The sequence below is a fragment of the Neoluteolibacter marinus genome (assembly GCF_014904755.1).
Lineage (GTDB): Bacteria > Verrucomicrobiota > Verrucomicrobiia > Verrucomicrobiales > Akkermansiaceae > Haloferula > Haloferula marina.
In genome coordinates this window covers 1-57671 of record NZ_JACZFQ010000056.1, presented here as the reverse complement: position 1 = coordinate 57671, position 57671 = coordinate 1, and the positions used below count along the sequence as shown (strand labels likewise).

Annotated in this window: 46 protein-coding genes (1 of these 46 running past the window's edge); 28 read left to right on the top strand and 18 right to left on the bottom strand. The window is 64.4% G+C overall.

From position 1 onward, the window contains the following. The 8 genes in view from IG178_RS12450 to IG178_RS12415 are tightly spaced (at most 30 nt apart) and all read left to right on the top strand, a layout consistent with a single transcriptional unit that may run on beyond the window. A protein-coding gene (locus tag IG178_RS12450; protein WP_193212884.1) for a hypothetical protein crosses the window boundary here: on the top strand, window positions 1-117 show its 3' end. The gene continues 459 nt to the left of window position 1, outside the view; 117 of the gene's 576 nt are visible here — the last part of the coding sequence; the start codon falls outside the window, past its left edge; it ends in the stop codon at window positions 115-117. A gap of 21 nt (window positions 118-138) precedes the next feature. Then, window positions 139-528: a YciI family protein gene (locus IG178_RS12445; RefSeq protein WP_193212883.1), complete on the top strand. Its 390-nt coding sequence runs from the start codon at window positions 139-141 to the stop codon at window positions 526-528. A gap of 29 nt (window positions 529-557) precedes the next feature. After that, window positions 558-863, top strand: coding sequence for a YciI family protein (locus IG178_RS12440; RefSeq protein ID WP_193212894.1), 306 nt, complete (start codon window positions 558-560; stop codon window positions 861-863). A gap of 30 nt (window positions 864-893) precedes the next feature. Next, a complete protein-coding gene (locus IG178_RS12435; protein ID WP_226895367.1) occupies window positions 894-1316 on the top strand; it encodes a YciI family protein in 423 nt (140 codons plus the stop codon). After that, window positions 1313-1711, top strand: a complete 399-nt coding sequence (locus IG178_RS12430) for a VOC family protein (protein WP_193212881.1) — start codon at window positions 1313-1315, stop codon at window positions 1709-1711. Before IG178_RS12435 ends, IG178_RS12430 begins: the two co-directional genes overlap by 4 nt. Before the next feature lie 7 nt (window positions 1712-1718). Continuing rightward, window positions 1719-2090, top strand: coding sequence for a DUF1428 domain-containing protein (locus tag IG178_RS12425; RefSeq protein WP_193212880.1), 372 nt, complete (start codon window positions 1719-1721; stop codon window positions 2088-2090). A gap of 22 nt (window positions 2091-2112) precedes the next feature. Continuing rightward, the gene (locus IG178_RS12420) at window positions 2113-2571 is read left to right on the top strand and encodes an SRPBCC family protein (protein WP_193212879.1); all 459 of its coding nucleotides are present in this window, start codon (window positions 2113-2115) and stop codon (window positions 2569-2571) included. Window positions 2572-2575: 4 nt separating this feature from the next. Further along, window positions 2576-3883: an RNA polymerase sigma factor gene (locus tag IG178_RS12415; protein WP_193212878.1), complete on the top strand. Its 1308-nt coding sequence runs from the start codon at window positions 2576-2578 to the stop codon at window positions 3881-3883. 46 nt (window positions 3884-3929) lie between these two features. Here the strand turns inward: IG178_RS12415 and IG178_RS12410 are convergent, their stop codons facing one another. The 8 genes from IG178_RS12410 to IG178_RS12375 all read right to left on the bottom strand — a co-directional run bounded on the left by IG178_RS12410 (window position 3930) and on the right by IG178_RS12375 (window position 15170). Next, window positions 3930-4445, bottom strand: a complete 516-nt coding sequence (locus IG178_RS12410; protein WP_193212877.1) for a hypothetical protein — start codon at window positions 4443-4445, stop codon at window positions 3930-3932. A gap of 432 nt (window positions 4446-4877) precedes the next feature. Next, window positions 4878-5885, bottom strand: a complete 1008-nt coding sequence (locus IG178_RS12405; protein WP_193212876.1) for a hypothetical protein — start codon at window positions 5883-5885, stop codon at window positions 4878-4880. A gap of 401 nt (window positions 5886-6286) precedes the next feature. Continuing rightward, complete coding sequence (locus IG178_RS12400) at window positions 6287-7312, bottom strand: insulinase family protein (RefSeq protein WP_193212875.1); 1026 nt, start codon at window positions 7310-7312, stop codon at window positions 6287-6289. A gap of 120 nt (window positions 7313-7432) precedes the next feature. After that, window positions 7433-7648, bottom strand: coding sequence for a hypothetical protein (locus tag IG178_RS12395; protein ID WP_193212874.1), 216 nt, complete (start codon window positions 7646-7648; stop codon window positions 7433-7435). 59 nt (window positions 7649-7707) lie between these two features. After that, window positions 7708-11223, bottom strand: a complete 3516-nt coding sequence (locus IG178_RS12390) for a hypothetical protein (protein WP_193212873.1) — start codon at window positions 11221-11223, stop codon at window positions 7708-7710. Window positions 11224-11290: 67 nt separating this feature from the next. Next, window positions 11291-12328, bottom strand: a complete 1038-nt coding sequence (locus IG178_RS12385; RefSeq protein WP_193212872.1) for an alpha/beta hydrolase — start codon at window positions 12326-12328, stop codon at window positions 11291-11293. Between the two features lie 485 nt (window positions 12329-12813). Next, entirely contained in the window at window positions 12814-14046 is a 1233-nt protein-coding gene (locus IG178_RS12380; RefSeq protein WP_193212871.1) for a hypothetical protein, read from the bottom strand. Between the two features lie 314 nt (window positions 14047-14360). Beyond that, a complete protein-coding gene (locus IG178_RS12375; protein WP_193212870.1) occupies window positions 14361-15170 on the bottom strand; it encodes a toll/interleukin-1 receptor domain-containing protein in 810 nt (269 codons plus the stop codon). Window positions 15171-15610: 440 nt separating this feature from the next. Between IG178_RS12375 and IG178_RS12370 the strand changes: the two genes are divergently transcribed. After that, the gene (locus IG178_RS12370; RefSeq protein WP_193212869.1) at window positions 15611-15757 is read left to right on the top strand and encodes a hypothetical protein; all 147 of its coding nucleotides are present in this window, start codon (window positions 15611-15613) and stop codon (window positions 15755-15757) included. A 221-nt stretch (window positions 15758-15978) separates the two neighbouring features. Then, the gene (locus IG178_RS12365) at window positions 15979-19110 is read left to right on the top strand and encodes a hypothetical protein (RefSeq protein ID WP_193212868.1); all 3132 of its coding nucleotides are present in this window, start codon (window positions 15979-15981) and stop codon (window positions 19108-19110) included. Between the two features lie 61 nt (window positions 19111-19171). Here the strand turns inward: IG178_RS12365 and IG178_RS12360 are convergent, their stop codons facing one another. Beyond that, the gene (locus tag IG178_RS12360; protein ID WP_193212867.1) at window positions 19172-19558 is read right to left on the bottom strand and encodes a hypothetical protein; all 387 of its coding nucleotides are present in this window, start codon (window positions 19556-19558) and stop codon (window positions 19172-19174) included. 143 nt (window positions 19559-19701) lie between these two features. Here IG178_RS12360 and IG178_RS12355 point away from each other — a divergent pair, with 143 nt between their 5' ends. Continuing rightward, window positions 19702-20169: an FxsA family protein gene (locus IG178_RS12355; RefSeq protein WP_193212866.1), complete on the top strand. Its 468-nt coding sequence runs from the start codon at window positions 19702-19704 to the stop codon at window positions 20167-20169. Between the two features lie 52 nt (window positions 20170-20221). Here the strand turns inward: IG178_RS12355 and IG178_RS12350 are convergent, their stop codons facing one another. Beyond that, a complete protein-coding gene (locus IG178_RS12350) occupies window positions 20222-20857 on the bottom strand; it encodes a fasciclin domain-containing protein (protein ID WP_193212865.1) in 636 nt (211 codons plus the stop codon). A gap of 367 nt (window positions 20858-21224) precedes the next feature. On the opposite strand from IG178_RS12350, the gene IG178_RS12345 reads away from it, so the two are divergent. Together IG178_RS12345 and IG178_RS12340 are read left to right on the top strand one after the other, a co-directional pair. Further along, a complete protein-coding gene (locus IG178_RS12345) occupies window positions 21225-21791 on the top strand; it encodes a Crp/Fnr family transcriptional regulator (RefSeq protein WP_193212864.1) in 567 nt (188 codons plus the stop codon). A gap of 48 nt (window positions 21792-21839) precedes the next feature. Continuing rightward, on the top strand, window positions 21840-23354 hold the full coding sequence (locus IG178_RS12340; RefSeq protein ID WP_193212863.1) for an FG-GAP repeat protein: 1515 nt from the start codon (window positions 21840-21842) through the stop codon (window positions 23352-23354). 140 nt (window positions 23355-23494) lie between these two features. Here the strand turns inward: IG178_RS12340 and IG178_RS12335 are convergent, their stop codons facing one another. Further along, a complete protein-coding gene (locus IG178_RS12335) occupies window positions 23495-26566 on the bottom strand; it encodes an FG-GAP-like repeat-containing protein (protein WP_193212862.1) in 3072 nt (1023 codons plus the stop codon). Between the two features lie 448 nt (window positions 26567-27014). Between IG178_RS12335 and IG178_RS12330 the strand changes: the two genes are divergently transcribed. Continuing rightward, window positions 27015-29804, top strand: a complete 2790-nt coding sequence (locus IG178_RS12330) for a tail fiber protein (RefSeq protein WP_193212861.1) — start codon at window positions 27015-27017, stop codon at window positions 29802-29804. A gap of 261 nt (window positions 29805-30065) precedes the next feature. On the opposite strand, the gene IG178_RS12325 is transcribed toward IG178_RS12330, so the two are convergent. Together IG178_RS12325 and IG178_RS12320 are read right to left on the bottom strand one after the other, a co-directional pair. After that, entirely contained in the window at window positions 30066-30617 is a 552-nt protein-coding gene (locus IG178_RS12325) for a hypothetical protein (protein ID WP_193212860.1), read from the bottom strand. Between the two features lie 64 nt (window positions 30618-30681). Then, complete coding sequence (locus tag IG178_RS12320) at window positions 30682-31149, bottom strand: hypothetical protein (protein ID WP_193212859.1); 468 nt, start codon at window positions 31147-31149, stop codon at window positions 30682-30684. Between the two features lie 163 nt (window positions 31150-31312). Between IG178_RS12320 and IG178_RS12315 the strand changes: the two genes are divergently transcribed. Further along, on the top strand, window positions 31313-31534 hold the full coding sequence (locus IG178_RS12315) for a hypothetical protein (protein WP_193212858.1): 222 nt from the start codon (window positions 31313-31315) through the stop codon (window positions 31532-31534). Between the two features lie 32 nt (window positions 31535-31566). Here IG178_RS12315 and IG178_RS12310 read toward each other — a convergent pair whose 3' ends face one another. Together IG178_RS12310 and IG178_RS12305 are read right to left on the bottom strand one after the other, a co-directional pair. Then, complete coding sequence (locus IG178_RS12310) at window positions 31567-32994, bottom strand: TMEM43 family protein (protein WP_193212857.1); 1428 nt, start codon at window positions 32992-32994, stop codon at window positions 31567-31569. Window positions 32995-33141: 147 nt separating this feature from the next. Beyond that, a complete protein-coding gene (locus IG178_RS12305; protein ID WP_193212856.1) occupies window positions 33142-33882 on the bottom strand; it encodes an oxygen-binding di-iron domain-containing protein in 741 nt (246 codons plus the stop codon). A 122-nt stretch (window positions 33883-34004) separates the two neighbouring features. Here IG178_RS12305 and IG178_RS12300 point away from each other — a divergent pair, with 122 nt between their 5' ends. The 9 genes from IG178_RS12300 to IG178_RS12260 all read left to right on the top strand — a co-directional run bounded on the left by IG178_RS12300 (window position 34005) and on the right by IG178_RS12260 (window position 45241). Continuing rightward, a complete protein-coding gene (locus tag IG178_RS12300; RefSeq protein WP_193212855.1) occupies window positions 34005-34472 on the top strand; it encodes a carboxymuconolactone decarboxylase family protein in 468 nt (155 codons plus the stop codon). A 20-nt stretch (window positions 34473-34492) separates the two neighbouring features. Continuing rightward, window positions 34493-35404, top strand: coding sequence for an RNA polymerase sigma-70 factor (locus IG178_RS12295; protein WP_193212854.1), 912 nt, complete (start codon window positions 34493-34495; stop codon window positions 35402-35404). Window positions 35405-35784: 380 nt separating this feature from the next. Further along, window positions 35785-36567 carry a LuxR C-terminal-related transcriptional regulator gene (locus IG178_RS12290; RefSeq protein WP_226895366.1) on the top strand — a complete coding sequence of 261 codons (783 nt, stop codon included), beginning with the start codon at window positions 35785-35787 and terminating at the stop codon, window positions 36565-36567. A 694-nt stretch (window positions 36568-37261) separates the two neighbouring features. After that, window positions 37262-38200, top strand: a complete 939-nt coding sequence (locus IG178_RS12285) for a hypothetical protein (protein WP_193212852.1) — start codon at window positions 37262-37264, stop codon at window positions 38198-38200. 22 nt (window positions 38201-38222) lie between these two features. Then, window positions 38223-38735, top strand: a complete 513-nt coding sequence (gene tssD / locus IG178_RS12280; RefSeq protein ID WP_193212851.1) for a type VI secretion system tube protein TssD — start codon at window positions 38223-38225, stop codon at window positions 38733-38735. A 462-nt stretch (window positions 38736-39197) separates the two neighbouring features. Continuing rightward, the gene (locus IG178_RS12275; protein WP_193212850.1) at window positions 39198-40565 is read left to right on the top strand and encodes a hypothetical protein; all 1368 of its coding nucleotides are present in this window, start codon (window positions 39198-39200) and stop codon (window positions 40563-40565) included. Between the two features lie 65 nt (window positions 40566-40630). Next, window positions 40631-41527, top strand: a complete 897-nt coding sequence (locus tag IG178_RS12270; protein WP_193212849.1) for an alpha/beta hydrolase — start codon at window positions 40631-40633, stop codon at window positions 41525-41527. A gap of 100 nt (window positions 41528-41627) precedes the next feature. Then, window positions 41628-44594, top strand: a complete 2967-nt coding sequence (locus tag IG178_RS12265; protein WP_193212848.1) for an ATP-binding protein — start codon at window positions 41628-41630, stop codon at window positions 44592-44594. Further along, a complete protein-coding gene (locus IG178_RS12260) occupies window positions 44591-45241 on the top strand; it encodes a response regulator transcription factor (protein WP_193212847.1) in 651 nt (216 codons plus the stop codon). Before IG178_RS12265 ends, IG178_RS12260 begins: the two co-directional genes overlap by 4 nt. Before the next feature lie 155 nt (window positions 45242-45396). Here IG178_RS12260 and IG178_RS12255 read toward each other — a convergent pair whose 3' ends face one another. Continuing rightward, window positions 45397-51291: a DUF5011 domain-containing protein gene (locus IG178_RS12255; RefSeq protein ID WP_193212846.1), complete on the bottom strand. Its 5895-nt coding sequence runs from the start codon at window positions 51289-51291 to the stop codon at window positions 45397-45399. Window positions 51292-51336: 45 nt separating this feature from the next. Then, window positions 51337-54360, bottom strand: a complete 3024-nt coding sequence (locus tag IG178_RS12250) for a choice-of-anchor Q domain-containing protein (protein ID WP_193212845.1) — start codon at window positions 54358-54360, stop codon at window positions 51337-51339. A gap of 183 nt (window positions 54361-54543) precedes the next feature. Here IG178_RS12250 and IG178_RS12245 point away from each other — a divergent pair, with 183 nt between their 5' ends. Next, window positions 54544-54951 (top strand): response regulator, encoded by a 408-nt coding sequence (locus IG178_RS12245; RefSeq protein WP_193212844.1) that lies wholly within the window; start codon window positions 54544-54546, stop codon window positions 54949-54951. A 39-nt stretch (window positions 54952-54990) separates the two neighbouring features. On the opposite strand, the gene IG178_RS12240 is transcribed toward IG178_RS12245, so the two are convergent. Next, complete coding sequence (locus IG178_RS12240; RefSeq protein ID WP_193212843.1) at window positions 54991-55518, bottom strand: hypothetical protein; 528 nt, start codon at window positions 55516-55518, stop codon at window positions 54991-54993. 527 nt (window positions 55519-56045) lie between these two features. On the opposite strand from IG178_RS12240, the gene IG178_RS12235 reads away from it, so the two are divergent. The 3 genes from IG178_RS12235 to IG178_RS12225 all read left to right on the top strand — a co-directional run. Continuing rightward, on the top strand, window positions 56046-56606 hold the full coding sequence (locus tag IG178_RS12235) for a hypothetical protein (RefSeq protein ID WP_193212842.1): 561 nt from the start codon (window positions 56046-56048) through the stop codon (window positions 56604-56606). A 128-nt stretch (window positions 56607-56734) separates the two neighbouring features. Beyond that, window positions 56735-57019: a DUF2164 domain-containing protein gene (locus IG178_RS12230; protein WP_193212841.1), complete on the top strand. Its 285-nt coding sequence runs from the start codon at window positions 56735-56737 to the stop codon at window positions 57017-57019. Between the two features lie 195 nt (window positions 57020-57214). Then, on the top strand, window positions 57215-57671 hold a 457-nt coding region (locus IG178_RS12225; RefSeq protein ID WP_193212840.1), incomplete at its 3' end, for a beta propeller repeat protein.

Here is a 57671-nt window from a genome sequence, read left to right as displayed (position 1 = left end):
ATGCACGGAGCCACCTACACCTTCATCGACGCGGATCACTTCAAGTTGGAAGGCGTCGCGTGGAAGGACGGCAAGGAATCGCCCTGCGGCCCGCCGGTCGTCTACACCCGGCAGTGAACCGCACCTCCTCGCCCGGTCATGGATCCATCCACCCCATCCGAGTATCTGCTGCTGTCCCGCGGCCAGTGGGACAAGGCGTCCACCAAGGAGGACATCGAGGCCGCCATCGGCAAGTTCTACGCTTGGTATGAGGCGAACCTAGAAAAGGGCGTCTTCAAGCCCGGCTCACGGCTCACCATGGATGCGGCGCACGTTTCCCGCGAGGGGATCCGCACCGACGGGCCATTCGCCGAAGGCAAGGAAGTCATCGGCGGCTACTGGATCATCGTTGCCGACAGCCTCGACGAGGCATCGTCGATCGCGGCGCAAAGCCCCATCCTGCCCCATGGCTTGTCTTACGAGATCCGCCCTCTGGAGTCCGAGCGAGGCAGTGCCTATCGCCACACGAACGAAACCCCCACCGCATGAAATACCTCATCTCCTTCCCTGCGCCCGCCATGACCGTCCCTGCCGGGGAGCTGCCTGAGGTCAGTGAAGCGGCGCACAACGTCATACGTGAAGCGAAGGCTGCCGGTGTTTATGTGTTCGGTGGAGGCCTCAACGAGGATGTTGCCCCGCTGATGGTCGCGGCCGACGGCACCGTCGAAGGCGGAACCTACCCGCAGACCAGCGAGCTCTCGGGAGGCTTTTGTGTCCTCGACTTGCCCTCCCGCGAAGTTGCCATCGCATGGGCGGCGAAGCTCGCTCAGGCATGCCGCTGCCCGCAGGAACTCCGGGAGTTCCAGTTCGATCCCGAGAGCTGACCGGGCAAGTCCTCAACCCATATCCGAATGATGAATCCCAACACACAACAAACCACCGGCGAGCACCTGCTGCTGATCCGCGGTACGCATTGGAACGGCAGCCTTTCGCCCGCCGAGCTCCAGCGCGTCATGACCGACTTCTACGGCTGGGTGGAAGGCCTGCAGGAAAAAGGCATCCTCCGCGGCGCCCAGCCGCTGATGGAGGAGGGCAAGCTCGTCAGCGGCCCCCAGACCCTTGTGACCGATGGCGTCTTCGCCGAGTCCAAGGAAGCGATCGCTGGTTATTTTCTCCTCGCCGTTGCGGACACCGCGGAGGCCGTCGCCCTCGCCCAAGCCTGCCCCATCCTTGCCCACGGCGCGCAGATCGAGGTCCGCCCCATCGCCGATCTCTGCCGGCCGATGGCCGACGTGAACGCCTTCCAGAATCCCTCACTCCAAAACACAACCCCATGAGCTGCCCGCGCAATCCTGTCGGCTGGTTCGAGATCTATGTCACCGACATGGCTCGCTCCCGGAAATTCTACGAAACCGTCCTCGCCATCGAAATGCAGCCCCTGCCGCTGCCCGATGGCTCGGATGACGGCTTCGAGCTGATGATGTTCCCCAACGACATGGAGCACCAGGCGCCCGGCTGTGGCGGCGCGCTCTGCCGCATGGAGGGATTCACACCCGGAGCGGGTGGCACGCTGGTGTACTTCTCCTGCGAGGACTGCGGCGTCGAGGCCTCCCGCGTTTCCGCGGCCGGCGGCGAGCTGTTCCGCGAGAAATTCTCCATCGCCCCTTACGGCTTCATCGCGCTGTTCCTCGACCCCGATGGCAACATGGCGGGCCTGCATTCGATGAAATGATCTCAACATGAAAGTTCCCGGAAACTACGTCGACGGCTTCCTGATCCCGGTGCCGAAAGACAAGATCGACGACTACCGCGCGCTCGCCCAAAGCGCCTCCGCCATCTGGCGCGAGCACGGTGCTCTGCAATACACCGAGTGCATCGCCGACGATCTCACCACCGACTTCTGCCGCTCCTTCCTCAGCGCCGCCGGTGCCAATGAAGGTGAAACGGTAATCTTCGCCTGGGCGGTGTTCGCCGATCGCGAGGCGCGCGACGAGGCGAACGCCAGGATCATGGCAGATCCCCGCATGCAAGAACTTGGTGCGCGGTCGGAAGCCATCTTCGATTGCAAACGCATGGCCTTCGGAGGCTTCGCGCCCCTCGTCGCCGATTGAACTGACAAGCAACCCCACCACCATGGAAACCCACACCATCCGCCTGCATCGTGTGCTCAAGGCCACGCCCGACCTCGTTTACAAGGCCTTCCTCGACCCCGACGCGCTGAGCCGCTGGCTCCCGCCAAATGGCTTCGTCTGCAAGGTCTTCCACCTCGAACCCAAGGTCGGCGGGACCTTCAGGATGTCGTTCACGCAATTCAACAACGGTCAGGGCCACTCCTTCGGTGGGACCTACCTCGAGCTCGTGCCCGGCGAGCTGCTGCGATACACCGACACCTTCGATGATCCGAATCTCCCCGGAGAGATCGAGGTCACGGTGAAACTGAAAGCCGTATCCTGCGGCACGGATCTCAGCATCACCCAGGCCGGTGTTCCGGCGGCGATCCCCGCGGAAGCGTGCTACCTCGGCTGGCAGGATTCCCTCGAACATCTCGCCCGGCTCGTCGAGGGCGGAGGCCCGCCTCCCGAGGAGGGCTGATCCGATGAAGCGCCCGGGCGAAAGCGGCGTTGGCGTGGTGGCGGACGACCTGTTCCGGCGCGAGGGCGCGCGGCTGGTCGCCGCACTGGCCTCCCGCCTCGGCACGCACCGCCTGCAGCTGGCCGAGGATGTGGTGCAGGAGGCACTGGTCCGCGCCCTGCAGACGTGGCCGTATCGCGGCATCCCGGAAAACCCCGCTGCATGGCTCACCCAGGCGGCGAAGAACCTCGCGCTCGACGCCCTGCGCCGCGAGCAAACCTGGCACCGCAAGGAAGCACGGATCACCACCGAGCAGGAATCCTGGCTCACCCGCGACGAGCCCGCCGGGGAGCATGGGATCGTCGACGACACGCTGCGGATGCTCTTCGTCTGCTTCCATCCCCAGCTCTCCGTCGAAGCGCAGCTCGCCCTCGCCCTGCGCACCGTGTGCGGGCTCAGCCCCGCGGAGATCAGCGCGGCTTTCTTCACCAGCGAGGCGGCGATCGCCAAACGCCTCGTCCGCGCCCGCCAGCTCATCCGCGACCTGCGCCTGCCGTTCTCGGTGCCGGATGCCAGCGAACTCCCCCGGCGCCTCGATGGCGTCCACACCGCCCTCTATCTTCTCTTCAACGAGGGCTACAAGTCCTCCGCCGGCGACGCGCTCGTCCGCGCGGAACTCTGCCACGAGGCCATCCGCCTCGCCCGCCTGCTCAGCGAACATCCCGCCACCCGCCAACCATCATCCCAGGCTCTGCTCGCGCTGATGTGCCTGACCGCCGCCCGCCTGCCCGCGAGAACCGGCGCCTCCGGGGAGATCGTTCTCCTCCATGCCCAGGATCGCAGCCGCTGGGACACCGGCTTGATCGGGGAAGGCATCCACGCCCTCGGCGCGGCCTCCACGGGTGAAATCCTCAGCCCGTACCACCTCGAAGCCGGCATCGCCGCCTGTCACTGCCTCGCCGCCGACGAAGCCTCCACCGACTGGACGCGAATCCTCGCCCTCTACGACCATCTCCTCCTCCTCAAGCCCACCCCCGTCGTCGCCATGAACCGCTGCGTCGCCCTCGCCCACGCCCGAAACCCGCAGCAGGCCTTGGACACCCTCGAAGCCATCCCGGACCGCAACTCCCTGGAATCCCAGCACCTCTACCACGCCATCCGCGGCCGCTTCCTCACCCAGCTCCACCGCCCCGCCGATGCCCGCACCGCCTATCAGAAGGCCGTCGACCTGGCACCCAGCAAGGAGGAGAGGGGGTTTCTCACGAAGCTGGCCGAGACGCCGCTTGATCTCAAGCAGAGCTCATACGGGACCGCTTCGATCGACGAGGGTTAAGCGTTAGGCCGCATAAAGGGACAGGAATCTTGCCGGGGTCCGTCGCTCACTTGATCGAAAAGAGTCTGCCGTAGCGCTCGAGCTTCGGATCCCCCACCTTGAGGTCCGCGAACTCCCTCAAGCGCAGTTCATCCATCGGGATGTCCATCCTACCCTGCGACGTATCGTTGCGGTCGTAGAGCTTGTCCGACTCAAGGATCAACACGGTGGGAAGGGTTGCCGAGCCGTCACCGGCAAGGAGAAACGTGACGTAGCGGTAGTTCTCCCCATAGCCGAAGAAGTCCGCGATCTCCTTCCTGAGTTGGGTCGAGAGCCCGGTCTTCTCCACGAAAATCCGGTCTTCCGCCGGCATCGATTCCAGGCAGTCCCCGAAGATCTGGTCCAGCTCGTCCGGGGTCGGGCGCTCCAGAAGCAGGGTGCTCGACGAGTTGCCGTCGGCATCTTCCCACTGCGCGAACACTTCCGCTCTCTCCGATTCCAGGTCCTTGAGGAACCTCCTGGATTCATCGTAGATCGCGAACGCCCGCGTTGCCTCGCTTCCGGATAGATCGATTGCCGGCACCGCTCCGGGCTCGCGGCGGTCGCCCCGCCTCCTGCTCCCTTCGTCAGCCAGCCCACCGCCCGGATCGCCCGCCCGGGCGTCACCTTCGCTCCGCCTCGAGCCACTTCCGGGGCCATCATTCCCACCACGGTCACCGCTTCGCATGACCCACACCATCGAAAGGATCACTCCTGCGAGTGCCGCCAATCCCCATCGGGTCGTGTTCCGGTCAACGTGCATCCAAGCGGAGCTTTCCTTGTGAAGCTTGAAGCAGGATGTCCGGCAGGGGGTCGATCCATCAACTTCAATCGACCGGCTTCCCCCGACACGCTTGGGAGGATCACTCCGCCAACCGCCCCGTGGAGAGGACCCTGTGGTGCCCGCAGGCGGAAACCGATCATTTCCGTGGCGAATCAAGGGACCGCATGAAGGGACAGGCATTTCGGCGTGGCCTTACTTTCGCACCGCCGCGGCAAGTTCCAACAGAAGAGCCTCGCAAACTCCGGGCCGCGTCGCGAGTTCGAGGGTCGCGGGGCCGAATACCCTGCTGGTTCCGGAGATCCGGGCCTCTTGAAGTTCGCTCAGCAGCACCGCCGGGATTTCCGCCGCGAGTTGCCATTCCCGGACACCCTCGAAGTCATCGCTCCAAAAGGCGATCTCTCCGAAGCATTTCCGCCAATCCGCGTATTCGGCGGTGTTCCCGAAGTTCGTTTGCCAAATGCTGAGATCCCCGGGATCGATGGCCCAGACGGTTTGAAGAGCCGACTCGACCAGACTGTCGCGCCAGACCAGGTAGTCCGCGGCATCGACATCACCTTCGGCGGTCATGCCGGGGGACCTCTGCCAGATCAGGTAGTCACGGCTGTCGACGTCTCCGTCGGCGGCCGTGCCGGATTTGTCCCGCCAGATCACGAAGTCGCGGCCGTCGACATCTCCCTCGGCCGCCGTGCCGAATTCGTCCCGCCAAATCAGGAAGTCGCGGCCATCGACATCGCCGGCGGTGGTCGTGCCGGATTTGTCCTGCCAGATCAGGAAGTCGCGGCCTTCGACATCTCCCTCGGCGGTCGTCCCGGGGGGCCTCTGCCAATTCAAGTAATCGCGGCCATCGACATCGCCGTCGGCGGTCGTGCCGGAGGCCCCCTGCCAGATCAGGTAGTCGCTGACGTCAACTGTTCCATCTCCATTGTAGTCGCCGCCTCGTTCCGCTGCGTCGGCCGCCAGTGCTGTCAGAAGGTCGGCCGTCATCTCGGTCAAGATGGGCTCCAGCACCTCATACTCATACCATGAAGCAGGGCTACCGCCCGCGTGGGCCAAGTCCAGGATGACCCCGGCCACTTTGTCGGTCGGGTCTTGATCCTCGGAAAGGCCAATATCGACATTGGCTTGACCCACGGAGCTTCCTGCCAGCAGGACTGCTCCGAGGAAAGGAAGGGAAGACGGGAAGGAATCGCTGAATTTCATGCTTGGATGGGGTTCGTTGGTTTCGTGGAGCGAAGCCATCGCTCCTTGCCCCCGATTCGCGGTCTGGCTGCCGCGGTTTCAAAAATCTCCCGAAATCGTCACCGAGGGATTGGCGAGCTCCCGGCCGGAGCTGCGACCAAGGCCGATCGCGTCGGGCTGGCCCGCCCTCCCACTTGATTCCGACCCCCATCCGGTCCGGACCCACGAGGGGCGCATCAAGGGTCCGCAAAAAGGGACAGGCATTTTGACGTTTTGACGCGGGCCTTTTGACGCGAACCCTTTGAAGAGGCGCCCGGGCCTACAAGGGACCAAAAAGGGACAGGCATTTTGACCGCATTTTTTTGACCGCATTTTGACCCGCCCGGCATATTGACCCGAACCCTTTGAATAGGCACCCGGTTCTACCGCCGCAGGGACTCCTCCAGCTGGGCAGGGTCGAAGGCCTCGAGCTTCGCCTTCTCCCCCACCAGGATGACCTTGAAGCCGGCAGGATCGTAGTGCTGCGCCGCGGCCACCACCGACTCCGCCGACACCTCGCGGATCTCCTCGTGCAGCTTCCGCCACGCATCGAAGTCCCCGTTCCGCCGGTATCCGAGATACTCGGCCTCGGCCAGGCCGAACCCGGTGTCGGTCGCCTCCGCGATCCCCACCTGCAGGGTGTTGCGGGCCGCCGTGAGCCGCTCGTCTTCGACCTTGCCGGCCCGCACCTCGCGCAGCTTGTCGAAACACACCTGAAGCACCTCCTCCGCCTTCTCGGCGCGGGTGGAGGTCGAGAGCGAAAACGGCGACGGGTGATCCAGCCACACCTGATGGAACGAGATCCCGTAGACCAGCCCCCGCTTCACCCGAAGTTCGTCGGTGAGCACACTCGTGAAACCGGACGTCATCATCTGGGCGAACACGAGATGCGCCGCGCGATCGGGCACGCCGGCCGCGGGCCCCATCGCGCCGAACTGGAGACGGATCTGATCCATCTCGGGACGCTCGACCTTCTCGAAGGACAGCGGCTTGCGGTACACCGGATCCTTGATCGGCGGGGTCGGATCGGGCGCCGCGCTCCAGGCCCCGAACTTCTCCCGGGCTTGCTCCAGCAGACGGTCATCTTTCGGGCCCACGATGAAAAGCACGGCATCCTCCGGCCGCCGCAGCGCGGCCAGGGCGGAAGCCAGCTCGTCCCGACCGATGCCGGCGAGATCCTCCGGTTTTCCGCGGCGCATCGCCCGGCCGTAGGGGTGCTCGCCCAGAACCGCCTGCACGAACGCATCGCGAGCCAGCGACCCGGGATCGTCCTTCTCCCACGCAATGTCCGCCTCGCGGTTCTTCAATTCGCGAGCGATCACTTCCCGTTCGTACCTCGGTTCCTTCAGCGCCCCGATCATGAGATCCAGCGCCGCAGGCGCCTTGCTGGCAAAGCAGGACAGGCTCACGGTCGAATACCCGGTCGCTACGGAGCGGTGAAGATCGCCTCCGACCTCGCCGATCGCGCGCAGCACTGCATGCTCATCGAGACTCCCATGACCCATCCATGCGAGCGACAGCGCGAACTCCTACACTCCCGGGTGGGCGGCCGGATCGCCCGCACTTCCCCTCCCCAGAAACAACGCGAAGGTGGTGAGCGGAAGCGGGTCGCGCGGGATCGTGACCACGGTCAATCCATTGCCGAGCTTCTCGACGCGGCGACCCACCGCCGGCGTCGCGACCTCGCCGAGCGCGGGCAGCATCGGCAGCAGGGCAAGCACCCCCGAGTCCCCAACAAACGACAACAGCCTCCGATCCGAACCTTCGTTTTTCGGGACTGACCCCCGTCAGAGACTGACCCCCGTCAGATGAAGAGCGACAGGATCGGTTCGATGAGATTCGTCGTCCCCGCCACCGCCAGCGCGACCATCAGCGCGATGAAGATCGGCTGGGAATACCAAGGCGCGAAGGCTCCTTCCGTGATGGAATTGAGCTGCTCGATGCCCTGCTTGGTGTTCTCCAGCCTGACTTGCGCGATCAATGTGACCTTCTTCTTCGGGACATCCTCGGCATCCGCTTCGATCTCGGCCTTCCGGCGCTTGAAGAGGGCTTCGATGTCGAGCAGGGCCGACGTCAGGTAGCCGCGGATATCACGACTCACGGTGAGGAGCAGGACGGATGACAGAAGAAGGATCAGCGCCCCGAAAAGAAAGGTGATCAACAGGCTGGGCATCATGTTCCAGTCATCGAAAATCCGCAGCCTCGAAATCAGGAGCAGGGTCAGAATGGCAAGCGGATAAAGGAGGGTGACCCCCACCGTTTCCGTGAGGATTCTGACGCCGGACGAGAGCCCCTTGGCCCCTTCGAGAACTTCCTTGAGCCTGACCGTCGAAGGCAGTTTCGCCAGGTTCGGGGGCGAGGGTTTCTCCGTCGAATGGATGGCCTGGGCCTCCTCATGGAGAAGCGAGCGGAATTCCGAAACGAGCAGAGGAGTCTGCTTCCTGAGCTTCCTGCCGATGCGGCCGATGGTGCGATAGGACGACACGTGAAGTGTGACGCAGTACCAGAGGTGGATGATGTAAAGTCCGACGCCTAGGCTCAGGGTGATTTTCTCCGCGGCGAAACTGATCCCCCCGCGGCCCGGAACGTAGGAAGGCCATATCCTGAAGAGGACGAGTGATGCGAAGAAGTAGACGATCGAGGAGACGATCACCGGCCAAAAGCGGGACGTGGGGTCGAGCGTTCTTTCGATCCTTGCGCGGATCCGGGAGAGGACGGAGGTATTGCCGGCAAACAGCTTCTCGGCGGTCATGAATTCCGATCGGGCGAGCGTGCACATACCGACGAATTTCTTCATCGTCTTGTAAAGGAGGGCCAACCCGATTCCAAACGCGAGCACCCGGATCAGGATGCTCGGCCAGATCCCCACTCCCAGAACCGGGCTCAGGGGTTCCCCGGCGAGCATGGCCGGCGCGGAAGTTCCCGAGTTGCCTCCGATCAGGGATCCCGTTACCGCGAGTCCGAGGCCCACGGTGCAGAGAGCCGCGACCGCCACTTCACCCCAGAACAGCCACCAGGCAAGTCCCGTCGGGAGGGGTGGGGGACCGCTCTTGTTTTGTTCGGGTGAAGATGCCTTTCGCTCCCGCTTCTCCCCGAGGAGGAAGTTCCATATCCTCGATCGGAAGCGGATCAAGAGGGGTACGAGAATGGCGACGGCAAGCCCCCAGGTGTAGGCCTGGCCGACTCCGAACCCCTGGGAAAGGTAAAGCACCAGTGCGATCGGAAAGGTGATCAGGAAGAGATGAATCGCGATGCCCGTGCAGCGGAACGCGATGGGAACCGTCCGATGGACGTTAGAGGTCTCGTGTCCGTGAAGAACGGCGAGAGCGAGGAAGATCCGGGCGGCATTGATCAGTCCGAAGAGGAAGATGAAGAGGTTCGAAATCGGAGGACCCAAGCTTGCGAGAAGGAACGAGCCGAAGGTTCGCTGAACCGTCTGACCGGAGACATCGACCTTCGGCAGGGGAACGAATGTCCCGCTGCCCACTTCCCACAAGAGCGCCTCTTCACTGGCTGGAACCGTGGATTCTGGATCGTGCACGATGTTCCAGACCGCGCGCACGAGGGCGGTCTGGTAGCTGTCGCGCATCGGAGGAATCCGGACATGGGCTACGCCGTCCCTCAGGTTCCCGGAAGGTTTGCCGGGGGCTTTCGATTGCGGGTCGGGCCGGTAGTCGAGTCCTTCGCCCGAGGCGATGATCAGGTTGCGGGTGAACGGCAGGTGTTCCCGGCTCAGATACAGGCTGTCGAGGTCGGTGGTGAAGAAGATGGAGTCGGGGAGCTCCGAACGAAGAGCCTGCAGGACGAGCAGCTTGTCATAGATGTCCGTGCCGAGAACCCCGACCGCCACCGGAGGCCCACCCTCCGCGGCCGGGTCCGTCCGGAGCTGGGAGGCGAGGCGGCGAAGGTAGTCATACTGGCTCGTTCCCCAACTGCGCTCGGCAGTGCCTCCGTTCGATTTGCCGGAGCCCACGGCGGCCTTGTCTTTGCCGCTGCCCCCCTGGTTCGCTTGGGATGCCTCGCTTGCAAGTCCGTCGAGACCTCTCAGATATCCATAGGTTTCGACGCTCAGCCGGGAGCCGGAGTTGGTGGTGAAAAGCCTCTTCAGATTGTCGCCATAGTCGCCATCGGACTCCGAGATGATGACGATGCGGGGCGCCGGGTCGGTCGCCTTGTCGCCGTCCGGCGGACTTCCTCCGACCGGGGCCGTGTCCGCCAGCGAGGGGATCCTCGCAGCCAGCTCGTCGATCAACCGGAGGACCAATTTGTGGTCCTCCAAGACCGGGCGCTTGAGCCCGTCGGTGTTCTCACCGAGGTATTCGTTCGGAATCGTCGCGCGAACGAAGTGCGTCTTTTCCAGATCCTCCCCGGTCGGGCGTTTGTCCATGAACGCCTTCAGGCTGGTGCTGCTTCCATACTGAAGGACGTGGATGTTAGCCTTGGGATTGAACCGGGGCTTCGTGAGGTTTTTGCCAAGTTCCAAAATTCGTGAGGTAGGCGCATCGGTTTCTCCGGGCGGTGGCTCCACGTTCCCTTCGGCGGGCTCGGCTGCGTTTCCCGCGGTCTCCCCGGAGGTTGCCGGGACCGCCTCATCGGAAGAGCCCTCAACGGCGACTTCCTCCCACGCTTTGGACAATAGCTGACGGACCTTCCAGTGCCGGTCGTAGGTGACCGACTTGCCGTTCTCGCTCTTGATGGAGAGACCTTCGGGGTGCCAATAGACCCAGATGACCCTTCCGGGGGTGCCGTCGTCTTCGGCCCTGAGATGGCTCCGCAATTCGAATCGCTCGAGATAGGCGATCACGGAGCGTTGCGTCGGGCTACCTTCCTTCGCAACCTCCCCGGATTTCCGCCATCCCGATGGCGCCTCGACCGCCTCGAGGATGCCGTCCTGCATGGGCTTGTATCCGCTCATCATCAGCGCGGAAACCAAGGCGTATCGGGCGCGAAGCCGAAGTTCCGTCGCTTCGGGAGAAGGGCTCGCGTCGATCAGGTTCCACAGGATCCGGTCGTCCGTTCCGACCTTCCGGCTTCCCGGATTGAGCGTGGGAGCCACGTTTGTTTCCGTCGAACCCTGGGCGACTCCTTGCAAAGACGACTCGGTTTCGCGGGAACGGAAGTTTTGCAGACCTTCCAAAGGGTCCTCCCAGAGGCGCGCGTAGCGGTCTCCGGTGAGGGGGTCGTGGGAAATCCGTTTCGAAGCGCCCGGCGGCCTGGAACTGCGCAGCTCCGATTGCTGGAGCACGGCGCCGACCACCACCAGGAACACCGCGAGGATCTGCGAGCCGAAGACAAGTACCCGATTGAAACTGTCGTCCATGGTCTTTGGGGGAGGGGGCGGTAAACCGGAATTTCAGGTCGGATGCGGCAAGGGATGCGGGGAGCGTCTAAACTTGGTAGTAGCCCTGCGACGGATCGTATTTCAGTCCCTTCTCCGCGACCCGACCCTGCAGGGCGAGTTTGAAGAACCGCCCTGCACGGACGTTTGTCGTGATCACCTTGCTTTCGAAGTAGCTGTGGGATTCACCCACCCCCTTCGCATTGGAGAAGTTGACATAGACGGCGTTCTTCGCGGTCAGGTTGTAGGGGTAGTGGCCGAGACGGGCCACCTGCTCCTCGCCCGATTTGATTCTCGCGGCGCGGAGGGCGTAGTCGTCCTCGTTGATGGTGATGTAGATCCGGTTGCGCGCCTGGATCTTTTCGACCCACTCCGCGTGACCTTCGTTGTTCACGTCCGCCGCCGCCATGACCACGTTGTCGAAAAGGGTGGCCCGGGCGTGGAAGATCGGCGAGAGGAGGAGATTCTTGAAAAGGTAGTTGCCCATGCTGTGGAACAGCACGTTGACGCTGACGGGGCAGGCCATTTCCATGGTTCTCGCAATGAACTCGTCCCGCTCTTCCTTGTTCATTTGCAACTGCTTGGAATCCTCGATCGCCTTCTCGACCGCCTGGCGGTTCTTTTCGTTGAGAGCGTCGAGATATCTCCAGAGAATCTCGAGAACCCGGTCCAATGCACCAATGGAAGTTCTCGCGTCGCGCTTGTCGCTCTTGTAGCTCACCACTCCCCGGACGCCGCCTCCGTTGGCAGGCCAGCTGAAGGGGATCACCTCGACCTGGTAGTCCTGTTCCAACTGGTGGGCGCGATCGAGGACGGCTTTGAGGTCGTTGTTGAAGCCATGCACGAACAACAGGAAATTCCGCTTGTTCTTGCGGATGCTGTCGAAGGTCTTCAAAGCGACGTATTCGCTCGTGTACTCGCAGAACTCATCGAGGACGCAGTGCCCGAGCTTGTATTTCTTTTTGAGCGTCTCGGTCTCCTTGGCGTAAGTCCCCTCGAGCTTGTCCGGGATGACCTTGACGCTCCAACCCCTGCCCGCCTTGTTCACCTCGAGCATCCTGAGCTCGTTGGGACCCTTCGAATTCACCCGGTCACCCACCTGGGCAATTCCCTTTCCACCATCACTGACTTCCCGGTTCGTAATAACAAACATACATCCCCTGTAAGCGGGATCCGGAGATCAATGACAAGACAATTGAGGAGAAAAAGCGGGTGAAGTTTAATTGGGTCGAGTTGATAATAAGGAATCTTCGACCGGGATTCGCGAGAAAATCCCTATCCCTTTATAAGAAGATCTCGAGGGGGAGTGCCGACGTCGAGCAACCGCGCTTGCCTCGTCTTGGAAGTCGGGCGGATTGGGTTGCGCAGAGGGGCGCCGGGTCGGCCGTTCCGTTCGGGGTGGATGAGCACTTTGTGTCGGCCGGGTGAAGTTGGGGGTCATGAGAGAAGGTCCGGACCAGGATGGTCCGAGGACGGCCTGCGGCAGGATGCCGCAGGCACGGGTGCGGGATGGAATCCCGCGCTCCTTATTGAAGGGGTGTCGGTCCGTGTATATTGGCGTGGAAAACGCCGCTACTCGTCGACCTCCGGTCTCACGATGCGGAAGATGCCGGAGCCCGAGCCATTGTCCGGAAGCGGCAGCGAACGGCGGCCGTCGACGGTGGGCACGACCGTCTCAAGCAGCGACCACTCCATGGATGGGTCCGCCGACTCGATCCGATCCACGAACCCGGAGACCCCGGTCCAACGGAGTACGGCACCGTCTTCGCCGACCTCCACCGTGGGCTGGGCTCGATGCAGCGATCCTTCGCCGAAGGCCGCGTCGGCCCATGCGTTGAAGGCGGCGATCTCGGTGTCCCAAGCCCCGCCCGCGCCGCCCGGGAGCGGCTTGAACTCGAATTCCCAAGGCTCCAGATAGCGGAGGCCCAGCTCCATGGCCTGGGCGAACGCGGCCGCATAGCCTTCTTCGGGAAGCCGCTCGGTTTGATCGGAGCGCGCGATGACCTGCCCGTACAGGTCGCCCGGGAAGTCGCGGAGGAAGCCGAGCAGTCCAGCCTGGTAGTCGGGATTTCCCGAAACCCACCACACCGCGCCACCGACCCGGTGGTCGAGGGCGGGATCGTCCCACAGCTCACCGAGGATCCGCGCCGGGACCGTCGGGCCTCCGTTCACGTCGTGCACCTCGAAGGCGATCGGGTGGGCGGGAAAGGCCGAGGCGAAGGCGAGCGCCGCGCCCTTGCCCGCGGCGACCCATCGCTCGTCGGTATAGCCTGCCATCGCGAAGGCCGCCATGTTCACGCCCTGCAAGTGGCCTTCGATGCCGTTGGAGGTCATCTGGGTGACATAGACCAGCTTCAGTCGCTCGTTTTCCGCGAAGCGGCTGCCGAGCGCCATGGCCAGGGCCGCCAGACGGGTCTGGACCGTGGCATCCCAGAACAACGGCAGCCGGTAGCCGGGCTCGCCGCGGAAAGTGTAGTCGAGATAGGGGACGCCGAGCGTGTCGATGAGCCAGTCGGGACTGCCGACACCGCCGCCGAGGATGGCGAGGCTCCACCCGACCCCTGCCGCTTCCGCGGCCTCGGCCTGGCGGACGATCCCCTCGAACTGAAACACTCCAGGCGAGGGCTCGACGTCCTTCCACGGCACGCGCACGAGAACCCCTCGCAGTCCGGCATGGGCGTAGATCGACGGATCGAGCGCGCCGGAACTCGCGAAGGTGCCCAGCGGCTTCTTTACCCCGGCTGCGGTGAGGTTCGACGAGAGGCACACCATCAACAAGGGCCGGAGGAGTTCGCGAACGGTCATGCCACCGTGCTCCAACCCGCGCCCGGCGGGAAGGTTGTCCAGAGATCACCCCTGAGTGGAGCCGTCTGAGAGGGACCGGTCCCGGAAATCGAAGGTTGCTGGGTAACTGGAGGTTGGTCTTCGTCAGAGTGCGGGCGCAATCCTGCCTTCGAAATTCGGTGCCGCCCCTGTCGACGGGAACCGCTCTTTCCCCTCGATTGCCAGGCCGAAGATGGCGGCCGAAAGAGATCCGACCATCGACTGATCCTTCCGGAACAACTGCCGATTCTCACCGACTGATCCATGCAATTTGAGATCACGTTCAAGGAAAGCCGTCATTGATTGGAGGTTCTCGTGCGTTGCGAAATATCGAGCCACCGTCCCACCGAACTGACCACCTCAATAAGTCGACACTGAGAATCAGCGGCGGATCTGCATTGTGCGAGCGGCACGTCGATCCCGTCGCTGGCTTGAACCTTTCGCAACAGCTCTACGCTCTGCCAGTCACATGTTTCCAACAAGATCCAGAAGACGCGGAAGTTTCCCGCATCCAGCCGCCGCTGGAACGCTGGAATTTCCTTTGTTCTCACGTACTCGGAATTCAGAAAGTTCGGGCTGACCATCAATAGTGCTGCGCTTGAATGCTCGACCCGTTGCAGGAGTTGTGGCTCCCAAGGAAGCCCCTTTTCGATATCCGAATCCACCCAACTCGAGACAAGACCGCTTCGTTCCAAGGGATTCATCAAAGTGCGCAAACGACTCACCCACTCGGCGTCTTTGCGGCTGTAGCTGATAAACAGGGAAGGAGCTGTTCCCAAAGTTCCGCGCGATCTTGAGTCAACGGCAGTCAAAGTATCGACTAAAAGGTTGTCGACCAGGTGAGTCGTCACGCGCAGGGCATCGGCTTCGCTGTTGATCTCACATCCCAAGGCTTCGAACTGCGCCTTCGATATGCCAGGCACGGGTATTAGCTCCCAAAGCCTTACGGTGTTCTTGAAAGCAGTCTCCGCATCTCTACCGGTTCCCCCCAAAGGCAGCCGAGGCAATCCATCATGAAGCGCTCCGAACCAAGCATCGAGTGTTCCCCCCTTCCCTCCAATAAGCACGAGAGCGTCTGCATATCTCTGAGGCTCCAGCCACTCCATGGCCCCGGGACTCGTGCGTTGCATTTTCCCGCACTGGAAGTGAACCTTCCGATCGGGACTTGCGACTTGGATAAGGTACTCATCAGGATTGAGTCCGGCTTCCCGTAAAGTCTCCAAGAACGAGTCGGTAACACAGTGGTCCACGCCATGCCAGGCGCCCGTAACGAGTCCGTACCGACGTTCTGCCAATAGCCGTCCCAAGGCCTTGGCTGCCCACAACTCACTTTTGGGGAGCCTGTATTCTCCTGTTCCGACAACGAGAATCCAACGGCGGGTGACTGCAGACGAATGGGCTCGAGGTGCGTCACTTTCGATTGAGGGGGAATCACTCATGCGAACGGGATCAGTCATACTGTTTGCATGGCTGAGGGCGAGTCCCCTGCTATTCGGAGCTGAAAAGAGTGCCACTGGCAAAAGACGCTCACCCGGGCCTCTAAAGGGTGGAAGCCGGCCGTCTGAAGACCGAACTGGGCTACGTCCGCACCAAGCCCCGCTCCAAGGCCTACCGCAAGACCCTCGAAGCCGAGGTCGAGGCCATGGCCACCTTCCTTGGGCTGCAGAGCGGTTCGTGGGAGATCCGTGGGTAGGGGGAGCGCGCCCGCACGGTGGATGAGGTCACCGCATGGGGTGAAGCTGCCGGAACCGCCGCCGCGGAAAAAAATCGCCGGGGCCTGCTAAGTTTCCGCCGGCGCCCGGCATTCCTCCCCATCGGCACGTCCTGCTCCGGGCGTCGCCGCGCCTTGGAAGCGACCCCAAACCCCTGCCTGTCCCCGGGTTGCCCCCAGGCCACGGCCTTTATTCCGAACCCATGAAACCCATCCGATCCCTCACCATTCCACTCGCCCTCTGGACCGGCATCGCGTGCCTCGCGGCCGCCCCGGCTTCCGCCTCCTCCATCGCCGGCTCCTTCGAGTCCGTACCGCAGGCCGCCCCGGCCTTCGACATCACCGCCCTGGGCGACCTGGACTGGGTCTACTGGGACACCAGCGCTTCGCCCGCCACCGGCGTGCCGACCAATGAGAAATCCGGCGGAACGGCGATCGGCTCGATGACCGCGGTGGGCGGTGGCGATCCTCGCGGATCCTCCAGTGCGACCCGCCCGTTCTCCGATTTCAGCTACAGCGACGGGACCGCCACCGTGTCCGGCACGGCGACCAATCCCAGCGGCCTCTTCAATTCCCAGCTCGGCGCCGCCGGGGTCGGGGCCGGGGTCAGCGTGGGGATCACCCTGCCCACCACCAACAGCTACCAGGTGACGGTGTTCGGGGCGGTCTACCGGGTGGCCTCGGAGTTCCGCGCAAGCCTTCCCGGAGCTCCGGACTACACCAACACCAGCCTGCTCCGCACCACGGGATCCACCAGCGGCGCGGAGAAAACCTCAGGGGCTTTCACCCTGATCGTGACCCCGGACAATCCCGGCGACGTGCTGACGGTCCAGCTCACCGGCGTGACATCCTACGATAACAGCGCCCATGCGGTCATCAGCGGGGTCGCCGTCTCCGAGGTGATCCCTCCGGACCCCTTCCTGGTCCACGACACCATCAACGGCGCGACCGACCTCAACTACGGGCTGGTCTTTTCGATGACGGGTGAAACCGGGACCCGGGTGGTCCGCTACGTCAACGAGGGCGCGACGGAAAACATCTCGCTCGACGGGATCAGCTTCACCGGTGCCGGCGCGGCGGATTTCCTCATCACCGACATCGCCGTGAACGGCGCCGGCGGCCAGTCGCCGCCCGTGGTCCTGGGCCCGGGCGATTACGCGGACATCACGGTCAAGGCGATGCCCGGGGTCACGGGCACGGGCAACACCACTGCCACCCTCCAGGTCACCACCGATGTCCCGGAGCAGGACCAGCTGCTGGCCGCCAGCGCCAATGTCTACGGTTCCGGCGATCTGTTGAACACCAACCCGAGGTTCCTCCAGGTGACCACCTACACGATCTCGTCGGTGCCATACGCGGCGGCCGCGGAGTGGTCCCCGCGCCATGTCCGGGTCGAGCCCGGTCTGGGCGCCTACTCGCCCGCCGCGATCCGCGTGGTCGGCGTCGGCGATCCGTCGGGCCTCCCGATCGGCCACGCCGACCAGGCCTCCGGCATCCCGAACGGATGCGGGGATTTCGAGTCCGTGTTCGTGTTTTCCCCGGTGGCACCCGGCCAGTTCGAGTCCTACGCCGGGGCCGCGGCCGACGGCAGTTTCACCGACCGCACCCTGCAGTATCTGCTCCTGTCCGATGACAACGACGCGCGGGACGGGAATCTCATGACCACGGGTGAGAACGTCATCATCAACCTCTCCTACCTGCCGGACGGCGTCACCACCGGCGGCACGCCGGGCTTCTATGTCTTCGACAGCGTGACCGGCAACTGGCAGCTGGCCATCGCGGTCGATCTCGCCGGATCGTCGGACCTGAACAACGACGGCATCCTCAATGCGGATGACGGCGACGTGCTCCACACCTATCAGGTCAGCGTCAAGGCGAGCGGTCTCGGCACGGTGGACGCCGGGTATGTCGTCCGGGTCAAATCGCCGACGGATCCCGCCGCAGCCGTCACGCTGAGTTCCGGGACGATGGCCTTCTGGCACGGCGCCAGCGGTCAAACCCACACCCTCGCCTCGCACTCGTTCACGACCGCCGACGCCAGCGATTCGAACCTGAGCCCGGGTTACCAGACCCCGTTCTGGCTGGATGCCGCGGCGATCCATGCCTTCGAGAAGCCGGACCCGTCCCTCGCCATCGCGGAAGCGCCCGGGCTGATCTTCTTCGACAGCGACCAGACGACGACCGGCACCACCAGCGTGACGATCCTCAACGACGGTTTCGACGGCGATCTCACCATCACCGCACTCGATCTCGCCGACCCCGCCTTCTCGCTTCCCACGCCACCGGCCCTGCCGGCCGTGCTGCCGCCGGGCGGGGTGTTGACGGTTGATCTCGTCTGGGACTCCAGCCTTGCGGCGCCGGACAATGCCGCCCTCGGCGAGCTGCTCATCACCAGCGATTCCCCCGGCACTCCCCATGCCGTCGAGATCTCCGCCGGCAGCTATTCCGAGTCGAAACTGCTGCCGAACTGGAACTTCGAGGCACCCAGCCCCACCGCCGGGGTCGACTTCCTGTTCTGGGGCGAGGTCGTGCCGCAGAGCACCGTGCCGGTGGCCGGCATCATCCCCGGCTCCAGCCGCGCGGTCGATGTCCGCGGCGGGCGGATCGACGGCGCGACGGGCCTGCAGGCGTCGAATTTCCAGGTCGACATTCCCTTCGCCCTGACCGGCCCGCTGGCCGGCAGCGACCGGCTCTTCCACATGCACCTGTCCACCGCCTCCGGCGCCGGCGTGCAGGATGACGTGAACCTGCGGATCACCTCCGCCTCGGTGGTCCAGACCTACAACGGCAGCGCCTGGGTCAACGTGCCGAACCTCGACCTCTCGGCCACGCCCCTCGCCATCTCCGTGGACGCCGACCTCAACAACAGCTTCAACGACCCCGGCGACACGCTGAAGGTCTACTGGCTGCGTCTCACCGCCAGCGGTTGGGGAACCCCCGCGGCGGATCTCGCGGTGCAATTGTTCGACTCCGACGGCAGCACCTCGCTCGGAGCGTCCGGTGCCCAGACCAACCTGTTCCGCGAGCCTGCCGACGTGCAGGGATTCCTCCTCGACGGGCTCGGCTTCGTCGGGCTCAACGGGGGTCGCTTCGTTGTCGACGACGTCGACGCGCGGGTCGTCGATGCCGGCGAGGGCGTGATCATCACCGGCGTCACCGGCGGCCCGGGTGGCTTCACGATCCATTACGATTCCGGCGGCGCCGCGGTGAACATCGAGCGCTCGGTCGGCGACCTGACCAGCTTCGAGGACATCGCCACCGGCGAAACCTCGGGGACCTACACCGACACCGCCGCCCCGGCGGGCAAGGCGTTCTACCGCGTCTACATTCCCTGAACCATCACGATCCCATCCCCCGGCGCGGACAAAGGAGCCCGCGCCGGGCGAGGACCGGACGTCAGCCAACTGCTTGCCCGGGGATTCCGTTTCTTCCCCGGCGCTCGAGCCATGCGAGCCAGCCAATCCAGGCAAGAACGAAGAGCAGGACGGTGACGAGGTCCGGAATCCGGGTCACTCCGATCCCTTCCTTTCTCCAATGCCGCACCAACGCGGGCGGAGGAATTTCCATGAGTCGCTCAGAGACCAGGCCGGGGGCCGTGCCGTGCCACCCCGTCATGAAGTAGGTTGCCCCGTTCATGCGTGCGAAACCGGCCGAGTGGCTGCCGGTGTCCCAGCCGAAAAGGTAGCGGGGTCCAAAGGATTGCCATGACGCCCAACCGAGGAAGGCCAGGACGATCGCCCCGAACCAGAAGGATTTCCAACGTTGGAGGGGAGGCGGCTTCATCCAACCTTAAACCCACAGCGGCCCTTTCCCGCCTCCCGGAAAAAATCACCGGCCGATCGCCGGCCCGTGCTTCTGCCGGGAGATTCGCCTGCGACGGGTCCTTCTCTGGCGCCGCTCGCGGGGCGTGCTAGGTTGGCCGCACGATGCTCGGCCGACTGTTTCTTCTCTTCATCACCGTTCCCCTGATCGAGCTGGCCCTGTTTCTAACAGTGGGCGAGTGGATCGGCCTGCCGACCACGCTGGCGATCGTGATCCTCACCGGGTTGCTCGGGGCCTGGCTGACCAAATCCCAAGGCCTGCGGGTGCTCCAGGCCTACCGCCAGTCGATGGCCGCAGGACGGCTCCCGCACCAGGAAGTGCTCGAGGGACTGCTGATCCTGGTCGCCGGTGCCGTGCTCCTGACGCCGGGTTTTCTCACCGATGCGATCGGCTTCCTCCTCCTCACGCCGCCGGTCCGCGCTGTCGCGGTCAAGCGGCTCATGCATGCGCTCAAGAGCCGCATCCACCTGGTGGTGCCGGGGATGAACCGGCCGGACAGCCGGGGAGAGCCCCCCGGCGTCCAGCAGGCAGGGAAAGGCGACGTGATCGATGTCGAGGTCGTCGAAGACTAAGCGTGGACGGAGGTGATCGCTGACTTCGCTGCGGTCACCGGCAACGCCACCCTTATCGGGGAAGTTGGGCCGGTTCCGCGATCAGCCCGTCGATGGCGTGCATCACGCCGTTGGCCGACAGGTCGTTCGACATGGTCACGTTGACCTCGCCGATGGTGATCTTGTCGGACTCCACTTTCACGTGGATGAGTTCGCCGGCGTTGGTGAGGTACTCGCCCGTCTTGAAGTCCTCGCCACGGATCAGCTGCGGGATGATGTGGCGCTGGAGAAGGTTGATCAGGAGCGTGCGATTCCCGGGCTTCAAGAGATCATCGAACGATTGGTCGGCCAACTTCTCGAAGGCCGTGTCGGTCGGGGCGAAGACCGTGTAGGGACCCGGTCCGTTCAGCGTCTTGTCGAGACCGGAGGCCTCCAAGGCGGTCTGGAATTTCGAGTAGGCGTCCGAAGTGGCAACCCGCGCGGCGATGGTTTTATCCACGGGAACCACCGGGCGGGGAGGCTCGGCGGGGATGACCGTGCGCTGGACTTCGACCTTGCGGACGACCTCGCCGTTTTCATCGGCCTGGACTTCCACGCTTCTGGTTTCGACCTCGACGGCGGGAGCCGGGGCTTGGGGGGCGGCTTCCTGGGCCAGGGCGGGAGTGAGGGTGGACGCGACGAGGAGCAAAGAGGGAATGGTGCGTTTCATGTGGATCGGTGGGTTGTTCGTTTGCGTGGACACGGCGACTGCCGTGCCGGACGGCTTGGCATCGCAAGCGCCGTGCCGCGGCGGGTTCCGGCCGGACATGGGGCCTCCAATCCTCCCAGCCACGGGCGATTCGCGCCGTCGGCCGGGGCGCGGGGGATTCTCGACGGCAACTCCGGCCGATCGGCATTTCGCGATCCGAATCGCCCTCCGTCATGCAGATTGCGGTCCCCGGATGTCAGGAAGGGGTGGCTCTTCATTTCCGGAATCCGGCTTGGCACCCCGGGGTGCCACAGCGCAGGTTTCCGCCACCTCCATGCACCCACCGGAACGCCCGCAGCCCGTGCAGCCCGACTGTCCTCTGGAACCGATGTTCCGGTTCGTCCGACGCTTCATCGATCCCTCCGAGGACGAGATGAACCTGATGAGGCGCACCAGCTTCGTCCGCTCCTACCGGAAGCACGAGTGGATCAGCCGGTCGTTCGATGCCGACTCTAACACATGCTTCGTCCTGCGCGGCACCGTCGTCCTGTTCCGCAGCTGCGGCGACAAGGAGCTGGTGAGCGAGATCTTCCTCGATGGCGAGCCGGCCATCGCCGGGTTCGCCGATCCAGCGCAGCCGGGCGTGCACCGGCTGAAGTGCCTCGAGGATTGCGAGATCGCCGAGTCGTCCGCGGCGGATGCGGAACGCCACGCCCTCGAGTTCCCCCGCTTCGCGAGCGTCTGCCGCCAGTTCGCGGAAGAGCAGCTCCAGAAGACCATGCGCTGGAACGAGCAGCTCCGCCTCCTTTCCCCCCGCGAGCGCTACGACCAGGTGTTGCGGGATCGCCCGCTGCTCAGCCAGCGGGTCCCCCAGCACGTGCTGGCCAGTTATCTCGGCATCACGCCCGAAACGCTGAGCCGGATCCGCGGCCAGATCGCGGCCGGCGGATCTTGACGCGAATCAATGAAACCGGCGCCGCGGCTTTCCTAGGCTGGCGGGCACATGAAGTTCCCGGTTCTTCCGCTTGTCGTATTCCTGCTCCCCGCCCTCCGCGCCGCCACTTTCTCGCAGAACATCCTGCCGCCCGCCGGGCGGGACTTCAGCGGGAACGTTGCGGCCTCGGGCAATTTCATGGCCGTGTCCGGGGGCGGGCGGGTCTTCTTCTACGAGCGCAACGGCGGCACCTGGGAGATCTTCGCGCGGAAGAACTTCATCACCACCCCGGCGGCAAACGGCGGCGCCTTCGGCACCCGGATCCTGATGCCGGACCGTGACACGCTGGTGGTTTCCGATCCTTCCTTCGATGCGCCGACTCCCGCCGGCGGGACCAATGCCGACCAGGGCGCGGTGTTTGTTTTCGACCGCGATGTCGGTGGCGACAACAACTGGGGGCTCATCCGCCAGATCACCGCAACCGACCACCAGCTCCCGAACGGCAACCTGTCGAAGCGCCTCGGCGAGGCGATGGCGATCGACCACGGCCGGCTCGTCGTCTCCGCCGCGGCGGGGACCGCGATCGGCAATCCGAAGTTCTTCTACGTCTTCGAAAAGGACCGCGGTGGCGCGAACCAATGGGGACAGGTGCCCGGCGCGAAGATGGAGGGCTCGGCGCTCAGCGGGCTTTCCTTCGGCAACGCCGTCGCGATCACCGGCGACCTGATCGTGATCGGCTCCTATCTTGAAAACCGGCAGGCCACCCCCACCTCACCGATCGAGTCGGGCTACGGCGCGCTCTATTTCTTCCGCCGCAACGAGGGCGGCACCGACCACTGGGGCTTGCCCGCCGGGGGACGCCGCTACGCGCCCGACGGGGCACCGGCCGATTTCTTCGGCCACTCGATTTCCCTCTCCGGCGACCGGATGGCCGTCGGCGCCGGGTTCCGCGACCTCTCCCCGACCCAACAGGATGCCGGCACCGTTTACATCCTCGAACGCCACCGCGGCGGAACCGATGCCTGGGGTTTCACCGCGGACCGCATCCATCCACCCGACGCCGCGGCGGGTGATGGGTTCGGTGCCTCTGTCAGGCTGGTGGGCAACCTGCTGGTCGGCTCCTCGCCGGGTGACGACGTGGCGGGCACCAACAACGCCGGATCGGTCAACCTGTTCGTCCGCTCCGCGGGAAGCTGGACGCCCGTACCCGACGGCCGCCTTTCCATCGACACCATCCCGGGCATCACCAAGGTCGACGCCGACCTCGGCCTCGGCATGCACCTCGATGCCCGGCGGCTTTTCCTCTATTGCCGCTACTCGAGCACGGGACGTTTGCTTGCCGACATCGATATCTCCGCCGACTTCCCGCCCGATTCGATCGGTAGTCTGAAGACACTCCCGAACGGCGGACTCAGGTTCCTGGCGGATCAAGCCGGCACCTTCCAGCTGCGCTCCAGCTCCAACCTGCGGGATTGGACCAATGTGGGGGCCACCTTTTCCGCCCTCCCTGGAACTCCGGTGGACTTCCCCAACTCCATCACCCCGGGAGTGCCGCGACGATTCCATCGGATCGAGGAGCGGTGAAGAGGCTCCCGTCCTCCACCCCGCGAGGCGGAAACGAAGCCCAGGGATCACGCCGGCGAATGCGCGGAGCCGGAGGGTTAGAATGCCCCTCGCGAAGCCGGAAAGCGCATCCAAGTTCTCGTCCCGGGTGCCCTCTTCATTCAGGGGGCAACGTTCCAGTCATAGCCCAAGATTCCCATTCCCGTGGGGATGAATGTCTTGTCGTCAATCAAGCTCCACTCGATCCGGGCAGAAGTCTTCCCGCCCGGGATCTTCACCAGGCCCTCATAGCTACCCTTCCGGAACGAAACACGCCGGGTGAAACTTTTGACGGAGCCATCCGCGAACGTGCGTGTCTCCTGCACCGAAACCTTCTGCGCCCATACGTACGATGATCGGCGGTGCAGCAGAAGGGATAACCCGTTTTTGCCAGGGATGGCTTCCACCAACTCCACGGTGTTCTCCACGTCTTCGATCGTCATCTCGGCAACCTCAGCTCCAAGCTTGAGCCCGTACGCACTGTCCGGCGACAGCTCGATTCCAACAAATTCTTCGCCTTCAACAGAGCGATCACTTGGGGCGACGACTCCGAAAGCAACCCGATCGATACCAGCCTTGAAGACCACCTTCCCTTTCAACCTACTGAAATCCTTGCCATTGGTTGCTGAACCATAGGTCGCGTATGAAACCTTGAGCGGACGGCTGAGGTCCCCGGTTCTGATGAAAACAGCCTCTGCCCCGGGGCTTGTCGCCACCGAATCGGATTCCCTGATACTCTTCCGCGTGAAGTAGACCCCAACGGTGGTTTCATCATCGACGATCCTCGCACGAGCCACGTGATCTGGACCTGTTAGATAGCCCTCGCCCTCGGCCAGGACCAGATCGATGGTCTCGTCCCCTTCGGCCAGCACGTCATCCAGCGGCACCAGCGACACAACTGCGGATGCCAGGTTCGCCGGTATGGTCGCCTCCCAGAGCCCATCATTTCCCGGAACAGCTCCCGCGATATCAAAGTCCGAATCCACCGAGGCCCGACCCGAAAGGAAGAATCGAACCAGCAAGGGCTCCGGGCCCGGCAAGTGTCGGGTAATCACAACCGTTGCGGGGTCGGAACCGTTCTCTCTCAACGCCCCTGAAACGTGCAAATCCACTACGGATTCTCCATCCATCACCTGCAATGGAAATCCGGAGGCGCCAAATCCTGTATTGGTCGCAACTTCCCATCCGTCGATCGTGTGCAATGGGGATATCCGGTGTGAAAGCGGCTCGGGCAGGCTGATCGTTTCCCAATACACCGACCCGTCCATTCCATTCAGAAAAACCCGGTCCCGGGTGACTGCGAACAACCGATCCCCGAAAGACGGTATCAAGTGCTCGATGCGATCCGGCACAAAACCGGCTTGCCACATCGCCGCATAGCCGGCCCCCTGATTCTTCACAAATCTCGCCACCTTCCCTTCACTTGTTCCCACCAGGATTCCCTCGGTCCCGAATCTGGTCGCGATGCAGGTGAGATCAGGCACGTTCACCGTCTGCTCAACGATCTTCAGGCCGAGATCGTACACTTCGAATCCAGAACCACCGCAACCCATCACGGCCTCAATCCGACCGTCGGTATCGACATCTGATATGGAGAGGGATACCGGACCATTCCATCCGCCAGGAAATCCAGGCGATCGCCACTGTTCAATCCCCGAGTCGTAGTCAAAGACCATAAGGTAGCTGCTGGTATCCCAGCTCGATCTTTGCCCCGCTAGAATAACCTCGAGATCGCCATCTCCGTCGACATCGAGCACTTCCACCCGTTCCCCGTCATTCGAGTCGCTCAAAAAGTAACCAGGAGGAGTCTTCCACAACCGCTCGAACCCGCCAACGAAGTCGAAGCGAAGAATCTCGGCAACCCGTGATCCACCGCCATCCCCGGTTGCAGCGATCTCGAATCGTCCGTCTCCATCGACATCACAAAGATTCACATCCAGAACATTTGCCCGGAATGAATTATCAAGGAGTGAATCTGAAGCCCCAATCAATGACAGCGTGTTCGAATCGACGACCTGGATCGGACCGCCCCGCCGTTGGTTGTTCACCGATGCAAAAACGTACTCGGGAATGCCGTCCCCGGTGACATCACCTTTGCACACTCCAACAAAAGGTCGTTCGAACGAGAGGCTCGCCCATTCGTCCAACAGCGATGGAATTCCCGTTACGTGGAGTTGGCTCACCTCACTCAGGGTTATGCTTGAACTCCAAGCCAGCTCCAGGGAGCCATCCCCGTCGAGATCCCCGACCGCCATGCCCCAGGTGCGCCGGCCGGGGTTGGAAATCTGCCATTTTTCCGTGAGTCCCCCGCTTCCGATGTCCATCGCATGGAGCATCGGCCCGTTTTGGTCCTGATAAAGCAACTCCTGAGGAGAATCACCGTCCAGATTGGCTAGCCGAAGCGTGCTTGCATTGTACGATGGCTGATACACCCATTTCGTCGATTGAGTATCGACATCAAGGGCCCGGATTTCCCGCGGCGACCCCGAAACGAGGAGTTCTTCCATCCCGTCACCATCCAGATCGGTTACAACGACTTCCCCCCATTGGGTACCGGGCTGCGCCCATTGCACGCTGCGCGTGTCCACATCGATGACCTTGCCTCCGCTGATGGCGATTTCAGATCCGGCATCGGCATCCATCTGCCCGACTGCGACTTTGTAACCACCCGCTCCAGCCACGCGCCAGATCTCGCTGCCACTCAGATCGAAAACGATCAAACTGTCGTACGTCAGGCAGATCAGTTCCATGATGCCATCACCGTCGAGATCTGCAGGATGGAAGGTCCGCAAATTGGTTGCCGTTTGTATCTGGCCTGTCAGTGCCCGGCTGAATGGATCGTAGATTGCCATCGAGCCGTCCGTGTGCCCCAGAATGACCGAAACCACCGAATGATCCGCAGCCCGGATCTCATGAAATCCGACTGGCAAATACCCGGATGTCGGGAACGAAGAATGTACAATTCTATAGTCTCTAGACTCGGGATCATATCTACGCACAGACCAAATCCCGCCCCCTCCATTGGAAGAGTAGAACAGCTCTCGTCCATTCGGGGTATCGAGCGCGAACATCCCAGCTTCGCCGAGATTCTGAGGGCTGTTGGAGTAGTTCCAAATGGATGAAACAGGAGAATCCGCCCGGGAAATCGCAGTCAATGCCCAGCACGCAAAAACCAGAAAGATGGGAAGCTTCATGAAAAACTTGAGGTAACAGCGGTTCTCATCACCGGAAGGGGAAGACAAATTTCTACAAAATCCGGTTATCTGCCGAAAACGGCGACGGCGCATGCCGGACGTCGTTGCGCGATTGGAACGAGGCCTCCGCGAACTTTTCCCAGAAAAGGGTCACCGCCTTGCTCGTCGTTGGTTCCCTGTCCCCCGATGAGATGCGTCCCGTCAAACCGCGGATGGAGCGAGGAGTCCCCTTCAGAAAACGCTGCCGTCTCGCCCGTGGCCGGTGGATTCCGGATCGGCCAACGGCATATCAAGGGCAACGTGCAGTCATTCTCGACCTTCTTCGTGGCTTGGAACGATGTCCGGGGCGTCCCCCGGCGCATTTGCTTGCAGGATCGCGAGGGCGAGGATCTTCTGGCACCCGCGTCGAAGTCCGGTGACTCCAAGGCCGGGCAGCCGCTTCCCTCCCATGACCGGCCTTCACCTCCCGAGCCTTGCCTTGATCGTGCTGGGCACCGTTTCCGCAATCGCGATCGCCCAGGAGACCGGTGTCACCGGCGGTGCCGCTCCCGTTCCGCTGACGCAGCCGACGCTGACGCTCCGCCCGATCCTGGTCACCGCCGGCACCTACCCCGACCTGAGCGGAGGGACGCCGACCGCCACGGGCAGCGGCCCTTCCTATGTGGGCGAGATCCGGTGGTTCGCGGGCGATTATCCCTTCAACGACGAGGCGATCGACGCCGACGGCCGCCTGATTTCGATCGCCTCGAACACGGCGCTCTTCTCGCTCCTCGGCACAACCTATGGAGGCGATGGAAAAACCACGTTCGGAATTCCCGACCTCCGGAGCCGCGTGGCCGTCGGCACGGGAACCGGCCCCGGCCTCGACGACATGCCCCTCGGTCTCAAGGCCGGTGAAGAGACTACGGTTCTCGGCACCACCGAACTCACCGGCCACTCGCACCTGGTCGGCGGCGAACTCACCGGCGCGGCCGGATCCGGCACCGGCCGCTCCAGCCGGCAGCCCGGGCTGTCGCTCCAACCCCTGATCCGGGGGGATGGCGAGATCCGCTTCTTCGGTTTCTCGATCCAGTATCCCACCGGCTGGGCACGCTGCGACGGCCAGATTTTCGCCACCGGCGACGCGCCTGACCTCAACTCCCGGATCGGGACCACCTATGGCGGCGGTGGCGGCCAGTTCGCCGTGCCCGATCTTCGCGGGCGTGCCGCCCTGGGCATCGGCACCGGCAGCGGACTCACCCCGCGCGCGCTGGGCCAGACCGCCGGTTCGCGCTACTTGCCCTTCGGCCAGCGCCAATTGCCGCCGCACGTCCATGACCTGCCGGGCGCCGGAAGCACCGGCGCCAGCGGCAGCGGCACGCCACTCGAGCTGCTCCAGCCTTCGCTCGGGATCCAGTGGGCCATTTGCACCTCCGGGAGCTTTCCGGGCGCGCATACCAACCCCTTCCTCGGGGGAGCCGCGGTTGTTGGAGAACTCCGTCCCTACGCCAGCTCCATCCTGCCCGCCGGGTTTGCACCTGCCGATGGTTCGATCGTGCTGATCAATTCGAACGCAGTGCTCTTCTCGATCCTCGGCACCAGATACGGCGGCAACGGAGTCACCACCTTCGCCCTGCCCGACCTGCGGGGCCGCGTCGCGGCGGGCCAGGGTCCCGGCATCAACCTCACCCCGCGGAATCTCGCCGAGCCCTTCGGGACGGAGCGCATCACGCTCACCGAAAGCCAGATGCCGGCGCACTCCCACTCGCTCGCGCTCACCCCGCCGATCCCGAACCCGAGCTTCGAGCTCGATGCCTTTTCCAATTATCCCGGCTACGTCCAGAACAACGGCGACGCGATCACCGGCTGGATGACATCGAACAACTCGGGACTCAATCCAGCCGGGGGCAGCAGCCCCTTCGCCAACAGCGGCATCATCCCCGACGGCAGCCAGGTCGCCCTGCTGCAGAGCTCGGCCGGCAGCGCCGCCACGATGTCCACCACAATCAGCGGACTCACCGCGGGGAACTCCTACACCGTCCGCTTCCGCGCCAATGCGCGCGACTATCAGGACGGCATCCCGCAGGCAGCCTGGTCGGTCAACGGCCACCCCTTCGCCGCGATCGATGTGTGGCCCTTCGTCGGCAGCGGCAATGCCTACTACCCCGTCAGCGGCGTGTTCACTGCGACCGGCCCGACCGCCGTCCTCGCGCTGCGCAACAGCGCCCCGGGCGACACCACCTTGCTCATCGACGACTTCCGCCTTTCCAACGAGGCCGGTGCCCCGTGGTCGGTCACGCCATGGACAGGCGACGCGAGTTCCGGCATCGATCCGGACCGGACGCTATGGGCCTACAACCTCGGCTCAAGCACCTCGACGACCGTCAATGGCGTCGCCGTCACTGCGATCCCCACGATCAACCCGGCAGCGACCGGCAACTTTTCCTCCACCGGCTTCATCGCGACCGCTGCCGACAGCAATGATCTCACCGCGGGCGGCACGGGCAGCAACAACATCGCCCAGGGTTTTACCTATGGCGGCAATCCGGGATCCATCACCTTCGAGAGCCTGATCCCCGGCCGCACCTACACCGCCGGTTTCCTCGGTACCGGCTACGATGTCTCCGCCGCGCGGACCGCGACCCTGGCCGGTCAACGGGATCACATCACTTTCGACGAGAACCGCTACGGCAACAACAAGGGGCTGCTCGCGCGCTACCGTTTCACCGCCGACGCCGACACCCATGCCGTGACCTTCACCCCGGCGGACGGTGCCTCCACCTTCCACCTCTACGGTCTCACCCTCGCCGACGACGGCATCACGACTTTCGACGGATGGCGGATCGCTGAGTTCGGAGCCGAAGCAGGAAACTCGGCCATCGCGGGCCCCTTCGCGAATCCCGAGACCGATCCCTACCTCAACCTGCTCGACTACGCCTTTCTCCTCGATCCCCACGCCCCGGATGCCTCGATCTTCGGACCCGCCGAAGTGGACGGTGCCGACCGGCGCTTCAGCATCCCGCTGCGTGCCGCCGCCACGGACCTGACCTACAAGCTCCAGCGCTCCACCACGCTCGGAGGCTGGCAGAGCGTTTTCGCCTATCGTCCCGATCGCGGAACAATCGAGGCGGACCCCGGCATCAGCGGCGCGATCGATCCGTCGAGCGGCCGGCTTGAGATCACGGTCACCGGCTCGTCGTTGTTCCTGCCGCTGAGCTTCTGGCGCGTCGCCGTGACCCTGGATGGCTGGCCGGACTGATCGCGAGGTTTCCTGGGAAGTTCCCGGTCGAAGGCCGCCGGGTGGACCGGAATGTCCGCCTGACGCGAGAAAAAGGGCACTGCCAATCTGCTAGCCTTCAACCGGACATCAGGGCTCGGCCGGAACACAGCAAAGTAAAACCTGTCCCGACCGCGACGGAAACCATCTCCAACTGAAAGGCCTGTTTTGCAACTCCCCTGTGGTTCTCCTGTCATGGCCATGCGCCGATGTGGCGACGTGCGGGTCGAGAAGTACACCCCGTCACTCACCCTCAAGGGCATGGAACCGGCTGATCCGTCCGGCCGGAATCTCCTTGGATGCCGTCGACACGTAGATCGGGATGTACATGGGGGCCGTCGAGGGCTGGAGGTGATAGGAAGCGGTGGCGATCTTCGAAACCCGTCGGCCGCTTCCCATATCCTCGATCCACAGCTTGAGATCCGAGCCTTCGACGGTTCCGTAGGCCCGGTAGACTCTCCCCGCCTCGAAGTTGCAATCGACCTCCGCCCGGCCGACATAGGGACCGGGTTTCGTGAAGCCGCGCTGGAAACTCCCCTGCACGACGATGCGGTGGCGGCCGGGCCGCAGGACAACCTTGGCCCCTTCATCGGTCGTCGGGTTGACGAACTTCGGCGCCTCGTTGTCGACCGCCGAGATTCCATAACATTCATACTTGTACATGTGCCCGCGCCGGCCGTTGTGATTGCGGAGCAAGGCGGTTGTCGCCGGATCGTAGGGAATGCCCGTGTAAGGTGGCGCACAGGAGGCGAGCAGGGCGAACAAGGGAAGCAAGGCGGCCAGTCGATGAAACATGTCCCGATCATTCAACCGCGGCCCCGGTCGTCCAGCCCAACCTGCCGGGCTTTTCACGGTCGCACTATCTCGCCGGCAGCGGGACGATCACCGGCATCGGGGTCGTGCGAGACCGGGGTTCCCGCGGGACTTCCTTCCTCGCCACGGTACCGCCGGACTCGTCCTCGATCCAAAACCGGATGTTCATGCCAATCACATCGGACTTCGCGACGTAGGTGCGGCCTTCGGTGGCATTCAGAACGATCTCGCCTTCCCCTGCATCGCTCCTGCCGAGGTGACTCAATACAACGGCACGGCGACCGGGTTCGATCCTGAAGGTATTGTCCCAACGCATGTACACCGGGCGCCTGCCGTCGATCGAAACGATGGCCGTATCCGAGGCTTCGAAGGGAAGGATCATCTTGACCACACGACCGGGCTTGAGGGTCGCGTGTGCCTGGGAGGCAGGGACTTCGCGAAAATCCCCCGGGCCCGTGGCACAGGAGGCCAATGCGACGGAAACGAAAGCCAGCGGGATGCAACGGAGGTTCATCCGCCCAGCATTCCCGTGGAGATGGTGGTGGTCAATTCCCACACCATCCGGATTCCGGTCGCACCATGACCCGTGGGGGTCCCGTTGGTCCCGATAGCCCCCGTGTCATCTCCCGGGCTCCGGCCCTGAGGGTCCCGGCGGCCTCCGTTAGATGAGTGCCGCAATGGCATTGATGATTTCGGGGAGATACCGGATCTGTGGACTGGCGGACTTGATGGCGGCGGCCTGGATCCAGGGTGCGCAGGCGCGGGAGTGGACCAACGACCAAGGGCGGACGATCGAGGCGGAGTATGTCTCGAGCGACGGCACGTCGGTGGTGCTGGAGTTCAACGGCAAGGAGGTCACCTATGAACTCAGCCGCCCTTCCGAAGACGACCGGAAGTGAATCGGCCTGTGACCCGCCGGACTTTCGGGGGATCAAACGGACTGGACCCGGGTCATCAAGGCGCGGAGATCCTTGCGGTCCACGCCGATCCACGCGGCGGCGCTTTGGAGGTTCTTGAGTTCCTTTCGATCAATGCGGCCATCGGCGAGCGAGTAGCGGACGAGGGCTTCGAGCTTTTCCCGATCGCTGGTCGCCGCCCGTTCCCGCTCGGCCCGTTGGGTGAGCTCGCTGACTTTCCCGGGAGTCCACGCGTTGCGGCGGATCAGGCGATCGAGGTGGGCTTGTTCGTCGGGATTGATGGCTCCGTTGCCGCTGGCGAGCAACCAGAGCTGGATGAATTCCAATTCCTTCAACTCCTCCGGAGACGGCACGTGGCCGAGGGTGGAGGCGACGTTCCGCTGGATCCGCCTGCGCTTGCGGGCGGCATTTCTCCCCAAGAAAGTGCCGGCCACGGCGACGACCGCGGCGATCCCGCCGAGGATCCATGGCTGGCTGGTCACGAAGGCGATCGCGAGGGTGAGAAGACCGAGCGAGAATCCGAAAATCATCCCGAGCCAGCCGGTGACCCGGTTGAGGAAAGGACCGAAGAAGGGCAGGAACACCAGCAAGCGGGTGAGACTCGCGAAGAGGATGCCGCCACCGAGCGTGCAGACGGCCAGCCCGACGATCCGCACGATCATCTTCAAGCGCGCCAGGTGCTTCCCGATGCTGGCGAGGGCGGTTTCCCGCGAACCGGCGACGAGGTGATGGAGGATCCCCTTGTCCTGGATGACGCCGGCGATGAATCCCTTTTCCACCTCGGCCTGATGGGCGACGCCGGCACCGCCGCTCCATTTGCCGAAGTAGGTGGCGGTTTCGGGGACGGGGATGCCGCGGTAGGAGACGCGCTCGTCGCCGAGCTGCTCCGGATGGCCTTTGGCGAGATAGAAATGATCTTCCTGGAGCACCAAGCCCTGCTCCGTCCCCAGGCGGGTGAGCGTGAGACCGGACGGCGGGATCGGCCGGGCGGGATCGACGAACTGGATCTCGTCGGCCTCGACCCGCAGATCCGCGACCCGGTAGGCGGGAGGAGCGATAGTGCCGGATTTGAACTTCTTCTCCAGTCCCCGGTTCCGTTCGTTGTTCTGCAGGTAGGACATCCACTTCTTGCTCCAGCGGACGCCGTCGTCGTCCTCGTCGCGGTCCCAGGCGTATACCTCCGCCACCCGGTCGACCTCGAGGTAGCCTTGGAAAGTTGTCACGTAGACCCCTTCGAGCGTGAGGCCCTGATCCATGGCGCCGCTGTGGGAAAACAGCGTGTCGCGGGCGAGCCGGTCCACCGATTCCACGGGTTCGGTGTCGCGGGCCGCCTTGTAATAATCGTATCGGTGCTCGTTCTTCCAGAGCGCCCCGATGGAGAGGCCGATCATCGCGAGCCCGAACAGGATCCCGTTGCCCTTTTTCTTTTTCCGTTCCGCCATGCTGCCGGGGGACCGTAAGTCCCGGTGTCCGCTCTGGGGAGTACGAATGGGCGGGAAGATTGGACCGGAAGCAGCCGGCCCGGCTCCGCCGAAAGCAGAACCCACGGTCGGCCGGGCCACCGCCGGCGACGTCCGGCGGCCGCCACGTCAGCCTTCCGGCTCCCAGTCCTGGTCGAAGGTCTCCCGGATCACCCCGGCGAGGTCGTCCAGCATGCGGGCGCCCGGTCCGATGTAGGACGAGCCGTGCATGACCGCGAGGGTCTCCGGCTCGAGCTCCGCCAGCGAGCGCAGGACGCCTTCGGTCTGGCGGGTGTAGGGCATGTATCCTGCCAGCGGGCCGCCCTGCATCTGCCGCATGCCGGCGGCGGTGGGACCGACGAGGTCCGAGCTGGTGGTCGCCGCGACGTCGCCGAAATGGTGGAACAGGTCGGAGCAGAACAAGGTGCGCGTCGTTTCCTCGAACAGCACCCCGGCATCCCAGCCGTGGGGGATGTGCGGCGAACGGTGGAAGCGGAATCGGTACTTGCCGGTGCTCAGCACATCGGCGGCGGTCATGCCGAAGGCCGGGCGGATGGCGAAGTCGTCGACGCTGACCAGCTTGCCCACCAGGGTACACACCGGTTGCGCTTGCGGCGCGAGCTCGAGCCAGTGGTTGAGGCCGCCGATTTCATCCGACTCGAAATGGCTCCACGCGACGTGGCGCAAGGCGGCGGGATCGATCAGCTTGCCGACCGCCTCCTTCAAGGCCGGGAACATCGCCTTCAGTCCGGCGTGGAAGAGCAGCGGTTCCTCGTCGCGCACGAGGAAGTGGTTGAACTGCATGTCGAACTCCGGGACATAAACCGAAAGCCGGAACAGGTCGGGGGCGATTTCGTCGATCCGGGTCATTCCCGGGTGCTATCAGTTCGCGAGAACCTGAGCAATGGAGGAGGTGAGCGGCGGAGCAGGATCCCGAAAATACTTCCACCCTCCCGTCACAGACCCGCCCGCGGATCCGTCATCCCGGGTGTATGGAAACCACCGACACCACCCGGGCCCGACTGGAACACTGGAAGGCCGCACCCGATGCCATGAAAGCCCTGCTCGCCTTGGAGCAAGCAGTCCGCGGCGCGGGGATCGATCCCGTGCTGCTTGAATTCATCAAGCTCCGCGCCTCGCAGATCAACGGCTGCGCCTACTGCATGAACATGCACTTCAACGACGCCGTGAAATCGGGCATTCCCCCGCAGCGGCTCCACCTGCTGCCATCGTGGCGCGAGGCAGCGCATCTCTACACGCCGGCGGAGCGCGCCGTGCTGGCGTGGACCGAAAAGCTGACACGCCTGCCGGGCAGCCATGTCGGCGACGAGGACTACGCCGCACTGCGGGTGCACTTCGATGAGGTGCAGGTGACCTGGATCACCCTCGCCATCGCCACCATCAACGCCTGGAATCGTTTCGGCGTCGGCTTCCGCCTGCCGGTCGAGCCCGCCGCCTGAACGGCCAACCGCCGCCCGCCATGATCGACCCCGAGATCCATCGTCCGCTGCTGTTCTCCATCGCCTACCGCATGCTCGGCCGGGTGGTGGAGGCGGAGGACATGGTGCAGGAAACCCTGCTCCGCTGGCACCGCGCGGGGCCGGCGGAGATCCGCGAACCGCGGGCCTGGCTGACCACCACCGTCACCCGCCTGTGCATCGACCAGCTGCGGCTCGCCCGCCGCCAGCGCGAGGAGTACGTCGGCGTGTGGCTGCCGGAACCGTTGCTGGAGGACCGCCCCCACGAAGCGGAGCTGGCCGACTCGCTGGGGATCGCCTTCCTGTTGATGCTCGAGGCGCTGGATCCGGTTGAGCGCGCGGTCTTCCTGCTGCGCGAGGCCTTCGGCCACGACTACGCCGCCATCGCCGGCATCGTCGGGAAATCCGAGGCCGCCTGCCGGCAGATCGTCTCGCGGGCGAAGGCGCGCTTCGGGCACGAGGCGGCACCGGAAAAGACCGCCACCGAGGAGGCCGAGCGGCTGGTGCGCGAGTTCGTCCACGCCACGAGGACCGGCGAACTGGCCCAGCTGCTCCGGCTGCTCACCGACGACGCCGTGCTCTACAGCGACGGCGGCGGCAAGGTGCGCGCCGCCTTGCTGCCGATCCGCGGTGCCGACCGCATCGCGCGGATGTTCATCGGCCTGCGGCGCTTCCAATCCGACGATCCGCCGCCGCCCCGCTTCGTCCGCATCAACGGTTCACCCGGCGTCCTCGTCCGCGGCGGTGACGGCACCCTCAGTGCGATGACCTTCGCCCTCGACCACGGCCGGGTGAAGGCGGTCTATGTCGTCCGCAATCCCGACAAGTTGATCGGGGTGGAAGGCAGCACCGACGGCTCGCAGGGTCCGGGGTGCGGCATTGGGATCGAACCTGAGAACGACGGGATGAGCTGAAAGTCCGAGGCTGCAACCGGTCCATGACGTTCACATCTCGCCCCGAGAATTCGCCATCGTCGACATGCTGGTGACGACGCAGGGGGATGATGGCTGGCCTGACCGACGGCCCCCGCATTCTAACGAACGCGCCTACGGATGTTAGAGATGGTGAAAGGCCATCCCAGTGATCCGTAGGCGCGCTGGTGACAGCGCGGTGAGATGACTCCCGTCCTTCCGGAAGCGCGCATCTTGCCTTGCACCCCGCCCTCCCCAACCGGAGGCTCCCCGACATCCCATCCGATGGATCCACGACCCGATCATCCCCTCGCCCTCCCGACCGGTCACCCTGCCGTGAACCGGCAGTCCTGAACGAGAGCTCATTTGCACAAGAGATGGCGATGGATCCGGCGGAATTGATTTACGGCTTGTGGGACGAACTGGCGGACCTGCCGCTGGCCGAGTCGCGGACCGCCCTCGAGCTCCTGTTCAGCCGGCTTTGCGAATGGATCGGTGCCGACGATGCCTTCTGGATCGGCATCGCCCGGGTGAAGGATACCCCCGAAGCCGACGACGATCTCCTCTACGGCTGGCGCCTGCGCACGGCCGAGCGCTGGATCACGCGCCCGGAGTACAGTCCGGAGTTCGTCCGCAAGGTGCTCGCCCACATGGAACGCGACCCGGGCATGAGCACGCGCAAGGTCATCCGCGACGCGGGCCGCTTCCGCAGCTACCGCCTGCGCGACGGCTTCATCGACTTCGAGGCCTTCCGGCGCACACCGCAGTATCAGATGTATTTCCAACAAGGAGGCATCAGCGACCGCATCTGGTGCGTGTTTCCGGTCAACCGGGACGCGGAATCGCTGTTCTGTTTCGACCGCATCCGCCGCCGCAAGCACTTCACGCCCGAAGACGAGCAGCGGGTCGTCCGGACCCTCCGTGGCATCAAGTGGTTCCACCGCCAGCTGCTCCTCAACCACGGCCTGCTGGTGGGCAAGACCCCGCTTTCCCCGGCTCACCGCCGGCTCCTTCTGCAGCTGCTCTCCCACCAATCGGAAAAGGAGATCGCCGACGTCCTCGGCCTGAGCCGCGCCACCACGCACAAATATGTCACGGACATCTACCGCAGCTTCGGGGTCTCCAGCCGGGCCGGACTCATGACGCTCTGGACGGGAGGCGCCTGAGCACCCCCCTGCTATTTGGCAGGGTAGGCAAGGCCGAGGGATGCGGGCAAACTCCACGGCCAGACGATCAGCGTTGGCGGGAAGCTGCCGGTGATCGCGCGTTCACCCACCCCATGAAAGCTCCCTTCGCCACCCTCGCGGGGATCCCGATGCTCAACGGATGCCACCGGAATCCGCTCCATCGCGGCGCCTTGCCGTGCTCCGGGTCCGGAACGGGCTGTGGGTTCAAATGAAGTTTTCCCCTCCGGCCCTTCGCCGCGGGGGCCGCCGAACGTCACCTCCAGCCGGCCGTTCCAACAGGACGCGTCTGGAGGGACGAGCCGGCGGCTTCCCGCGGTCGATTCCGGGTCCAACTTGTTTTCCCGGACCCGCTCCGTTCCCTTTGACGACCTTCACTTTTCAGTCCCTCAGGAGCCGGAGAGTGACCTGTTCCCTACCCTCTCCTTGTCACGTTTTGCGACGCCTGCCTGATCCCCGCCACCACCGCCAGTATCGACGGGATCCGCAGTTTCATGGCCGGCGCGAAGATCGACGCGGCCGGCAACGGAACCACCGGACGCGACGGGGAAGCTCGGGGGGGCCGACGAGAACGCGTCGGTCAACCCGGACGCGACTGGGTCGAGGTGCGGGGAGGGGCGGGCGAATGAAATTGCCAAGCGGCTGATAGTCAGCTGGAGTGAAGCATTCTTCCCCCATGGACCTCCGAGCGATCGCCATCAGCGGCAGCCTTTGGGCGTTGTGGACCGTGCCAGCTTCCGCGGCACCCCGCATCGAATTGTCGGGCGAGGTCTCGGACGCCGGCAACGGCTTGTACCGGATCACCCCGGAAAGTCCCGAAGTCCCCAAGGCGCTCGCCCTCGCCGAGCAGTTCCGCTTCAGCGACCCGGACGGCCGGCTGCTCGACGCCTTCTCCGGCAGCCGCGGCTTCATCCCCGGTCCGCGCCGCGTGGTCATCGAGCTCGTCGACAGCGGCTCCTCCGATATCCACCAAGGCATTCTCCTTTCCTGCGAATCCGCCTGGGCGATGCCCCGGACCGCCTCCGGCGTCTCCGACCCCGCCCTCTTCGCCGGTACGGCAAACCTGGTACATCCCTCGCCGCTGGATCCCGTGTCCCGCGAGCTGGACTTCGATCTCGCCGACCTCGACTCCGACGGCGACGGCTCGTCGAACCTGAAGGACGAGTTCCCCAACGACCCGACCGAGACCCGCGATTCGGACAACGACGGCCTGGGCAACAACGCCGACCCCGACGACGACAACGACCTGATGCCCGACGATTTCGAGGACGAGTTCGGCCTGAACCCGGTCGTCGACGATGCCGCGGATGACCTCGACCGGGATCGCCGGACCAACTTCGATGAATTCGTGACCGGCAGTGCGCCGAACGACGGCTCGTCCTTCTTCAGCGCCGACCTTCGGTTCGAAACCACGCCCGCACTGCGCTGGCGCCTCCGCTTCCCGACCAAGGCCGGCCGCACCTACCGGCTGCGCAGCGGCACCACGCTGTCATCGCCGCTGCCCCTCACCGGTTCTCCGGTGGCCGTCGATGCCGACGGCACCGCTGACATCATCCTTCCCGCCGGAGAACTCCGGAGCTTTTTCCAAGTCGAAGTCCAGCTCACGCCCCCCTGATCCCATCAACACACCGTCCACCATGAAGACCCTGCTCTTGTCCCTGTTCCTGCTGCTCCCCTGCTCCCTCCACGCCGCCTTGAACGGCTATCTCGAACTGACGGTCGGCGGAAACACCATCGTGGGAGACGCCACGATCACCACCATGGGCGGCACGGATGTTTCCGAAATGCTCGAAGTGGTCGCCTTCCGCCATGAACTCATCCGCACCTCCTCCCAAGCGCTCACGCACAAGGGATTCACGCTGGTGAAGCGCCTCGACAAGTCGACCCCGCTGCTGGCGCAGGCCCTGGCGAACAATGCCACCGGCGAGGCCGTGCTGCACCTCTTCCGCCGGAACTCCGACACCGGCGAGATCGAGGAATACCTGACCTACACGCTGCAGAACTGCCAGTTCGTCCGGGTCCAGCCGTGGAAGCCGAACACGCTCGATCCCGACACCGCCGCCTCGCCGGACCTCGAGGAGATCACCCTCAGCTATCAATCGATCACCATCGAGTCGTCGTCCGGCAACACGGTGTCGATCTCACGGTAGGCCTTCGCGGCGAAAAGGCCCGCGTTCCGACGAACGCGCCTACGGATCGTGGGCGCGGTTCGGGCGGTCCAGGCTTTCCCGTGGGCGCGCTGGTGACAGCGAGGAGTGGCGACTCCACATCCGGGACGCCTGAACCCCTGCGTTTTCGAAAGCGCTCGCCTGCGCCGGCCAATGCTCGGCTGCCATTCCAGCGGGATTCGGCCGGGGAACTCCTGGCCCCCGTCCGCATCCCGGGGATCAATCCTACACCCAAAGTGGACCGCACCCAACGGACTTGTCCACCCATCACATCTCCTCGTTCGATTCACATTTACCGACTCTTCATCATATCTTATTGATGGCTTCCGAATGACTCACCGCCCTTTCTTCATCCGGCTCGCGGTCGTATCGGCAACCTCGATCTGTTTCGGAACTTCAGCTCTCGCGGTATCGCCGAATCCACCGTTTCCCGTGGGGCAATTGATGGCTTACCCGACGATCGTCCAGCCCGGCATCAATCCGACCCTCGTATGGTCGATCGATCTGCCACCAAACGCTGGAGACAATGACTTCACCTTTTTCATCCGACAGGAAGTTCTCCCCGACGGAGCTACTTGGGATTCCCCGGTCGGCCGTTCGGGAGAGACACTTTCCCACTATGCCGTCGACCCGGGCGGAGCGCGCTTCGAGCTATGGGCGGTGGAGACGGCATCGGCTGAAGCGACGCTTTTGGACCAGACCGTGGCCGGTTCCTACCTGCCCATCGCCAAGGTCGAGATCCGCTCGGAAGATCCCTACCGGGTTCTTCCGCGCACCCGTGCGGACCGGCCGTTTCACGTGGATGTCATCGTTAGCGGCCTGCTCGGCGATCCGGAGGCTCCCGCGTCGTCCAAAAGCGTCACGATGAGCCGTCACGTCCAGTCCTACGGCACCACGGGAACGGGCAGCGATCTGGATCGCAGCCAGGCCACCTTGCTCTCCACTTCCTCCCTCGCCGCCAACGGCACCACCACTTTCACCTACGCCCTGCCTTCGGTCCCGGGGGACGACAAGGCGCGGGGTGAGGAACGCCTCACGATTTCGACCCAGCCGGACGAGTACTTCCCGGAGTCGGTCATGGATTCGCAGTTCATCCAGATCTGGCCGGTGGCCGACGGCGGGATCGGGGGCATTTCCCAAGGACAGGCGATCGGAGCGGAACTGCCGCAACTCACGCTGACCCTGAACGACCTCTACCCCAGCTCCACCACCTTCGCGCAGGTTTACAAGGGCAGGCCACAGGAAGGCGTCACGGGAACCATCGTGCCGGGCTCGACGGTCACGATCGACGATTCGGTCCCGGCCGACCGGGTCGTCACCGTCGACGACTACGGATCGGTCTTCGATTCGGGCGGGCTGTGGACGATGGAGCTGGTCACGCAAACCCCGTTCGGGACGGATCGCCTTGCCTGCGTCAGCTTCACGGTGCACCCGCTCGGCGTGACCCTGGAAACCTGGCGGCAGGCCTACTTCGGCAGCAGCGACAACACCGGAGATGGCGCGGATCTCAACGACTTCGATCACGACGGCATCCCGAACCTCATCGAGTACGCCTTCGCCCTCGATCCGCAGGAAGGCAGCTCCAACCTCCTGCCGGCACCCCATCGATCCGCAAGCGACTGTTCCTTCGACTTCACCGCGCCGGCCGGTATCTCCGATGTTATCTACGGAGCGGAGTGGAGCACGACGCTTCTACCCGAAAGCTGGACATCGATCGCTGACAGCGGTGTGCCGCCGGGGCATCACTTCAGTGTCCCCACCGGCGACAAGCAGAGGCTCTATCTGCGGCTGAAGGTGACGGTGCCGGAGTAACCCACCGGGGCCTGACAGCACGTTCCGAAGGAAGGCGTAGCGACTTGTTCCCATTCCCCATTACGATGAAAACCCTGCTTTCCTGTTCCCTGCTCGGCGTGTGCCTCACATTCGCCACGATCTCGAATGCCCAGGAACCGACAGCGGATCCCAAGGGGGCCTTCGGGCGCAAGATCGTCCTCGGCCCGGACGACAAGGCGGCGTTCGATCCTCCGCCGGCCGATTTCAATATGAGGAGGGACGACATCCCCCACGGGCGGCTGGAGATGGTGGAATACGATTCCAAGAGCGTCGGCACCCGGCGCAAAATGCAGGTCTACACGCCACCCGGCTACACCCGGGAGACGAAGTACCCGGTTCTCTACCTGCTGCACGGCATCGGCGGGGACGAGACGGAGTGGCAGCGCTTCGCGAAGGTCGACGCCCTGCTGGACAACCTGATCGCCGACAAGAAGGCGATGCCGATGATCGTGGTAATGCCGAACGGCCGGGCACAAAAGAACGACCGGGCGGAAGGCGATGTCTTCGCCGCGGCGCCGGCGTTCGGGGCCTTTGAGGCGGATCTCTTCGGCAGCGTGATTCCGACGATCGACGAGCGCTACGCCACGCTCCCCGATCGCGATCACCGCGCGCTTGCCGGCTTGTCGATGGGCGGCGGGCAAACGCTGAACTTCGGCCTCACCCACCTGGACCAATTTGCCTGGCTCGGTGCCTTTTCCGCCGCTCCGAACACCAAGCCCCCCGCCACCCTGGTGCCGGATCCGGCCGCTGCGAAGAAGCACTTGAAGTACTTCCTGATCACCTGCGGCAACCAGGACGGGCTCATCAACATCAGCCAGGGGATGCACGCCTTCCTGAAGGAAAGCAAGGTGCCTCACGTCTGGCACGTCGACGGGCAAGGACACGATGGCGTCCACTGGGCGAGCAGCCTGAACGAGTTCGTCCAGCGGATCTTCCGCTGACCGGCGGGCCGGCCCGAGAATGGATCCCGAATGAACGGGGGAAGGCGGCAGCAGCCGACCGCGGCATTGACGGCGCGGAGGCCAACCGCTTCGCTGGGGCGTGTTGTTGGCCCGTTCCCGGCTGATCTGGTTTCTCTTGCTCGCTAGTGCGCCCGCTGGCCGCGGTGAAGGCCAGGGCACGGAGTATACGGTGACGGCGTTCGAACTCGGTTGTTCGGTCAGCCGCTGGGACCAGGAAGACGGGCTGCCCGACACCCGCTTGCTCGATCTCGTGCAGGCGGCCGACCGCAGCATCTGGGTTGCGACGTTCGGTGGGATCTACCGCTTCGACGGCGTACGGTTCACGCCCTTGCCCTTCCCCCCGGATGATCCGCTCCCCGAGCCCGAGGCCGTCTGGGACCTGATGGTGGACCGCCAGGGTGCGATCTGGGCCGCGACCGGCTACCGGATCTACCGGTTCCCGCCCGATGGCGGACCCGCGCAGCGGTTGGGCGGCGATATCAAGGGTGGCTGCAAGCAATTGCTGGAGCGCGCCGACGGGTCGATCTGGCTGATCACCGCAAACCTCGAGCATCTGTGGGCCTCGCGCTTGGCCGGGGATCGCTTCGAGGACGTTTTTGAGGTTCCCGCGGGCTACTATCCTAGGGACGCACGTGAAGATTCCACTGGAGTCGTCTGGATCTCGCTCACCGACAGCCACCTTTACCGGATGGACGATCGCGGACCGGCGGAAGTCGAGATCCCCGGCGCGGTTTTCCCGGGCGGTTTCGTCCGCCGCCTCGATGGCAGGACACAGTGGATTGGCAGGACCGCGCTTCATGATCCGGGCAAGCCGGATGCACCGGTCGAGGCAAATTTCGGCCCTCCCGATGGCCCGCACCACATCTTGTCCGGCGTCGAGGACGACCACGGCGTGATTTGGTTCGGCACCTGGGGAGAGGGACTCTGGACCAGGCGTCCGGACGGCCGGTTGGCGCGCGTGACGAGCGTGCGGACCCGCCTGCCAAAGGAATGCGATCAGGTCATGCTCGACACCGAGGGCCGGGTGTGGGTCGCCACCGACGGCGGCCTGCTGAGATTCCACCGCGGCGAGTTCCTCCCCTGGCTTGCGATCGGACCCGAGGAGTCGATCCCCGCGGCATCGGTCGCGGAAGACACCGACGGCGGCTTCTGGTTCCTCGCCGGTTCGGGCGCCTTCCGCCAGCAGCCGGGAGGGATAGTGCGCGCACTGCCCGGCCCAAGGGATCGCTTCTACACCCAGCTATCGCCCGCTCCGGATGGCGGTGCATGGTGGATCGGCAATGGCCTCCAGCTGATCCGAACCAAGGAGCAGGAAAGCAACGTCATCCCCGCATTCGATCCTTCCGATCGCATCACCAGTCTCGTCGCGACGTCGGAGGATGGCATTTGGTGTCCGTCCATCCAACGCACGCTCCGCTTGGTCGGAAACTCCATCGAATCCGTGCCTCACCCCGAGACCGGACAATCGTTCACGGTTCGCGGAGCAGTGGCGGCCGCGGACGGCGGGATCCTGATCAGCCCCGAGAGTGGTGGCATCTGGCACTATCGCCATGGCACATGGAACGCCCTGCTCGGGGGAGATGACGCCAAGCGCGTCTTCCCGCTCGTCGTCCCCGGAGCCGACGGAAGGATCTGGGTCCGGACCGGGCCAACCACGGTCGCCTTGCTTGAAAACCAAACGCTCCAGTCCATCCCTTTGGATCTGGGCCGGGAGATCGTTGGACTGGCCGAGGACCTCGACGGGGGACTGTGGATCCAGCAGCGGAACGATGGGGTAAGCTGGCTGCCCGCGGACCACCTCTCCCGCCTCCTGACGGGCGACACCGCCGGCATCTCACCGGTCCGCTTCGGGCGCAACGAAGGCCTGCCTTCGTTGTCCACCACCGGCGACGCGCGCTGCCTGAGCCGCGATTCCTCCGGCCGCATCTGGGCCGCAACGATCCACGGGTTCGCGGCGATCCGGCCGGGCGACTGGCAGGCAAGCCACGAACGCTCGTTGCCGCCTCAGCCGGACATCGGGGAGATCCTTGGAGACGACCAAACGCTCACCCCCGAAGCGGACGGGGTCGAACTCCCGGCAGGCGTCCAGACGTTGCAACTCGGGATGTTCGCCCTGACCCTCGATGATCCCGCCCACACCCGCTACCGCTACCGGCTCGACGGCTTCGACCGCGGCTGGTCCGAAGTCACCGGCCAACAACACGCTCTCTATCGCCGCCTCGCCCCGGGCGACTACGTGTTCCGTTTCAGCGCGGCGAACCGCTTCGGCATCTGGAGCGACGAGAACCCACCGCTCCGCGTCCACGTCGCCCCGCTCTGGTGGCAGCGGCGTTCGATCCAGTGGCTGGGCGTCACCCTGCTTTTCGGCCTCGCGGGCGCCGTCGTGTTCGGGCGCCTCCGCAGCGTGCGCCGGCGGAGCGAGATGCTCAGCGAGTTTTCCCGTCGCTTGCTCGCGACGCAGGAAGACGAACGCAAGCGCATCGCCCACGAGCTCCATGACTCGCTCGGCCAGGACCTGCTCGTCATCAAGAGCCGCCTCGACATCGGCAACTTTGAACCCGCGGCGCTGTCGGGATCGGTGGCCGGTGCCATCCAACAGGTGAAACAGATGTCGCGGGAGTTGCGCCCGGCGCTCATCGACCGCGTCGGCCTGCGCGCCGCGCTGGCGGCGAAACTGGAGGAGGTCTCGGACGCCACCGGCCTGCCCATCGAAGCCGACCTGGGAGAAATCGACGGGCTGCTCGACGACGAATCTTCCCTGAGCCTCTACCGCTTGGTGCAGGAGGCGCTCAACAACATCGTCGCCCACTCCGACGCGAGCGAGGCGCGGATTTCGGCGCAAGCCACCCGGGAGACGCTGGAGTTCCGCATCCAGGACGACGGCCGCGGCTTCAATCCGGACAAGCTACCGCCCTCCAAGGCCGGTGGTCTCGGGTTGCGCGGGATGGCCGAACGCGTGAACCACCTGCGCGGACGTTTCGATTGCCAATCCGCGCCGGGCGAAGGCACCGTCCTGCGCATCCAAATCCCCCTCCACAGGCCATGACCAAACTTCGACTCATCCTGGCCGACGACCATCCCGTTTACCGCCAAGGCCTGCGCATGATCCTCGAGTCCGCCGGAGACCTCGAGATTGTCGCGGAAGCGGGCGATGGCGAGGAGGCGGTCGCGCTGGTGCGCCAACATCAGCCCGACGTGCTGCTCCTGGACGTGTCGATGCCCAAGCTCGACGGCATCGGGGTCGCCCGCTGCTGCCGGGATGAGAAACTCGGCACCCGTCTCGTCTTCCTGACGATGCATCAGGAAGAACAACTGCTGCAAACCGCGCTGCAGTTCGGCGTTCGCGGCTACGTGCTCAAGGAAAGCATCGCCGCGGAAATCGTCGAAGCCGTCCGGGCGGTGGCGCGCGGCGACGAGTATCTCAGCCCGCCGTTGGCGGCCCTGCTGATGAAGCGGGCCCGGGCGAGGTTCGACTTCCAGCGGGAGACGCCGGGCCTCACCGCCCTGACCGGTGCAGAGCGCCGGATCCTGCGGCTCATCGCCAGCGACCGCACCAGCAAGGAGATTGCCAATGATCTCGGCCTCAGCGTGCGCACCGTCGAGAACCACCGTTCGCGCGCCGCGCAGAAGCTCGGCCTCAGCGGCGCGCATAGCCTCGTGAAGTTCGCCTTCGAGCACCGCGATGAGATTTAACCCATCTTCGCCACAGACAGTTCATGGAGGTGCCACAAGAAGCATGGTCCGCCCGAACCGCTTCGAACGAAGTGTTCGTGCGGTTTCCCCTGTCGGCCGTGCCGTCGCAAATCCAGTGGCGGCAGGCCGGCGCGGTCGGCGGGGCGCGCCGCCATTCATGGATTCCTCGAGTTCTGGAACACTTGGCGTGCAAAGAGTTTCGGCACGAGAGTCGTGTCCGCTTCGATGAGAACCTCGTCGATGCCGTAGCCTTCGAAGTCCGTGCCGTAGGCGTCGTCGTGGATCGTGATCTGGACGCCGGAGCCGGCGGTGGCGGGATCAAGCCAGGTGGACAAGTCGAAGCTCACCTCATACGTGGGTTTCAGGGAAAGGCCCCGGTCGCTTCGGCGAAACGAGATCGTCGTGGTATTTCCGCTCACGGTGATCACGCCGAGTGCCTCCGGCGAGGAACTGACCGGACTCAGCGCGGTCAGGAAGGCGAGGCCGTTGCTAATGCCGTCGTGATTCGGGTCCGCATCGATCCCGATGATCGCGGGATCCGTTTCGGCGGGGAACCACGCCTGGATCCACTGATCGTAGGGCCAGACCGGGGCCACGCGATCGAGGGCTTCGTAGGCTCCGAGATCGATGTTCACTCCGCCGATCCGCTTGCTGCCGGCAAGATCGGTGGATTCGGAGTTGAGCGAGTTGTCGCCCTTTTCGAAGACGGGGGAACCGAAGTAAAACCGGAAGTCACCGGCCACCGAGGGTGCGGTGGTCGGATCGAGCTCCTGAATGAAAGCCGGGTCGTTGCCGGGAAGCGTGCCATCGACGTTGGCCGTGCCCACACCGGTCAGGTCGATGAACTCGGCCAGCGTGTTCTGGTAGCTCGTCACGCCAACGGTGGCGTCGCTGATCGAGTGGCTGTCGCTGGTCGCTGCTCCGGTTGCGAGGTTGTTCCAGACGAGCGTGTTCTTCAATGAGCAGGTGCCGCCATTGATCCGCAAGCCGCCGCCGTTGCCCGAGACCCGGTTGCCGGAGAAGGTGGCGTTGATGAAGTCGAAGGTGCCCGCCGGTCCGGTGACGAAGGCGCCGCCACCGTCGTCGGACTTGTTGCCGCTGAAGAGGCAGTTGGTGGACGTCAGGGCGACATTGTAGAGATACAACGCGCCGCCGGTGCTGCCGGTCTGGTTGCCCCTGAATGCGCAGTTGGTGAGCGTCAGGATGGTGCCGTCCGATCCCGCCACGGCACCGCCACTGGCCACGCTGGAGAGTGCCTGGTTCTGCGAGAAGCTCGACCGCAGCGCCACGAGCGAGGACCCGGTATCGAGACGGATCGCACCACCGCCCACTTTCGGGACCGAGGCGGTGTCGGGGCCCGCCGAGTTCTGGTCGAAGAGCGAGTCCTCCACCTGGAGCGTGCCAACGGTGATATAAACTCCGCCTCCGGAGAACCCGCCGGTGTTCCCCGCAACGGTCGCCTCCCGCAGGGTCAGGTTTTCGCGGCTGTAGATTCCGCCCCCGCGTCCGTTCTCGGAATTGATGCTGTCGAAGATCGAGTTGCCGCCGGTGACGATGAGACTGTCGAGAAGAATGGACTGCAGGGTTCCGTCGTCGCTGTCGTCGATGGTGAGAACGCGTCCGTAGCTGCCGTTGATCGTGAGAATGGTGGGATGGCTGACGGGATCCTGACCGGCGAGGCTGCTGCCCCCTGCCGGGAAGCCTCCCCGCAGGTTGACCGTGTTCACGATCGGGAATCCCTCGGTGGCACTCAGCCCATCCCATGGGCTGGCGGGTGAGTAGGTGCCTTCGGCGATCCAGACTTCATCGGGGCGGTCCGCACTGGTGGAGTTCACCAGCGCGAGCGCGGGGTCGAGGGTCGTGAACGCGTCGGTCCAGGACGAGCCGTCATTGGCGCCGGTGGCGCTGGCATCGACATAGACCAGGCCCTGGCGCTCGTAGGCACCGATGTCGACCGCGGCACCGAGGATCCGAGGGTTGCCCGCGGCATCGACGAGATTGCGTGAGTTCACTTCCTCCGACTCTCCCGCGTCGACGAGGGGTGAGAGGGGCGCCACCCGGAGATCACCGGCAGTGGTTGGCGCGGTGGCAGGATCCACCGGGATGAGGAACTGCGGATCATTGGCCGGCAGGGTTCCGTCAAGGTTGCCGTCGCCGGCCGGGAGATCCATGTGTTCAGCCAGGGAGTTGAGGTAGAAAGTAAACGAAGGAACGGAGCCGCCGATCGACGCCGAGGCATCCGCCGCGGATCCGTTGGCGGAGTTGTTCCAGACCACGGTGTTTGTCAGACCAAAGAAACTATTGGCGCCCTGGACATATATGCCTCCACCGTCACCCGAAGCGGCATTGCCGGAGACGGTCGTATTAAACAGGAAGAACGCTTCCGCTCCCGTTCCGCTCGAATCGATGGCACCTCCCGTGCCACCTGCCCGGTTGCCGGAGAACACACTGCTGGCAAAGTCGGCCGTGGTATTGAAGAGGCAGGCCGCTCCCCCGTTGCCCGTTCCTGCGGCCTCATTTCCGGTGAAGAAGGAGGAGAACGCGTCAATGGTCGCGGAATCCATATGCAAGGCTCCACCCGAGCCCGCGCTTTCGTTGGCGCTGAAGCGGCTGGCGTGAACGCTCAAACCCGAATGGTCGGATGCCGCAAGGCCACCTCCGTTGCTCTGCGAGAAATTCTGCTCCACGGTGCAATGCTCGAGGCGAAGATCTTCGGTCGTCACAATCCCTCCGCCTCCACTGCCGTCGTCGGCATAGCCGTCCCGGATCACCAAGCCGTCCAAGAGAACGACGGTTCCCTCGAACTCGTCGGCCCATGCGATTCCGTTGTCGATTCGCACGACGTGGTAGACGTTGTCGCTGGAAATCCCGGGCGAACCGATGTCCCCCGAGAGGATCGTTGGATTCGCCTGAGGATCGCGGGCGGAAAGCGCGGCTCCTCCCGCGGGAAAGCCACCGTAAAGCGACAGGCTGCGTGTGATCGAAAAGCTGTCGCTCCGCAGGGTGCCCGGTGTGTAGGTGCCGGCGGCAATGTAGTAGGTGCCGTCCTTGATCTGTGCGGCGAGGGCTGTGGCCAGGCTCGTGTAGGCATTTGTCCAGGAACTGCCGTCGTCGGCTCCGCTGGCGCTGGCATCCACATAGACCGGTGCCACCGTCTCGATGGCCCCGATGTCGATCACGCTCTGGGCGATGCGTGGGTGCCCATCGGCATCCACCGAATCGAAGGAACTCGCGATCGGGTTGGCCGCGTTGCTGCCCTGATTCACCACCGGGGAATCGAGCGGCACTCCACCAGCCACGTCGTTGAAGCGCGGGTCGTTCGCAGGGTTGGTTCCGTCCAGGTTCCCGGTGCCTCCAAGCGCGGCGGTCGAGGACCCCTCCACCAGCGAGTACGAGACGGCTGAGGTGGCGCCTGCCGACACGCGGTAGTTGGCCCAATCCGGATTCAGGGGAGAGAGCACCTCGTTCCCCCAGATCAGGGTGTTGGCCATTACGAGATCGACGTTCAAGCCGACTGCCAATCCGGCACATTCGGCCCCGGCTTCGTTCCCCGCGATGGTGAGGTTGATCAGTTCTAAGGCGATTGGAAGGACTCCAGCGCCATCGACATGGAGTCCGGCAAAGCTGCCGCCGCTATTGTTTCCGGCAATGACGCAATCAATGAGGGTCGCGGCGTGGCGTAAGATCTCCACACTTGCGCCGCTTCCAATGCTTTCACTGAAACTTGAGTTGTCGGCAAATCGGGAGTGGTGAACGGTAAACGGAAAAAAGGACAAGGCATCGACATGCAGCGCGGAGCCAGTCCCCTGAGTCTCGTTGTTCTCGAAAGTGCAAAAATCAAAGAGGGCTCCGAAAATGGGGGTGAGTGCCGCGACGGCCCCGCCGCCGCCCTCCGCGTAATTTTCCAAGAATCGCACATTCACGATGCGAGGACTGGCGTTGTCGAGGAGCAGGCCGCCCCCGTAAGTCCCGTCGGTCGTGCTGGCATCGTCCGCATGTCCGTGGCGGACGATGAAGCCGTCCAACGTCGTGGCCGAACTCGCGTTCACGATCCTCACTACGTGATGGGCGTCACCGGAACTCTCATAGCCGTTGTTATCGATATCCCCGCTGAGAATGGCGCGGTTCAGCTCGAGGTTGCGCTGCGAAAGGTCGGTCTCGCCGCCCGCGAAGCCGCCGTAGAGGGCCACGAAGTCGCCGAGGACAAACGAGGCGGAGCGATTGGTGCCGGAGTCGGTCTTGTAGGTCCCGTCGGCCACCCAGATCTCGTAGTAGGCGGTGGGAACCATGGTGCCCAGCGCATCCTGAAGGGACGTGTAGGCGTCTGTCCATGAGGTGCCGTCATTGGCTCCGGTTGCCGAGGCGTCCACGTAGATCCGGATCTTCGAGACGGTCACCGTGCGGGTCGCGGTGCTCGTTTGCGCCCAGGCATCGGTCGCGCTGTAGGTAATCGTGTAGGAATTCGGCACGCTGGTGTCCACGCTTCCGACGCCGCTGACATTCACCGTGAGGCTCTGGCCACCCCCGTCGGTCGCAGTGGCTCCCGCATCCGTGTAGGTACTGAGGTAGGGAACCGTCACACTCGTGCTTCCGGTCACCGTGATGGTGGGAGGATCCGGCAATTCGACGATCAGGTTCCGGAGCGCACTGCTCGTCCGTCCCCAGCGATCGGTGGCGCTGTAGATGATCTGGTAAGGCCCGGGGATGCTGGTGTCGACGGCGTCGAGACCGCTCACGTTGACCGTGAGGCTCAGGCCACCTTCGCCGGTCGCGGTGGCTCCAGCATCCGTGTAGGTGCTGAGGTAGGGAATCGCCAGGGGGGAGCTTCCGTTCACCGTGACGGTGGGTGGAGCCGGCAACTCGACGGTCACGTATCGGATCGCGCTGCTCGTCCGTCCCCAGCGATCGGTGGCGCTGTAGGTGATCTGATAAACGCCGGGCGTGCTGGTGTCCACGTTTCCGACTCCGCTCGCGTTGACCGTGAGGCTTTCTCCAAGGCCGTCGACGGCCGTCGCACCGGCATCGGTGTAGGTGCTCAGATAAGCAATCGTGACATTGCCACCGTTGATGGTGATCGCCGGAGGATTATTCACAAAGATGGAGCCTTTTAGGTAGACGATTTCGCCATTCCGGTCGTCCCGTTCCCCCGTAAAGGATTGGAGGTTTACAATCCCGGGGTGGACATAGCTGCCGCCGCCGCCTCCCTGGTGCGCGGCGGACGAACCTCCATCGCTCCCGGATCCACCGCCGGAGTATCCGCCGCCACCACCACCTCCGGTCACCGTGCTGGACGCCGACGAACCCGCCCCGCCTCCGCAACCCCATCCACCTTGCACGCCATCGGTGCCGGCCTCGCCTCCGAGGCCACCGTTCGGCGAGCCCGCTCGTCCTCTCCGGGCGGCAGCAGCAGGTGATCCATCGCTCAGCCATCCCCCTCCGCCCGCACCGCCGCCGCCCTGGCCATCGACCCCTCCGCTGGTGGTGTCGGTGTCCTGCCCGGCGGTTCCCGTCTGGCCATCCCCGCCACTCCTGTAATTGATGTCCAGCCCCGTCCAATCCTTGACCGCACCCCCGCCACCGCCGGCAATGACAAGCGGCACCCAGGTGCTTCCGGGATCGGGGGACTTGTAGAGGATTCCCGAGCCTCCGCCGCCACCCGCTCCCCTGGATTCAAGCCAGGCGGGGGAAATGCTCTGTCCCTTGACTCCAGGCAAGAAGCGCAACTGGCCACCTGGTTGGACAACATCACCCGGTTCGTAGCCGATCTGGATGAGCCCGTAGATCTGGGCGCCGGCGCCGCCCTTGGCATCAACAGGATCGACCGTGCCCCCGTCCGCTCCCTCGACAAGAAAACTGAGATACTCCGGCCACTGGTCGGTCGGGATGTCATAGGTATAGCCCGACGCACTTCGCGGGTTGTTGGCATCGATGCCTTGGGCTTGGAGCGTGATTTCAACGCCCGAGTCTCCCGGGAGGTTCTCGGCCGGCGCGGTTGATGCGAGTGCCAGCACGGCAAGTGCGTGGCAGATGAATTTTTTGAGCGGCTTCATGGAGTGGATTCGAGTTGAGAAGAGCGGATGCAATGGATCGGGCGATCAGGTGCTTTCACTGAGGAGCGCGCGCAGGAAGCCGGTGGGCGGGGTGTCGTCGTCGAGGAGGAAGGTCCGGTATTCCCAGTCGGGCGTAGCGTCGCCGTCGATGTCGCGGAGGGCAGGCAGGCCGGCGGAGTCGGCAGGTACGAGTTCGAGGACCGGCTTGGTCCAGTCCTGGAGATTGCCGCTGCCCTGCATCGTGTATCTCAGGTCATCGGACAAAAGGATGGCCACCGGGCTGGGGCTGCCGCTGAAGACGGCGCCCCTCCGCACCGGAAGCGTGAATGCGAAGCGCGGCCCGTTCCCTCCATCGACGAAGCGATAGCGGCGCTTGCCTTCATCGCTGCCATCACCGAACGGATCGGTGTCGAAGGCGAAGTGCTCCCGGTTCTGCTGGCCGTCGTGGTTCGGATCGGCGTAGCGGCCTTGATCCATGCTGGAGATGAGGCCCATGCGAAGTGCCCAGCCCTGGTAGGTATTGGTGATGGTGACTGCCAGCAGGGTGCCGTCGGCGCCGGTCGCTCCCGGGATGAAGATGAAGTCGTTGTCGAAGCTGCCGGTTTGCGTTCCGTTCTTGGTGAGAACCCCCGCCGCGTAGAGCTGGCGCAGGACGCCCTCGAATGAGGGAGCGTCGGATTCGCCGTCCGTGGTTCCATCGTCGGTCCAGGTCTTGCCGTCCCCTGTGGTATCGCTCCATTCCGACCAGAGCCGCATGCCGAATCCGCCGCCGCTCGTGTCCGAGGTCAACCGACCGCCCGTGGCAATGTCGATGTGGACGGTGTGGGTGACCCCCGCCGGCGCATCGCCGTATCCGTCATAGACCCAGCTCGCGGGGAAGGTGACGTGCCCGGCTGATCCGATCCTGAGCGTCGAGTTCACCGAGCGCGGGGTGAAGTCGCCGGAATCGAAACCCAACTCGAGTTCCCCGGCGGACAGGGTGAGGCTGCCGTTCACGGTCAGGGAAGTGACCGCGCCTTCCTTCGAGGCCACTTCAATGATGGAGGCGGCGGTCATGGCATGCCCGGCGACGATGGTCGCGGCGTGGGTGCCGTCCTTGGTCACGGGAACGACCCCGAGGTCCCAGTTCGCTCCGGTGTCATAATCGCCGCTGGCCACCGACTGGATCGCGGTGAGGTAGCGATTCTCATAGGCGCCGATATCCACGGCGGCGCCCCAGTTCCTCTGAAATCCGCTTCCGCGCTGGTCGGTGACGAATGCGAGCGAGGTGTCGGGATCGATGGGGATCAGGGCATTGTCCCCGGCGTCCAGGGCCGGGCTTCCCGATTTCAGGGCGAGGGTCCGGGTGAGCCCACCGTTGTCGGCGAGGTCGGCGAGATCGATCACGCTGCTGCTGTCGACGTCTTCGAAGACCGATGCCGCGGCCACGCCGGTGATGTCGCTCAGCACGAAGCCGCTGCCGCCGGTGGCGTCGCCGATGAGGTTGTGTCCCTGCGAGGTCAGCGCCGCAGTGCCGGAAACATCCGGATACAGTCCGCCAGCGGAGATGCTGTTGCCGGCGATGATGCAGTTGCCGAGCGTGACGGTCCCGTTGATGTAGTTCAGCCCGCCACCGCGGACGCCAGCAGCGCTTGGTGTGCCGGAGAGGGCATTGGCTACCACGGTGCTGTTGACCATGTCGAGCGTTCCGGGGCTATCGATTCCACCGCCGGTCCCGAGCACGCCCGTCGCGGCGGTGGCGTTGCAGTGGTTGCCGGCCACCGTGCTGTTGAGGATGGTCGCACTGTGGCCCGAGTCATTGAACAATCCGCCGCCCGTCACCTTGGCGATGGAACTGGTGGTGGTGACATCGATGACGTTGCCGGAGATCTCCCCGCTGAGAAAGGTCAGCGCGCCCCCGTTGAAAATGCCGCCCCCGCGGCAGGTGGGCGCCAGGTGGTCGATCACGATCGTATTCCCCGCCACCCGGCTGTTGCGAAAGCTCGCGGTGCCGCCACCTATGTTGCAAACCCCACCGCCAATCATCAGGGCCGTGTCCGCATCGATGGTTTCCAGGGAGTTGTTCTCCACCACGCTGTCAGTGAAAGTCAGGGTGCCCTCGCTGTAGATCCCGCCCCCGTAAAGCAGGGCATCGACACCGGTGATCACCAAGCCGGTCTGGTCGACTCTCGCACGGTTTCCCGAGATGACCGAGCCGTTGCGGATGGTGAGGGCCCCCGTCGCATGGATTCCCGCTCCGGAGGCGGTTCCCGGCACGTTGACGAAGGTCTTCGAGAGCAACTCGTTCTCGGTGACCGTGCAACCGTCCAGCACCGCGGAACCACCCAATGTGCCGACCGTGAAGAGTCCGCCACCCCGGGTGGCGCAGGCCTTGACGGTGCCGTTGTGAATGCCCTCGCAAAAGTTGTTGCTGAGCACCGTGTTGGTGAGGCTGAGCGTTCCTTCGTTGTAGATCCCGCCGCCGAAGCACGTCGGCCCCGCCTGATAGGTGTATCCCCGACACCAGTTGCCGGAGATGTTGCTGTTGGTCACGGTGAGGGTGCCCGTGTTGAAGATTCCCCCGCCATCGAGCCTGGCGTTGTCCGTGCTCATTTCCTCCGCCCGGCAGTTCACGATGCTCACCGCATCGAGGGTCAGCGTGCCGAGGTTCAGGATTCCTCCACCCATCTTTCCCCAGGGCTCCTCGTGCGTGACCACCTGATTCTTGCCGTTCGCGATCGTCAGGCCCTCGATCTCCGCCACCGTCGCCTTCCACACGACGAATCCGCGGTAAAATCCGCCACCATCGATCGTCAGCTCGTCCGCGCCGGGGCCGTTGATGACGGTGTGCCCCGTGTCGAGGATCAGCTGGGTGGTCAGGCTGATCGTGCGCGGCGTGCTGAAGAAGGCGGCGTCGAAGTTGATCGTGTCGACGGGATCGCCGCTGGCATTGGCATCGGCCACCGCCTGGCGCAGCGAGCCGGCCCCGGAGTCGTCGGCATTGGTGACGGTGAAGGTGGCCGCAGGGGTCGGCAGCGTGGCGATCGCGGAGATCACGATGGCCGTGAAGAGGGTTCGGGAAGTTTTCATGGGGAGGACCGGGTTCCGTAAGCTGCCATCGACACTAGCCCCCAACCGCGGTTTCCGGCCAGAGAGGCACCCACTCATGCGGCTGAGTGGAACTACCCAGTGATCGCCTGAGTAGGACCACCCATAAGTCTGAGTAACCGCCCGGGTGGCGTGGCGACCCAGGCTCCGGCACAGTTCCCGTGAATGAGCTCCGGTTCGCCCCATGCCACCCGCATCCCGCACGACCATGTCTTGCTGGTCGATGACCACGCGGGCTTCCGGCGGGTGGTGGCCGAGTTGCTCGGCCTGCGCGACGGCTCCTTCCACGAAGCCTCGGACGGGAAGGAAGCGATGGATTACTGCCACCAGGTCCGGGGCGCACCCGATCTGATCCTCATGGACCTGGACATGCCGGTGATGGACGGGCTTGCCGCCACCCGGGCGATCCTGCGCGACTCGCCGTCGGCCCGGATCGTGATCCTGACCCAGCACGACGACCCGCGTCTGCGCCAGGCGGCGCTCGAGGCCGGCGCCTGTGTCTTCCATTCGAAACTGGCCCTCTCCGAGCTTCCCGGAATCCTCTCGACCCTGCCTCCGCACCGGCCCGAATGACCCGACGCGGTTAGGCCAGGCCCGGAATGGTCCGCCCGATCAGGGTTCCTCCGCATCATCGGGATCGGGCGCAGCGGCCTCCCCCTGCCCGCCCTCCTTCACCCGCGTGAAGAACTCGCGGCCATTGATCTCGGCAATGCCGTCGGAGAGCGCGACCGAGTAGCGGTCCTTGCCATCGAACTTCAGGACGGCGAAGGGCTGGGCGTCGAGAGCCGCGTTGTCGAACCTGGACTCGATGACGATCTGTGACTCGGTTTCCCCGAGGATCCGGTAGGTGAATCCGGTGGTCGACTCCGCCAGCGCCAGCTCAGCGCCCTCCTTCGTCGGCACCTTCATCGGGTCCATCCGCAGGCTACCGGACCCGTCCGGCTTGAAGGTGACCGTGGCCCGGCCGAACATCAGGCCGATCATCTTCCGCTGGAACTCATCCAGCTTGGCGTGCTCGTCGAGATAGGCCCGGGTGGCCTCGCCGTCGGAACGCCAGGAACCATGGAGGGCGGAGGGTTTGTCGTCCGCACGGGCGACCTGCACCAGGCAGGCGAAACAAAAGAAGCGGAGCATCGTCATGGGTCGGGGTCGTCAGGGCTCGGCCGGGCGCTGCGGGCGGATCCCCGCGTCACCAACGTTCGGTCACGATTTCGATTCAATCCCCCCGGCTGGCGGGCGTCAATTACTCCAGGTCGGACTACGATGGATCTAGTTGTTGCGCTTCGGTTGAGCCTTCCCGCGTTCTGACGAACGTGCCTACGGATCAACGGTGCGCTGCGGTCTTTCCAGGTTATGCCGTAGGCGCGCTGGTGACAGCGCGGAGGTTAGCCGCAGGTCGCGATCCCAGCTTTCCGCGTTCCAACGAACGCGCCTACGGAGGGAACTGCCGGGCAAAACACCCGCCAAAGAGTTAGATGCCGCCTCGATCTAACTTTTTGACTCCCAGTCGAAAGCCTCCATTTTCGCCGCGGCCCAAGGCCAAAACACCAACCAATACAATCAATATCGATTAACTGATCATCTTTGAAAACGACAGACAGATGTTGCCTCTATCCCTTCTGCCATGCCGGTTCATCGCTCCCGCGATTTCTCTCTTTTGTTTCAAAATGTCGCCCGCATCCCGCGGCGACGAAAAGCCCGGCAGCGAACCCGCTGCCGAAATCAGCCCGGGCCTCGTCAAGGCCGCGCGGATTGCCGAATCCAACGCCCGTTCCAGGCCCACCCACTATTGCTGGCGCTACGTAAAACGCGCACTGCTTGCCGCCAAGGTGGTCGATAGTTATCCGGACGGCGTCTCCGCCAAGTATGCCGGCTCGGTGCTGACCCGCGACTTCGGCTTCGTGAAGCTCGACGAGGTCAAGAAGCCCGAGGATGCCCCGGTCGGCGCGGTGCTGGTCTACGGCGGCGCGGGCCACGGCCACATCGAGTTCCGCACCGAAAAGGGCTACGTCAGCGACTTCAAGACCGCGAATCACTCGAAGCGCCCGCTGACCGGCGTCTACGTGAAGCTCGAGGAGCCGGAGCCCGTCGATGAGCCCGCTCTCGCCTGGAACGATGCCCTGGGAGCCCTGGAGACCGAGTGGGAATCGCTGCGGGAACGCTGGGACGGCAGGATCCCGGGATGCTTCCCGCGGTTCCAATCCCACCGCCACGGATCCGCACTTTGATCGAACAGGTCTCCGCCTTCCCGTTCATCGGATCATTCTCCGCTACCGACCCGGCCTCCCCGACTGCGGGGCCAATGGAGCAATCGCGGATTGAAGCGGGGGCGGGGACTTTTCATCCTCGCCCCTGCATGAAGCTTCACCTGGAACCTGCCGAGGAATCGGAACTCCTGGATTCGATCCAGCGCTTTCTCTCCGAAGAGCTGGAACTCGATGCCAGCGAACTCCAGGCGAGGATGCTGCTCGGCTACATCGCCGGGGAGATCGCTCCCTTTGCCTACAACCAGGGGGTCGCGGACGCGAAGCGCCACTTCCAGCAGGCGAACGAGGAGTTGGACGGCACCTGCTTCGAACAAGGATTGACCTACTGGGACAGCTCCGGAAGGCATGGGAAACACGTACGGAGAAAGCCGTAGATCCCGTCGCGACTTCGCCATCCGGCAAAAGCCCCGCACTTCCTTGCTGTTGGAGCTATCGATGGTGATCGGGGCGCAGCCGTCCACCACCACGGCCGTAGCGCCGGCCCCGGCATCGAGCCCAGTTCGCCCCCCCTTCTCCCCGGTTCAGAGGATAGCCGGATGCGGAACGTTCGCCAAAGCTGGCGGATCCGCATGAAACCACTGCTTCTCCCCTCGATCCTCGCCGCGCTGCTGTCACCCGCCCTCGCCCAGGGGTCCTGGCAGGACATTTCCGCCAGCGTCCCGGGCACCTTCACCGGAACCAACAACATGGGTCCACTGCTGGCCCATGGCAGCGAACTTTATCTGCTCGGTGCGACCGGTATCTACCGCTCGTCCGACGGCGGCGACACCTTCACCGCGCTCAACACCGTCGCAGGGACCGGCAGCTACGACCTCGGGATCGCCTCGCTGAACTTCGTCGAGGCCGCCGGCGGCTACATCTACGTCGGCAGGGATCCCGGCAGCCTGGCCAACAACAACGGCTACACGCCGATGCACCGCCTGAGCCCGGGGGACACGCAGTGGACTCAGGCGTCGCAGACCTACCTGCCGGACAGCGCCACGGGCGACACGGTGGAGGGAATCGCCTACGATGCGACCACCGGCA

Bases quoted from the DNA above. Each gene is read 5' to 3' on its own strand.
- IG178_RS12405 (WP_193212876.1), bottom strand. From the start codon at position 5,885: ATGAAATTCAGCGATTCCTTCCCGTCTTCCCTTCCTTTCCTCGGAGCA.
- IG178_RS12325 (WP_193212860.1), bottom strand. From the start codon at position 30,617: ATGTTTCATCGACTGGCCGCCTTGCTTCCCTTGTTCGCCCTGCTCGCC.
- IG178_RS12290 (WP_226895366.1), top strand. From the start codon at position 35,785: ATGGATCCGGCGGAATTGATTTACGGCTTGTGGGACGAACTGGCGGAC.
- IG178_RS12260 (WP_193212847.1), top strand. From the start codon at position 44,591: ATGACCAAACTTCGACTCATCCTGGCCGACGACCATCCCGTTTACCGC.
- IG178_RS12335 (WP_193212862.1), bottom strand. From the start codon at position 26,566: ATGAAGCTTCCCATCTTTCTGGTTTTTGCGTGCTGGGCATTGACTGCG.
- IG178_RS12365 (WP_193212868.1), top strand. From the start codon at position 15,979: ATGAAACCCATCCGATCCCTCACCATTCCACTCGCCCTCTGGACCGGC.
- IG178_RS12330 (WP_193212861.1), top strand. From the start codon at position 27,015: ATGACCGGCCTTCACCTCCCGAGCCTTGCCTTGATCGTGCTGGGCACC.
- IG178_RS12240 (WP_193212843.1), bottom strand. From the start codon at position 55,518: ATGACGATGCTCCGCTTCTTTTGTTTCGCCTGCCTGGTGCAGGTCGCC.
- IG178_RS12375 (WP_193212870.1), bottom strand. From the start codon at position 15,170: ATGGAGTGGCTGGAGCCTCAGAGATATGCAGACGCTCTCGTGCTTATT.
- IG178_RS12390 (WP_193212873.1), bottom strand. From the start codon at position 11,223: ATGGACGACAGTTTCAATCGGGTACTTGTCTTCGGCTCGCAGATCCTC.
- IG178_RS12345 (WP_193212864.1), top strand. From the start codon at position 21,225: ATGTTCCGGTTCGTCCGACGCTTCATCGATCCCTCCGAGGACGAGATG.
- IG178_RS12270 (WP_193212849.1), top strand. From the start codon at position 40,631: ATGAAAACCCTGCTTTCCTGTTCCCTGCTCGGCGTGTGCCTCACATTC.
- IG178_RS12340 (WP_193212863.1), top strand. From the start codon at position 21,840: ATGAAGTTCCCGGTTCTTCCGCTTGTCGTATTCCTGCTCCCCGCCCTC.
- IG178_RS12425 (WP_193212880.1), top strand. From the start codon at position 1,719: ATGAAAGTTCCCGGAAACTACGTCGACGGCTTCCTGATCCCGGTGCCG.
- IG178_RS12250 (WP_193212845.1), bottom strand. From the start codon at position 54,360: ATGAAAACTTCCCGAACCCTCTTCACGGCCATCGTGATCTCCGCGATC.
- IG178_RS12435 (WP_226895367.1), top strand. From the start codon at position 894: ATGAATCCCAACACACAACAAACCACCGGCGAGCACCTGCTGCTGATC.
- IG178_RS12430 (WP_193212881.1), top strand. From the start codon at position 1,313: ATGAGCTGCCCGCGCAATCCTGTCGGCTGGTTCGAGATCTATGTCACC.
- tssD (WP_193212851.1), top strand. From the start codon at position 38,223: ATGAAGACCCTGCTCTTGTCCCTGTTCCTGCTGCTCCCCTGCTCCCTC.
- IG178_RS12255 (WP_193212846.1), bottom strand. From the start codon at position 51,291: ATGAAGCCGCTCAAAAAATTCATCTGCCACGCACTTGCCGTGCTGGCA.
- IG178_RS12235 (WP_193212842.1), top strand. From the start codon at position 56,046: ATGTCGCCCGCATCCCGCGGCGACGAAAAGCCCGGCAGCGAACCCGCT.
- IG178_RS12230 (WP_193212841.1), top strand. From the start codon at position 56,735: ATGAAGCTTCACCTGGAACCTGCCGAGGAATCGGAACTCCTGGATTCG.
- IG178_RS12350 (WP_193212865.1), bottom strand. From the start codon at position 20,857: ATGAAACGCACCATTCCCTCTTTGCTCCTCGTCGCGTCCACCCTCACT.
- IG178_RS12320 (WP_193212859.1), bottom strand. From the start codon at position 31,149: ATGAACCTCCGTTGCATCCCGCTGGCTTTCGTTTCCGTCGCATTGGCC.
- IG178_RS12295 (WP_193212854.1), top strand. From the start codon at position 34,493: ATGATCGACCCCGAGATCCATCGTCCGCTGCTGTTCTCCATCGCCTAC.
- IG178_RS12440 (WP_193212894.1), top strand. From the start codon at position 558: ATGACCGTCCCTGCCGGGGAGCTGCCTGAGGTCAGTGAAGCGGCGCAC.
- IG178_RS12285 (WP_193212852.1), top strand. From the start codon at position 37,262: ATGGACCTCCGAGCGATCGCCATCAGCGGCAGCCTTTGGGCGTTGTGG.
- IG178_RS12310 (WP_193212857.1), bottom strand. From the start codon at position 32,994: ATGGCGGAACGGAAAAAGAAAAAGGGCAACGGGATCCTGTTCGGGCTC.
- IG178_RS12415 (WP_193212878.1), top strand. From the start codon at position 2,576: ATGAAGCGCCCGGGCGAAAGCGGCGTTGGCGTGGTGGCGGACGACCTG.
- IG178_RS12315 (WP_193212858.1), top strand. From the start codon at position 31,313: ATGGCATTGATGATTTCGGGGAGATACCGGATCTGTGGACTGGCGGAC.
- IG178_RS12300 (WP_193212855.1), top strand. From the start codon at position 34,005: ATGGAAACCACCGACACCACCCGGGCCCGACTGGAACACTGGAAGGCC.
- IG178_RS12420 (WP_193212879.1), top strand. From the start codon at position 2,113: ATGGAAACCCACACCATCCGCCTGCATCGTGTGCTCAAGGCCACGCCC.
- IG178_RS12275 (WP_193212850.1), top strand. From the start codon at position 39,198: ATGGCTTACCCGACGATCGTCCAGCCCGGCATCAATCCGACCCTCGTA.
- IG178_RS12380 (WP_193212871.1), bottom strand. From the start codon at position 14,046: ATGACCGTTCGCGAACTCCTCCGGCCCTTGTTGATGGTGTGCCTCTCG.
- IG178_RS12245 (WP_193212844.1), top strand. From the start codon at position 54,544: ATGAGCTCCGGTTCGCCCCATGCCACCCGCATCCCGCACGACCATGTC.
- IG178_RS12360 (WP_193212867.1), bottom strand. From the start codon at position 19,558: ATGAAGCCGCCTCCCCTCCAACGTTGGAAATCCTTCTGGTTCGGGGCG.
- IG178_RS12445 (WP_193212883.1), top strand. From the start codon at position 139: ATGGATCCATCCACCCCATCCGAGTATCTGCTGCTGTCCCGCGGCCAG.
- IG178_RS12305 (WP_193212856.1), bottom strand. From the start codon at position 33,882: ATGACCCGGATCGACGAAATCGCCCCCGACCTGTTCCGGCTTTCGGTT.
- IG178_RS12355 (WP_193212866.1), top strand. From the start codon at position 19,702: ATGCTCGGCCGACTGTTTCTTCTCTTCATCACCGTTCCCCTGATCGAG.